The organism is Peptoclostridium sp., from assembly GCF_009881055.1.
In the GTDB taxonomy this organism is placed as follows: Bacteria; Bacillota; Clostridia; order Peptostreptococcales; family Peptostreptococcaceae; genus Peptoclostridium_A.
Genome location: NZ_WXFG01000029.1, coordinates 173,015 through 222,526 on the forward strand (window position 1 = coordinate 173,015; position 49,512 = coordinate 222,526).

The following is a 49,512-nucleotide window of genomic DNA, read 5'->3' on the forward strand; positions in this document are numbered from 1 at the left end:
TTCCAAATGAAGGGCCCGCAATAAAATATTGCGGGCCCTAAGCAGCTATTCTTTTATGTCTATCTTGATTCCAAGCTCTTCAAGCTGGGCATCTTCCGCATATGAAGGCGCTTCCGTAAGAGGGCATGTTGCATTCTGAGTCTTAGGGAATGCTATGACCTGCCTTATATTGTCTTCGCCTGCAAGCAGCATTATTATCCTGTCGAGTCCGAAAGCTATTCCGCCGTGAGGAGGGGTTCCATACTTGAATGCGTCAATAAAGAAACCGAACTTGTCATGTGCGTCCTCTTCTGTGAATCCAAGAAGCTTGAACATCTTCTTTTGAAGCTCCTCTTGGAATATCCTTATGCTTCCTCCGCCAAGCTCGAAGCCATTGAGAACCATGTCATAGGCCTTAGCGCGCATTGAAGCCGGGTCCGTTTCGATTTTGTCGAAATCCTCGTCCATCGGAGATGTGAAAGGATGGTGAACAGCAACAAGCCTTCCAGCCTCCTCATCATACTCGAACAGCGGGAACTCTGTTACCCATGCGAACTCGTATACATCCTTGCGCAACATGCCAAGATTTTTGGCTATTTCACATCTTAGCTGGCCCAGCGAGTTGAAAACTACGCTGTTTTTGTCAGCCACAAAAAAGAGCATGTCCCCTTCTTTGGCGTTCATGGCCTCGAGCACTGATTTCATCTCGTCCTCGCTCAGGAACTTGGCTATAGGAGAGTTTATCCCTTCGGCTCCCCACTTTATCCACGCAAGTCCCTTGGCGCCATAAGTCTTCACATAGTCCTCGAGCTTAGATATGCCCTTTCTTGTAAAGTCGTCGGCTCTGCCGCTTATGTTGAGGCCCCTTACGCTTCCGCCGCCGTTAACGGCGTCAGCAAACACCTTGAAGCCGCAGTCCTTTACTAGCTCGGATACGTCAGTAAGCTCATAGCCGAATCTAAGGTCCGGCTTGTCCGAGCCGTATCTTTCCATTGCCTCTTTGTGGGGTATTCTCCTGAATGGTATGCTAATGTCTACTCCAAGAGCTTCCTTGAATATTTTTTGCATCATTTCTTCCATAATGCCCATTACTTCTTCGGCATCGACAAAGCTCATCTCGCAGTCTATCTGCGTGAATTCAGGCTGCCTGTCGGCCCTTAGGTCCTCGTCTCTGAAGCACTTGACAATCTGGAAGTACCTGTCCATTCCAGCAACCATAAGCAGCTGCTTGAAGAGCTGAGGCGACTGAGGGAGGGCGTAGAACTTGCCTGTGTTAACCCTGCTTGGTACAAGATAGTCCCTTGCCCCCTCAGGTGTAGGCTTGCCCAGAACAGGCGTTTCTATTTCAAGGAATCCGTTATCTGAAAGGTAGTTCCTCACTATGCCGGCAACCTTGTGTCTTAGTATGAAATTCCTCTGCATGGACGGCTTTCTAAGATCCAGATATCTGTATTTGAGTCTGAGGGCCTCCGATACGTCGTCGTCATCTTTTATATATATAGGCGGCGTCTGGGCGCTGTTTAGAACCCTTATTTCCTGGGCAAAAACTTCTATGTCACCCGTTGGCATGTTAGGGTTTTTAGATTCTCTCTCGAATACATTTCCCCTGACAGCTATTACATATTCTGAACCCAGCTTTTCAGCTTTGTTGAAAGCATCCTGTGATATGTCCGTATCAAATACTATCTGAGTTATCCCGTCCCTGTCTCTTAGGTCTACAAATATCAGACCGCCAAGGTTTCTTTTTCTCTGAACCCAGCCCATGAGCACAACTTCTTCACCTATGTTCTTGTCTCTGAGGCTTCCGCAGTAGTGGGTCCTTTTCAAGCCGCTTAGTGTATCCATTAGAATATACCTCCTTCTATTATTTCTACAGTCTGCTCTTTAGCTCGTCAATGAGGCTGCTGAGCTTTATTTGTGTCTGCTCCGATGTGCTCATATCCTTGAGTGTCGCCGAGTCGTTTTCAAGCTCGTCATCCCCAAGCACTATTGTATACTTGGCATTTTGCTTGTTGGAGTATTTGAACTGGGCCTTCACACTTCTTTGCATGTGATCCTTGTCGGCCGATATTCCGTTCTTTCTGAGCTGTGATAGTATTCTCAAGCTCTCAAGCTCAGCCTTTTCGCCTATCGCCACAATAAATATGTCCATACCCTCTGTAAGCGGCAGAGCTATTCCGTTGTTCTCAATAGTCAGCAGCAGCCTTTCTATGCCCATTCCAAAACCTATTCCCGGAGTGTTGGGTCCCCCAATCTCCTCTGCCAGCTTGTCGTATCTGCCTCCGCCGCAAACTGTGCTCTGGGCTCCTATATCTTCTGATATTATCTCGAACGCTGTCTTTGTGTAGTAATCTAGACCCCTTACTATCCTTGGGTCCACCTCATAAGGTATCTCCATTTTCTCGAGCGAAAGCTTGAGCTTGTCGAAATGCTCCTTGCATTCGTCGCATATATAGTCAATCATCAGAGGAATGTCCTTGATTATGCTCTGGCAGCCCTCATTTTTGCAGTCTATAACCCTCATCGGATTCTTTTCGGACCTTTCTATGCAAGTCTGGCAAAGGCCCTCCTTCTTGCTCTCGAGATAATTCCTTAATACCTCGTTGTAGTGCTTTCTGCATGTCGGGCAGCCCACCGAGTTTATTCTCGTAACGAGCTTTTGAAGTCCCAGTTTTCCAAAGAATTCTGATGCAAGAGCTATTACCTCGGCGTCTATAGTAGGCGACGAGGTTCCGAAGGCTTCCACGCCGAACTGGTGGAACTCTCTCAATCTGCCTGCCTGCGGCTTTTCATACCTGAAGCAGGGAGTTATATAGAAAAGCTTTGTCGGCTGGGTGTCTGCGTAAAGCTTGTTTTCAACAAACGACCTGACCACTGGCGCTGTGCCCTCAGGCTTGAGCGTTATGCTTCTACCGCCGTTGTCCTCGAAGGTATACATCTCCTTGTTGACTATGTCTGTAGTCTCCCCTATGCTTCGCTTGAAGAGCTCTGTATGTTCAAAAACAGGTGTCCTGATTTCCTTATAGCCGAATACCTCGCATACTTCCCTGAACATATTCTCCAGATATACCCACTTGCGGGATTCCTCCGGAAGAACGTCTTTAGTGCCTCTAGGTGCCTGTGTAAGCATTCTTGAAAACCTCCTCTTCTTTTCTCTTTATCATTTCATCTATTCTAGCAATGTAGTGCTGTATATCCTTCACGTTTGGGACTCTCTCGAGCCTGTTTTCATCGTGGTATACAAACTTTGATATCCCTCCGGCTCCAACAGCCATAATTGACTGCTGCTCCTCCATTATGTTCATGTTGTATATGCACTCACAGCCTGGCTTGGCATAGCCCACATTCTCAAGGTTTCCGAGCATATACTTCTGCCTGTACATGTAGTACGGCACAAGCCCCATTTCTTTTGCATATTCGGCTGAGATGTCTACCATGCTTTCCATGTCCTCATAGTCTGCAAGGCTGTGCTCGCTAAGTTCGCCCCTCAGGTTAGAGGCTCTTTTTATTGCCATTGTGTGAACAGTAAGGCTCTCCGGCGAAAGCTCAGCTATGCGCTCAAGTGTGGCTTCCACATCTGACGGCTTCTCTCCGGGAAGTCCTAGAATTATGTCCATGTTTATATTGGAAAAACCCATGTTCCTGGCCATTTTGAAAGACGCCTCCACGTCCGAGGACGTGTGTCTCCTTCCAATGCGCTTTAGTGTGGCGTCATTCATAGTCTGCGGATTTATGCTTATCCTGTCTATGTCAAGCTCCCTGAGTGCCATAAGCTTATCTTCGTCGATAGTGTCGACCCTGCCGGCTTCTACAGTGAACTCCTTGACTCCAGAAAAGTCGAAGCTGCCTCTTATGGCTGTTATTATTTCTCTGAGCTCGCCCGAGCTGAGCGTCGTAGGCGTTCCGCCTCCTATGTATACGCTTTCGAGCGTCTTGCCCCATCTGCTGACTATTTTTGCTGTCTGCTCAATCTCATAAATCAGAGTCCTTACATATTCGGCCTTTAGATGCCCCCACTGCTTGAGCGTGTTCGAAGGGAACGAGCAGTATATGCACCTTGTGGGACAAAAAGGTATGCTCACATAGAGGGCTATCTTGCCCGAATCAGGAGGGTATATATACTTTCTTTCAGTTATGGCTATTGCGGTTGCCATCTTCGCCTTCTCAGGCGACAGCCTGTATTTTTCTTCCAGATTGTGCATTATGTCCTCTTCTGTCATTCCGCTATCGAGCAGCTCCTGAACTATCTTGGTAGGTCTTATCCCTGTTAGTATCCCCCAGGGCGGCTTTGTCCCATGAACTCTGGAAAGAAGTTCGAATATGCACCTTTTGGTCAAAATTTTTGACTCCCTTTTTAATGTGCGAGAGTCAATAGTGTCTGCCAGCTCAATTTGTTCTGTGTGGCTTTGCTGAATCGCCGCGTTTTGAATATAGCTGCCCTTGCAGCATATGAAGCCCGAATCCTCAAACGACTCCAGCTTCAAAGCTCTGCCGGTTTCCGGAATTTCTCCCGAAAAAGCAAACTCAGCTTCGAAAAGCTTTATGAGCTCGCCTGCTTCATATTCAAATTCGCTTCTGTCTATAATTACTTGAAGCATAATGTATTAAACCTCATTCATATATGAATTTCTTTTCTTCTCTGTCTTTAGCGTGCTTGCGCTTCCATGGCCGGGAAGCACTTTTAGATGGTCATCCATGCCCTTTAGTTTCTTGAGGGACTCCTGGAGCTTGCCAAAGTCTCCCCCATAAAGGTCTGATCTTCCTACAGAAAGTGCGAACAGCGTGTCTCCTGTAAAAAGGTATTCGCCCGTCCTTATACACATTCCACCAGGCGTGTGTCCTGGTGTATGTATTATTTCAAGGCTAAGATCTCCGACCTCTACTATGTCACCTTCTTTGACATATTCGTCGGCTTCTATCTCCACATGCTCGACTCCCATGCAGGCAGTGAGGTTTTTTTCCTTGTCGTTTAGCATTTCTTTTTCAAGCTCATGAGCTATGAACTTAGCACCAGTCCTGGCTCTGAGCTCTTCTATGGCTCCTATGTGGTCACCGTGGCCGTGCGTTGCTATTATATATTTTACCTCGATGCCATTTTCTTCTATTGCCTTCATTATCCTGTCAGCGCTGCCGCCGGGGTCTATTACAGCTCCTATCTTATTGCTGTCCGCAATTATGTAGCAGTTAACGGCGTATATTCCGGCAGGCACTATTTCAATAAACATGCGGTGTCCCTCCTTAAAAGTTTCTTTTTGAGTCAAGCAGCATTGTTACTGGTCCGTCGTTGAGAATGTCGACCATCATGTGGGCTCCGAAGCTTCCGGTCTGCACGTGTATCCCCATTCCTTCCAGTTCCTTTATGAACAGCTCATAGAGCCTGTTTGCAATGTCCGGCTTTGCTGCATCTGTGAAGTTTGGCCTTCTGCCCTTCCTGCAGTCGCCATAAAGCGTAAACTGTGAAATGGCAAGCAACTCACCCTTGACATCCAGCAGCGAAAGGTTCATCTTTTCATTTTCGTCCTCGAATATTCTAAGATTCGATATCTTCTCAGCGAGATATTTTACGTCTTCCTCGCAGTCATCGTGCGTTACCCCAAGCAGCACCATAAGCCCCTTGCGTACGCTGCCGACAACCTCATCGTCTACTTTAACACTCGAACTTGCTACCCTTTGAACTACGGCTCTCATAAAATTGCTCCTTATATTATAGTGTTTATTATTTGTCTGATTAATTTTCAACCCGGAATACATCAAGCACTCCGGAAAGATTCTTGAGCTTGTTCATTATGCTCTTTAGCTGATCCTTGCTTTCGATTTGAAGCAGTATTGTCATGTTGGCCATGCCGTCTCTAGTTGTTCTTGCATTTATGCCGTTGAGCGATATCTTGTCGGCAGCCAGCAGCTGGGTGACTTCTGATATTATGCCCCTTCGGTCTGTTGCTTTGACTTTTATCTCGGCTTCAAAGGATGCCGTCTTCTCAAGGTCCCACTTGACCTCGAGCAGCCTGCTGTTAACCTCGGTATCGGAAAGGTCTATGTTGGAGCAATCCCTCCTGTGTATCGAAACTCCTCGGCCTTTAGTTATAAACCCGACTATGTCATCGCCTGGAAGCGGATTGCAGCATTTTGCGAATCTGACAAGTATGTTGTCTACGCCCTTTACTATGATTCCCTGGCCCTTTCCTTTCTCCCTTGGTTTTTGCTCTCTTTCCTTTTCCTGCATGCGCTCGAGGATTTCAGTGTCCCTCTTGCCCTCATCCTTGACTGCGTCTTTTTCCATCTCGATTTTGAGCTTGGTTATTATCTGGGCCGGCGTTATGCCTCCGTAGCCTATAGCCGCGTACATCTCGTCTTCATTTGCAAAGTTGATCTTTCTCATTACAGAAACCACGTATTTGTGCTTCAGGGCCTCAGTCTGAGTTATGCCGTTCCTTTTGAGCTCTCGGTCAAGCATCTCCTTGCCCTTTTCAATGTTCTCTGTCCTGTTGGCCTTCCTGAACCACTGCCTTATCTTGTTCTTTGCGTGGGTGCTCTTGGCCACGTTGAGCCAGTCCCTGCTTGGTCCGGTGCTGTGGCCCGAGGTGACTACGTGGACAATGTTGCCGTTTTTCAGCTTGTAGTCAAGTGGAACCATACGCCCGTCAACCTTGGCTCCTATGCACTTGTTTCCAACGTCCGTGTGGACTTTGTATGCAAAGTCAATCGGCGTGGAACCCGCAGGCAGTTCAACCACATCACCTTTCGGCGAAAATACGAACACCTGGTTTGTGAACAGGTCTATTTTGAGGGCTTCCATGAACTCTCTCGGATCGTTGAGGTCGTCCTGAAGCTCCATCATCTGGCGGAGCCATGACAGCTTCTTGTCCAGGTCGCTCTTGTCCACGCCCGTCTTGCCTTCCTTGTATTTCCAGTGGGCTGCTATTCCCAGCTCTGCTGTCTTGTTCATCTCGAATGTCCTGATTTGAATCTCGAGCGGACCTCCGTCGAGACCTACAACAGTGGTATGCAATGACTGATACATGTTAGGCTTTGGCATCGCGATATAGTCCTTGAAGCGGCCGGGCAGCGGCTTCCATATGGTATGGACGACTCCAAGCACTGCATAGCAGTCCTTTATACTGTTTACTATCACCCTAACGCCCGTAAGGTCGTATATCTGCTCGAAACTCTTGCCCTGATAGTGCATCTTCCTGTAAATGCTGTAGAAATGCTTCGCTCTTCCGCTTATTTCAAAATCTACATCAAGCTCATCTATGTGTTCTTTGAGCATTGATATTACCTGATGTATATACTCTTCTCTTTCCTTTCTCTTCTTGGCTACCTTGTCTACAAGCTCGTAGTAGCCCTCCGGATCGAGATATCTTAGTGCGGTATCTTCAAGCTCGAATTTTATCTTGGATATTCCGAGTCTGTTTGCTATTGGGGCATATATTTCGAGCGTCTCCCTGGCTTTCTCCTGCGCCTTGATTTCGGACATGTAGTTGAGTGTTCTCATGTTGTGGAGTCTGTCTGCAAGTTTTATGAGCACGACCCTTATGTCTTTAGCCATGGCAATAAACATCTTTCTGATATTCTCAGCCTGGGTCTCTTCTTTAGACTTGTATTCAATCTTTCCGAGCTTTGTAACTCCGTCTACGAGATCTGCTATCTCCTGCCCGAATATGTTGCTCAAATCTTCATACGTATACTTAGTATCCTCTATTACGTCATGTAAAAGACCCGCAGCCACTGTTACCGTGTCAAGCTGCAGCTCGACTAGTATTTTGGCCACGCTTACAGGATGTATGAAATACTTCTCTCCAGATTTTCTGTACTGTCCCACATGCGCACTTTCAGCCAGGTTGTAAGCCTTTATTATAAGCTCCAGATTGCTTTCAGGACTATATTGTTCTATGCTAAGCAACAGATTTTCCAACATAAGAATCACCCTATCCAAATTACTGAAATAATTTATTAGTCTTTATATTTAATCACCGAATCTACGGCGTATCCTTTAAGCGATTCTCTGGCGTTCAAGAATTCCAGCTCTATCAGATACTCTATGGCCACGACTTCTCCGCCGAGTTTTTCTATCAGCTCTATTACAGCCTCTGTAGTCCCGCCAGTAGCCAGCAGGTCATCCACTATAGCTACCCTTGTTCCGGGACGTATTGCATCCTTGTGTATTTCCAGGCTGTCTTCTCCATATTCAAGGTCGTAATCGAACGACTCTGTCTCTGATGGAAGCTTGCCGGGCTTTCTCACAGGCACAAAGCCTGCACCTATAGCGTACGCCACAGGAGCGCCCAGAAGGAAGCCCCTTGCCTCAGGGCCTACAACTATGTCTATGTCCTTGCCCATTAGGTTGCCCACAATCGCATCTATGGCACTTTTGAAGGCTTTGCCGTCCTTGAGCAGGGTTGTTATATCCTTGAAATTGATACCCTCCTTTGGAAAGCCTTCAATCTCTCTTATCCATTCCTTCAAATCCATCAACACTTGCCCTCCTTGATTTACAACAAAATACGGTTTCATTGTAAATATTTTACATTACGTAAAAACGGATAATAATACTATTATATCTTTTCATAATAATTTAATCAACATTTTGCAAACTACTCATTTTGCATAATAGCAAAGAATCGTCTACCTAAAATCCTTGAGAATGAGCTGCAGGCTTTTTCTGCCCATGTACTCGTTTAATCCTATTGTGTATACGAAGTCCATGTCGAAGCTGCATTTGCCTTTACTGATTATGTCATCGTACAGGCTGTCTCCGAATCTTTGCCTTATTAGCTCCTCAAACTTCTTAGCACCGCCGAAGCTTACAGCTTCAAGCTTTTCCCCATTGCCTTTTCTAATGCATGTGAGCTTCAGTACGTTGCAGCTTTTCCCAAGCAGCCTTACTCCAACTACCCTTATATTTTTTTCTGCAAATATAGGCGTTGGATTGCCCTTTCCGAAAGGCTCAAGCATTTTGATGCTTTCAAAAAGGTCGAAGGATATCTCTTCGAGCGAAAGCCTCTTGTCTATTCTTATAATAGGCTCTATGTCATCGGGGGTCAGCCCGCAAAGCTCGTTAAGCTTTCTTCTGAGCTTTTCAATGTTTTCGTGTTTAAGAGAAAGGCCGGCCGCCATTGGGTGGCCTCCGAATTTTTCTATAAGCTCGCTGCACTCTGATAGCTTTTCAAACATATTGTACTTTTCGATTGACCTTGCCGAGCCCTTTATCATGTCCTTGCCGTTTGTGAGCACTATGGCAGGCATATTGTAAGCCTCCTTGATTCTTCCTGCCACTATCCCTGCTATGCTCTCATGCAGCAGCTCGTCATATGCAAGTATGACTCTGTCATCGCCGTGCATCCTTTCAATTATTTCCGCCACCCTTTCGACTCCCTTTTCGGTGAGCTGCTTTCTTTCTTCATTGAGGGTAACGAGCCTCTCGGCCAGAACCGCAGCCTCCTCATCATCCTTACAAAGCAGCAGTTCAAGCGAAATCGTTGCCCTTTCCAGCCTCCCCGTGGCATTGATGCAAGGTCCTATTATGAAGCCCACATGATATGTGCCCAGGTTCGACTTTGTGAGCCCTGCCCTTTCTATGAGTGCATTGAGGCCCTTATTCTTCGTGGTTCTGAGCATTTCAAGTCCCCGTTTTGCTATTATCCTGTTTTCATCTACAAGATCCACAACGTCGCATATGGTAGCTATGGCTGCATATTCCATGAATTCGAGGGCTTCACTTTCATCTATTCCAAACTCTTTGTAGAGGGCGCATGCAAACTTGTATGCTATGGCTCCTGCGCACAGCAGTTTGAATGGATAGGGGCAGTCTGGCTGCTTTGGATTTATTATCGCATTTGCATCAGGCAGCCTGACGCATCTTGTTCCATTCTCGTCTGTCTCATAAGCCACCTCATGGTGGTCTGTCACCACCACTTTCATTCCCAGGCTTCTTGCAAGGTCTATTTGCTCTACCGAAGCAATACCGTTGTCGCAGGTTATTATAAGCTCAGTGCCCTCGCTTTTGAGCCTGTATATTGATTCATTGTTCATTCCATACCCTTCAAGCTCCCTGTGAGGTATGTAGCTGCTCACATTTGCGCCACACCTTGAAAGTGCGCTGTATAGTATGTAGCTGCTCATGACTCCGTCTACATCGTAGTCTCCGTATACCGTGATTTTTTCGCCGTTTCTTACGGACTCTTTCACGGCCAAAACGCCCTTTGCCATATCCTTGAAAAGACTAGGACTGTAAAGGTCGTCTGTTGTGGAATTTATGAACTTGTCGATCTCTTCTTCAGTTTTGAAGCCCCTGTTTGCAAGTATCTCCAGTATTATCCTGCTGCACCCAATTCTTCTGGAGAGCTGCTCTATGTCACAGGAGCTTCTTTTTAACATCCATTTCGCCAAGCAATTCACATCCGTTTCCATATTTATACTAGTTGTATTATTTGTTGCTGTTTCGCGAGTAGAGCATGGAAAACACAAGAAAGAATCCCATGATTGTCGCTATTGAATACCCCAAGAGCCCTATGGCGGGATATCCTTTTATTTCCGGACCTTTTCCCGATAGAATCACAATCGAGGAGCCCACTATTATGGCTGATATTATAAGGCTCACCGATAGCCTGTTTGCTGTTTTTGAGATTTCCCTCTCAAGCCTTGAAAAGCTTATTTCTTCCACAGAAATTCGTATGTTGTTCTTTTTTATGCGGTTCAGCATCCACCTTATCTGTTCCGGGATGCTTTTTAGGTCCCTTAGTATAGACTCGATATAATACCTCGTTTCTCTCGCCGTTTCCTTGTACCTTTCTATATCCATGTAGCTTTGCCTCAAAAATTCATCCATAAGCATAGATATTGAAAATTCGGGATAGAGCTTTTTCCCAGTGCCCTCAAGCGTAACCATAGTCTTTGCGAGCATTGTAAAGCCCGTAGGCAGCGCAAGTCTGTTTTTTCGCGCAAAGTAGAGGAACTCTCGAATAAGCTCGGTTATGCTTATCCGTTCAAGAGGTGTGTTGTAGTAATAGTAGATGTAAAAACCGAGATCCTCCTTGAGCTTTCTTATATTCGAATCCGGGTCTACGGCATCCAGCTGCACAAGGCAGTCGACTATACCGTCGACATTGTTGTCGCTTATTGACGTGAATATCTGGTTTATAAGCTTCTTTGTGTCCCTGTCTATCACTCCTACTATACCAAAGTCGACAAACGCTATAGTATTTTTATCAAGCACGAATACGTTCCCCGGGTGCAGGTCCGCGTGGAAAAAACCGTAGCTGAAGACCTGCTTCATAAATGCCTTCGCCTCAATAAATGCTGCCTTTTTGCAGTCCCAGCCCCTTCTTTTTATCTCGTCTGTATCGCTTATCTTGACTCCTTCTACCATCTCAAGCGTCAGAATCTTCTTTGAGGTGAACTCCCAGTATACCTTCGGGATGTAGATATCTTCGTCATCCCTGTGAATCTGTGCAAGCTTTTCGCAGTTCCTGGCCTCGAAATTATAGTCCATCTCCCTTTTTATACTTGCGCTGAATTCATCCACGATTTCGATATAGTTGGTAGCGCTTTTTTTGTCTATGCGCTCCTGCAGAAGCTTGGCCACAAAGTAGAGTATGTCTGTGTCTGAGGATATGATCCCTTCTATTCCCGGCCTCTGAACCTTCACTATGACGCTTTTTCCTCCCTTTGTCATGGCCCTGTGGACCTGTCCTATAGAGGCCGCCGCCATAGGCTTTTCCTCGAACTCCAAGAATGCATCTTCTACTGTAATCCCTATATCATTATAGAATATCTCCTTTGCCTTTTCAAAACTAAATGGCTCAACATTGTCCTGCAGCTTGGAGAGCTGCTCGATTATACTGTCGTCCAGCAAATCTCCTCTTGTGCTGAGTATCTGTCCAAGCTTTATGAACGTTGGACCCAGCTCCACTATGGCATTTTTTATGCGCTCTTCGTGAGTCATGTTCTTTATCTCGTCGTTCATGCCGCCGGGGGATCTGTATACATAGTCATCTATATTCAGCTTTTCCACTAGGTATGTAAATCCATATTTCATAAGCACGTTGAGTATCTGCCTGTACCTTCTAAGATTTTTCGGCCTCATATATAGCATGCTCAAGCTGCACCCCCTTGCCGGTTATTTATAAAAAAATGAAAAAGGTATCAAAAAAGGGCAATATACTATAATATATATTGCCCTTTTGGCGCTTATGAAACCTTCTGTTTTTGCTTGAAAACAACCCAGACTGGGCTTGCTATGAATATTGACGAGTACGTTCCCACCAGGATGCCTGCAATAAGAGGAAGTGTGAACTCCTTTATAGCATCTACCCCAAAAATGTATAGCGCTGTTATTGTCACAATAGTTGTAAGCGAAGTGTTCATTGTTCTTGAAAGAGTCTGCTTTATACTGTCATTTGCAAGAGTAGCATACTCGCTTTTTTTGTAGTTGCCTGCATTTTCTCTTATCCTGTCGAATACGACTATTGTATCGTTTATGGAGTAGCCCACAACAGTAAGTATAGCCGCTATGAAGGTGCTGTTTAGCGGTATCCTGAACATCGCATAGAAAGCCAGCATGAAGAGCACGTCATGCACGAGTGATACTATTGCCGCTACACCGTAAGAAAGCTCGAACCTGAAGCTAATATATACGAGCATAAATATCGATGAGACAATCACTGCAAGCATGGCTTTGTTCTTTATCTCGTTGCCCACTGAAGGTCCTATCTGCTCTGCCTTTAGAAGATCTCCGTCTTCAAGGCTGTATTTTTGCTTGAATGTCTCAAAAAAGCTGTCTATTTTTTTGCTGTCCATATCTTTTATTGTCTTGAGCTGGACAACCGTTTTGTCGGCTCCCAGCTTGTTGATTGTAATGTTGCTGTCGATTTCCTTCGACATCTCCTTTATCTCCGCTATAGGAACATTCTTGTGTAGATTCATTTCCATAACTGTTCCGCCAGTAAAGTCTATGCCGTAGTTGAATCCAAACATTAGAGCCATTATAAGGCCTACCACTATAAATGCAGTTGAGGCTCCAAACCAGATTTTCATTTTTTCGATAATTTTCATAGTCTATCCTCCTAAGCCCCGAACAGTTTGTTGTTTTTTAGAAATCCTGCATTGGCCAGTGTTTTGAGCAGAAGCTTAGATACCACAACAGCAGTAAACATCGAAGCTACAATACCAAGCATTAGCATTACGGCAAATCCCTTTATAGGACCTGTGCCGAAATTGTAAAGGACTACGCCCGCAATGAATGTTGTTACATTGCTGTCTATTATCGTAGTCATAGCTCTGGAGAAACCTGAGTCAATAGCAACTCGGAGCGATTTCCCTTTTCTTGTCTCTTCTTTGATTCTCTCGAATATTATTACGTTGGCATCAACCGCCATACCTATTGACAGTATCAGAGCCGCTATTCCCGGGAGCGTAAGCGTGGCATTCATACCCACAAAAGCATATCCGACAATGAGAGCATATGCTGCAAGAGCTATAGCTGCCACAAGTCCAGGCAGCTTGTAGTAGAGCATCATGTACAGTATGAGTATTGCTATTCCAACCTTTGCACCAAGTATGCTCATGTTTAGCGCATTCTCACCTAGAGTCGCTGTTATTGTGGATGTCTGTATCTCCTTAAAGTCAACAGGGAGCGCTCCGGCACGTATTAAGTTTGCAAGCTCAGAAGCACTTTCAACTGTAAAGTTGCCAGTTATAGTCGCCTGACCGTTAGGAATCTTTTCGTTAACTACAGGGCTTGATATTACCTCGTTATCGAGCACTATGAATATCGGAGACTGCGTAGGTGCCAATTTTTCCGTAGCATCTGCAAACGCCTTTGCTCCTTCGGAGTCGAATTCAAGAGCAACAAGAGGCTCCTTGCTCTGCTGATCTATAACAACCTCTGATTTTTTGACGTTCTTTCCAGTAACTATTACAGTTCCATCCTGAAGCGCAAACTTGAGCTGGGCTGTCTTTCCTATCATCTCAAGCGCGTCGTTGGCATTCTTTACGCCTGGAAGCTCTATCCTGATTCTTTTTTCGCCTTCCTTGACTATGACAGGCTCTGTGAGTCCGAGCGTGTCTATACGTCTTCTAAAAACCTCAATAGTCTGGTCTATTATCTTCTTGAGTTCCTCGCCCTTGACGTCAGTTTGTGCCTCGTACACAACATATACGCCGCCCTTGAGGTCCAGTCCCTGTTTAACCTGCTTGCCCAGCGGAGATATGTTAAGCCCTCCGAAGCTGAGCCCACTTAGAGCCGTATATACTCCAAATGCAATTATGACGATCATAGCTAAGAAACCTGCTATTCCCCTGTTTCTCATGTTCCCCCTCCTAGTCTATTTATGTTTTTCTGCGAAAGCTACATAGTCTACAGCAGAATTTTCGAGTGATTTTTTTTCTTCCTCCGTAAGTTCTCTTACTATCTTTATTGGATTTCCAAACGCCAGAACTCCCGAGGGAATCTTCTTTTGAGGCGGAACAAGGCTCCCGGCTCCAATAATGCTGTAGTCGCCGATCTGGGCACCATCGAGCACTATGCTTCCCATGCCAATAAGGCTGTAGTTTCCTATCTGACAGCCGTGAAGTATGGCTCTGTGGCCTATTGTCACATAGTCTCCAATTACGGTTTTTGTCTCCATTCCTATATGAATAACCGTGCCATCCTGCACGTTAGTGTTTTCACCTATTATTATCTCTTCTATGTCACCTCTGAGAACGCAGTTGTACCATATATTGGTATTCTCACCTATGCTCACCCTGCCAATCACATCTGCAGAATGGGCAACAAAACAGCTTTTGGGAATTTCAGGGAAATATCCGTCAAGCGGCCTAATCATCAGCCTCACCTCCGAGCATCAGCTTTGCTTTTATAGCTATGGCGCATTCTACTCTCTTCTTGAGCATTTCACACGCCATGGAATATGGTTTTAATATGTCACCGTTGAAATTGTATGCATTGGCATGGCAGCCACCGGAGCAGTAGAATCTTGCCCAGCATTCCCTGCATGATTCTTTTGCATATACGTGAGCATTTTGGAATTTGAGCTGCAAATCCCTGTCGAGCGTGACTTCCTCGTCTAATATGTTTCCCATTTTGAATTTGTCATTGCCTACAAACTGATGGCATGGGAATATATCGCCCTCTGGTGTTACACATATATATTCAGAGCCGGCTCCACAGCCTGTAAGTCTTTTTATGACACATGGGCCCTGGCTTAGGTCTATACTGAAGTGGAAAAATGTGAATTTGTCGTCTTCAAGCTTCTTGCTGATGTAGTAATCTGCCAGCTTTTCATATTCCTCGAATATTCTCGGCAAATCCTCTTCTGTGAGGGCAAAATCACTCATGTTTTCGTCTACTGCAGGCTCCATGGATGTTATGTTGAAGCCCTCGTTTGCAAAATGTTCTATGTCGCTGGCAAAATCAAGGTTGTGCCTTGTGAAAGTACCCCTTATGAAATATTCCTTTTCTCCTCTTTTTTCAACCAGCTTCTTGAATTTCGGAACTATGGTGTCATAGCTGCCCTTATCGTTCCACGTAAGCCTCATCCGGTCGTTTACATTTTTTCTTCCGTCAAGGCTGAGGACAATATTTTTCATATGCTTGTTGATAAAATCTGTCTTTTCGTCATCCAGCAAGAGGCCATTAGTTGTTATGGTGAATCTGAAATTCTTGCCTGCTGCAGCCGCTACTTCATTTCCATATTCAACTAGTTCTTTGACTACCTCCCAATTCATCAGAGGTTCGCCGCCGAAGAAGTCCACTTCAAGATTTCTTCGTGTACCTGAGTTGGCCACAATGTATTCGAGTGATTTCTTGCCCACCTCGAGCGGCATGAGCTTTCTTTCTCCGCCGAAATCTCCCTGAGATGCAAAGCAGTACACACATTTAAGATTGCAATCGTGGGCTACATTCAGGCACATCGCCTTTACAACAGGTTTCCTGTTGACAAAATTCTCGTTATGCTCGTATGTGTCCTGGCTGTAAAGCAGCCCCTGCTCCTTGAGCTCTTCTATTTCTTCGCAGGCTTGCCTGATATCTTCCGCAGAATACTTGCCGCCCAATATATCTATTATCTGATCACTGCTCTTTTCAGCAAAGTAATCAAGCACATCAAACACTATGTCGTCTACTACATGTACCGCCCCACTGTTGACATCAAGCGCAACTTTGACTCCCTTGAGGCTAAACTTGTGCACTAATTGCATTAAAACCCCTCCATGATATTTAAAAACCGCTCTGAAATTAAGAAACAAATTTATACTAACAGATTTGATTTCAATAGTCAAATGTCCATTAAAGGCGAAAAAATAGCACAACATTTAAGTCGTGCTATTTCCCGCTTGTTTTATAGTCCTCGCTTTGTGGACCTGCTTTTTTTGCTTTAATTGACTACTTCTCGCAGCTTTGGTTTCCTACTGTGCAAGAAGTCTTGCATGCTGACTGGCATGAAGTCTGGCATTCTCCGCATCCGCCCTTAGATGCACTCTTTTTTAGGTTTGCTCCAGAAAGAGTTTTTATGTGTTTTTGTTTCATGAGTATTACCTCCCAAAAATTTTGATGCATAAATTATTACATATTAGATTATAGCATAATTTCGCTATTATTCAACTTCAGTATCGACTTTGGCTTCTTTTAGCTTGCCTATTGCCCATCTTTCAAATGTAAGCTTTGTTCCGTCTGGCTCAATCTCAAGCACTACTGTCGCTTCTCTCACCTGTACCACAGTTCCTTCCAGGCCGCCTATTGTCACAACGACATCCCCTATCCTAAGGTTTTCCCTAAGCATTGTGAGCTCTTTTTGACGCTTCTGCTGAGGTTTTATAAGGAAAAAATAGAAAAATGCGAGTAAAGCCAGTGGGAATATCAACGCTTGAAGCTGCTGCATAAAATCTCCTCCTTGAACTCCATATTTTTGTAGTTTATATCCAATTGTCTATCCCTGTAATCTTACAATAAGGCATATTCTGATAATATTCAATCCTATTTTTCATATCCGAACTTTTGGAAAAACTCATTTCTAAAGTCCATAAGCCTGTCGTCCATAATGGCTTGTCTCACATTTTTCATGAGGTTGATAAGGAAGTGCAGGTTGTGGTATGTCAAAAGCCTTGAAGCCAATATTTCATTACACTTTACAAGATGCCTAAGATACGCTTTCGTATAGTTTCTGCAAGTGTAGCAGTCGCACTCTGTATCCAGCGGTGTGAAATCCTCTTGGTAGATTGCATTCCTTACCACAACCTTGCCTCCGCTCGTGAACGCTGTGCCGTTTCTGGCTATTCTTGTAGGCAGCACGCAGTCAAACATATCTATGCCTCTTAGAACGCCTTCTAGAAGGTCATCAGGGCTTCCTACGCCCATTAGGTATCTTGGCTTGTCTGCTGGCATAAGGGGTACTGTGTAATCAAGTACTTCGTACATAAGCGGCTTAGGCTCCCCTACGCTGAGGCCGCCTATCGCATAGCCTGGAAGATCCAGCGCAGTTATTTCCCTGGCGGACTGTTCACGAAGGTCCTTGTACATGCCTCCTTGTATTATTCCAAACAAGGCCTGATTCTCTGTGTTTGTATGGGCATCCTTGCACCTTTTGGCCCATCTTGTCGTTCTCTCAAGCGAATTTTTCACATACTCCCTGTCAGCAGGATAAGGGGCACACTCGTCAAAAGCCATTATTATGTCGGCTCCGAGGGCGTTTTCGATTTCTATGGCCTTTTCTGGACTGATGAAGTGCTTTGAGCCGTCAAGATGTGACCTGAACTCGACACCCTCCTCTTTTATCTTTCTCAGAGGCCCGAGGCTGAAAACCTGGTAGCCTCCGCTGTCTGTGAGTATTGGCCTGTCCCAGTTCATGAACTTGTGAAGCCCGCCGGCTTTTTGTACTATGTCGTGCCCCGGCCTTATATAAAGATGGTATGTGTTGCTTAGTATTATCTGGGCCTCTATTTCCTTTAGCTCCTCAGGTGTCATCGCCTTTACGGTTGCTTGAGTTCCAACCGGCATGAATATCGGAGTGTCTATGACGCCGTGCGGCGTATGGAGCTTGCCAAGCCTGGCGCCGGTCTGCTTGCAGACTTTGATTAGTTCGTATCTTATTGCCATATTTTTGTTTTTCTCCTTTTTGCTCTTATTAGTATATGAACATTGAATCTCCAAAACTGAAAAATCTGTAGCCTTCACTTACAGCCTCGTTATAGGCTCTTAGCACCTGCTCCCTTGTCGAAAAAGCGCTCACTAGCATTATCAGCGTTGACTCCGGAAGGTGGAAATTGGTAATTATTGCGTCTACAAGCTTGAATTTGTAGCCCGGATATATGAATATGTCAGTCCAGCCGCTGCTCGCATGGATTCTGCCCGTGCTGTCTGCTGCCGTCTCGAGCGTCCTGCAGCTGGTCGTACCTACGGCTATGACCCTGTTGCCCTGCGACTTGGCTAGGTTTATCTTGTCAGCCTCGCTCTGCTCTATTGTGTAGAATTCAGAGTGCATCTGGTGCTCCTCTATGCTTTCCATCTTCACAGGCCTGAATGTGCCAAGACCTACGTGCAGAGTTATATAAGCAATCTCGACTCCCATAGCCCTTATATCTTCAAGCAGCTCCTGAGTAAAGTGTAAGCCTGCAGTAGGGGCTGCCGCAGAGCCAGAGTGCTTTGAGTATACAGTCTGGTACCTTTCCTTGTCATGGAGCGTTTCTTTTATATAAGGCGGCAGCGGCATGCTCCCGAGCTCGTCGAGTACGCTTTCAAACACACCCTCATATTCGAATCTTACTATCCTTGTACCCTCGTCAGCTATGTCTTCGACCGTGGCTCTTAGCCTGCCGTCTCCGAAACTGAATTCGCTTCCCGGCTTTGCTCTTTTACCCGGCTTTACCATCACCTGCCATGTGTCCATGTCAATCCTCTTGAGGAGCAGGAACTCCATCTTGGCTCCTGTCGGGACCTTTTCCCCTATGAGCCTTGCCGGCAGAACGCGGGTGTCGTTGAGCACGAGCACATCGCCTTTTCTTAGATACTCTTTTATGTCCTTGAATTTTCTGTGCTCTATATCCCCCGATTGCCTCGATACCGTCATAAGCCTGGATTCGTCCCTTTTTTCAAGGGGTGTTTGGGCTATGAGTTCTTCGGGGAGTTCAAAATAAAAATCGCTTGTTTTCAAATTAGATTTCTTCCCTTCACTATTCTATTTCTACACCTGTGTAGTAATGCTTAAGTATGTCTATATAACTGTAGCCGGAATCCGCCATTTTTTTGGCGCCCCATTGGCTCATTCCAAGGCCATGGCCCCAGCCTCTGCCGTTGAATACATATTGCTGCGCTGCCTCCTGAGAGATTGTGAACTGTGCCTTTTTCGTTGAGTTTTGCACGAAAGTGCCTGCTATTGTTCCCCACGAGATCTTATCCCCAGCGTAAGACATCACCTTGGCTTCTGAAGTGTCCAGACTCTTTATTCCTGACGCAGATATGACTTTGACGCCCTGTTGGGCTCCATTTGATGTTTGCAAGTCAAAATAAGTGCTTTTAAGTGTGTTGTAGCCTATTACCTTCCTAATTGATTCCTTTTGGATGGTCTTGCTTCCCTGGCTGCCGACAACCTCAAGCTCAAGGACCCTTCCGTTTTCGGATTTTTTGGCCACGTTCACTCCTATTAGCTCGCCTATGTCGACGCTGCTGCCTGCAAGCAGAGTCTGCAGCTGATCACTTGAAAGCGCGACAGACCATGAGTCGTTGGGGGCTCCCAGTGAAAATTCATCGCTTACCCCTCTTAGATACGGCAGTTTTGCCGACCAGACATTTTCCGAGTTTTCGGTCATGCCCCCGCTGTTTGAATGATAGAAGGCCTGCACCAGGCTACCGTCGTATGTCATGAGTCTGCCTGCTGTTTCGTCTACCGCCGCATTTGAATTCTTGGCTTCGCTGTCATAGCCGCCATACACCTGGCAGTCAGTGGTGGTGCATATGTCGAAACCCTGGCCGGAGTGCTTGCCAAGGCTTATTGCCGTATAGTTCCTCGCCGCTATAGCCTGGGCCTTTAGCGCCTCCACAGGCCAGCCTCCCGACATCTCCTTTGGCACAACACCATAGAGATATTCCTCCAGCTTTATCCTGTTTATTACCGTCATATCACCTGTAGTGAGCCTCTTGCATATTATAGCGCCTCTGTACTTTTTCCCGTCAACTGACACAGGATATCCCGAAGCGCTCTCTAGTTGTACACCTTTTCCCGCGTCGTATGACATTATTATGTCACCGCTTCCCGCACTCACGTTTATATTCCTGCCCTGCGCCGCCACGGCTTCAAAGGTGTATTCTCCCCCGAACTGCTCGTAAAGCTCCTGTGCGTATGTATTGGCATCGTCGCTGCTTGCATAGCTGCCTATGTATATCTTCCAGTTTCCATCATAATAGGCATAGCCTTCCTCAATGTCCATATCCTGAAGCTCACGTATAGCGTCGTTGAAGGTGTCAAAGCTGCCGTCAAGCTCTATGTGGTAAGGCGCCGTGTCTTTTGAGAGCACCGCCTGTTCTTCCCCAAGATTCGCCAGGCTGCTCCCGCTTGTCTCTCTGACCTTAAGCTCATCCTGAGAACTAATGGCCAGGGTTTGCGCTGCCGAGGAGCCGAATCTGAGGCCTACATTTATGTATTCCGGCACCGACTGCCTTGTCGCCGCATGAGAAGTCCCACTCAAAGGAAGAGCCAGAATAGCCAGAGCCATGATAGCTGCTACAGCCGCCCTGATTAGTTTTTTTGACAATTGCAACACCGCCCTATCTTCTTAATAGATTTAATATCAAAGTAAGTATTATACTTATTACTATCGAAGTCACTATGGGAAAATAAAAAGTCATGTTGCCTCTTTTTATGAATATGTCCCCTGGCAGCCTGCCTATGCCAAGGCGGCTTCCTAATGTGAAAATAATTCCTATTACAATAAGGACAATGCCCATAATTATCAAATTTTTGCCAAGCAAAATAATCATCCCTTCGTGCAGATTTAAATTCCTATTTGGCCTTTATGTTAAAATGCTCGTATGCATTTCTGGTAACACTCCGTCCCCGCGGCCCTCTTGTAAGAAGACCTTTTTGAATCAGATATGGCTCTATGACGTCTTCTATTGTGTTTCTGTCCTCGTTCACAGCCGCCGCTACTGTATCCAGACCCACTGGACCTCCGTCGAATTTTTGTATTATTGCAAGTACAACTCTCTTGTCAATATCGTCAAGTCCCAGCCTGTCTATTTCAAGCAACTCTAGAGCCTCTTTTGCTGTTTCCTCGTCTATGTGTCCGTCTCTTACAACCTGTGCATAGTCCCTGACTCTCTTTAGAAGCCTGTTGGCAAGCCTTGGTGTTCCCCTTGACCTCCTTGAAATCTCTGCCGTACCGCTTTCATCTATTTCTACTCCAAGTATGCCTGCAGACCTTTTAATTATGCCGCAGAGCTCCTCCTCGCTATATATGTCCAACTTGCATATGACTCCGAAGCGATCACGCAGGGGCGATGTGAGCATGCCGGCCCTTGTAGTGGCCCCTATCAGCGTGAATTTAGGCAAATCGAGCCTTATCGATTTTGCCGAAGGCCCTTTGCCTATCATTATGTCTATGCAAAAGTCTTCCATGGCGGGATAGAGCACTTCCTCTATGCTTCTGTTGATTCTGTGTATCTCGTCTATGAAAAGCACATCATTTTCAGAAAGTCCTGAAAGCACTGCAGCAAGGTCGCCGGCCTTTTCTATTGCAGGTCCCGAGGTTATCTTTATGGATACTCCCATCTCGCTTGCTATTATATTGGAAAGCGTAGTCTTGCCCAGCCCCGGCGGACCGTATAGCAGAACATGGTCAAGCTGCTCGCTTCTGTGCTTTGCCGCCTGTATGAATATGTCAAGCTGCTGCTTGACCTTCTCCTGCCCCAGATAATCACTCAGGGTTTTCGGCCTAAGACTGTTCTCCATATCGAAATCTTCAGGTTTAAGACCTGTAGTTATCATCCTATTGTCATAATTGAGCATTGCAATACCTCTTTCTATCTAGCAAGATATTTGAACGACAGTTTAATAAGCTCCTGAGTGCCCTGGGCTGTTTCTGCCGCTTTTGTCGCTGCGGCCCTGGCTTCGCTCTCACTGTATCCAAGAGCTGCAAGCGCCTGAACGGTCTCGTCCAGCTCTCCCGAACCAGTAATTTCAGTCGAATCGCATTCTTGGGCGTTCCATCCGCGCTTTTTCAGTTTGTCCCTGAGCTCTAGCACTATCCTCTCCGCTGTTTTTTTGCCTACGCCGGGAAATTTTGAGAGCGACTTTATATCGGCATTCATTATATACCCCGCAATGTTGCCTGCCTCCGGAAAAGAGAGTATGTTTATAGCCGACCTTGGCCCTATGCTCGAAACGCCTATAAGCAGCTCGAACATGTCTTTTTCATCCCTTGTAGCAAAACCGTATATGCTCATCTCATCTTCCCTTACTATAAGCTTTACATGCAGTTTTGCGTCATCACCCAAAGATAGCCTTGATATTGTGCCGAAAGTGGCATTTATATTATAACCTATTCCACTGCTTTCTAAAACTACAAAACCTTCACCTACATCTTCAACTCTGCCCTTTATGTAATTGTACATGGCGCCCTCCAAACATATATTCTATATAATTATAATATATAGCCGCAAAATAAAAAAGGACCGTATGGTCCTTTTTGTATAGAGCATTTATTTTATCCCATTCTTCCATGAATCGACAAGTCTTTCAAGTATCCTGCGAAGCACCTCTCCTATTTTTGAATAAGACTCGTCGCTTAGGTTGGCAAGCGATATTCTAATAGACCATTCAGGTCCGTGGAAGCCGCCTCCGCTCAGCAGCACTATAGATGATTCTTCCGCCAGCATCAGCAGCAGGTCATAAGGCTTGTAGTTTTTCTCGAGATAGCCGGCAAAACCTTCTCCGTAATGTTGCTCTGCCCATTGAAGCAGATCAAACTGAGTGTAGTATGCAGCATCAAAGCCATCTTTTCTTACATCCATTCCCAGACCGTCAAAAAGCAGCTTCTGTCTGCGGCGGCATATTCCCTTTGTAAGGTTCTTATAGCTGTTATCCTTGTCAAGAAGCGCAAATGCCGAGAAGAAGGCCATTTGGACCTGCTGCGGCGTGGAAAGTCCGGCCGTGTGGTTTAGCGCCACCTGCCTGCTGTCCGCCACAATCCTGTCTATGAACTTTATCTCATGAGGATTTGTCGAGAGCGCCGAATATCTCCTTCTTGCCCTCTCCTTCTTGTCGTCATCAAGGTCTCTGAGTAGCTTGTCAAATACGTTGTCCTCGTAAAGAGCAATCGTGCCCAGTCTCCAACCTGTGACACCGAAATACTTCGAATATGAATACACACCTATTGTGTTGTATGGGATGTCTGCCATAAGAGAATGGAAATCATCCACAAATGTGCCATAGACATCATCAGATATTATCATCAGGTCAGGATTGTGGCTCTTTATGACCTCAGAAAGTTGAGCTATTGTCTGCGGCCTTATTGCTATGGACGGAGGGTTGCTAGGGTTCACTATAAAGAGCGCCTTTATCGACGGATCCTTAAGCTTGTCTATTTCAGACTGAGGATACTGCCATGTATGCTCCCCGTTTTCGTCGGTCTCGCTTGCAAAGAGTTCCACAACCTCGAAATTGTAACGTGGCAGGTGAGGTATTTCAAGGTATGGAGTGAATATAGGCGTCATTATAGCTACTTTGTCACGCTGCGAGAGTATGTTGTTTGCTATTAGCGTATCGAATATATAGCACATTGCAGCTGTTGCTCCCTCGACTGCAAATATGCTGAATTTGCCCTTGTGGTGCCTGTTGTAGCACATCTCCTGCATCAGGTAGTCGTGCACTATCTTTTCTACATGCACAAGCATTCTGTCCGGAACAGGATAGTTGTCCCCTATTATGCCGTCAGCAAGCTCATGCACCCATGCGTCAGGCTCGAAGCCCTTCTCGTATATTCCATAATCTATTATTCCCTTAAGCAGCTGAGCTCCCGGAGCGGCGCTGTTTTTTTCTATATATTTATAGAATCTGTCTGCTATTCCATTTCTTTGCGGCATTCCGGCCAGGTCAGCCTCATTCCATGTTCTGCGCGTTTCTTCCACCGCAAATTGCCCGAATGTGAAAAATGCTTCCCTTGGTGTTGCGGCAGTCCAGTTTGGGTTTCCCCTTCCTGCATCCAGCAGCGAATGTGTGCCGCTTTCCTTTGATGCTTCTGCCAGACTTATGAGCTTGTCCTTCAGCTCAAATGGGCTTATCTTTCCGTAAATCCTTTCAATTTCAGCGCGCTGTAAACTCGAAGATTTCATAATACATGCCCTCCCTTTATGTTTTGTTTAAAATGATTTCATGTCATTGTTCATCTTCGATAATATTAACACCGTTCTCAATATATTTACATGCATATTATTAGTAGTTTTCGCATTTTTCATTAATTATATTGCTATTTGATATCCGTTTTATATTTTTAATCAATTCATTCGCCATATTTTCTTTGTTTTATAATTAGCCATTTCCTAATCTCCTCCTTGCGCCAAATAAACCGCTACAGCAACAATTACAATAACTATCAAGACTATAAGGCCCATTGACATCACTACACTCACATCCTTTATTGCGATTATTTTCATATAAAAAACACACCCTTTTTTTTCAAGGATGTGTTTTATGTGTTAACCATTATATACCATGATAAACCAGCTGTAATCAAAAATTTGAAAACTGCCGAAGAATGACTACTCCTGCTCCCAGTTGTGGTGCACATGTTGCACGTCATCATCATCCTCGAGCATGTCAAGCATCTTCTCCATCTTAGTGATGCTGTCACCCTCAAGTTTGGCCATTGTCTGAGGAAGCATTTTTACATCGGCGTCAATTAGAGCATATCCAGCCTTGGCAAGTGCTTCTTTTACAGCCGGGAAATCCTCCGGAGAAGTAAGTACAACAAAGCCGTCCTCTTCAGATATTACATCCTCCGCGCCTGCCTCAAGAGCAATCTCCATGATGTCGTCCTCTGAAACTCCATCTGCCGCCTCTATTATTATCTGGCCCTTTCTGTCAAACATGAAGCTTACGCAGCCGCTGGTTCCGAGGTTGCCGCCGTTCTTGTCAAGATAGTATCTCACGTTGCCTGCAGTCCTGTTTTTGTTGTCGGTAAGAGTTTCTATTATTACGGCCACTCCGCCCGGTCCGTACCCTTCATACACTACCGTTTCATAGTTTTCGCCCTCTGAAGAGCCTGAGCCCTTCTTGATGGCTCTGTCTATGTTGTCGTTAGGCATGTTCATTTCTTTTGCCTTTTCTATTGCGTTCTTGAGAGCAAAATTGTATTCAGGATCCGCTCCGCCTTCCCTTGCTGCTACAGATATAAGTCTTGCGTATTTTGTGAATATCTGAGCTCTTTTTGCATCCTGCTTGCCTTTTCTTTGCACTATGTTTCCAATACGTCCCATCATTCCACTCCTTACTTGTTTGTACAGACACTTATTCAAATATTTGGCATTTAATTGCAATTATTTTAAAACATAGTAATTTTATCACGAAAATACGATTCAGTAAATATATCTAAAAGACAGGAGGCTTTGGAGGCATGTTCCTCTTGTGCTCAGACCTGGCATGAAGCCTTTCTATGATTTCTCTGTCCTTTTGGGGAATCTCTTTCCCTTCAAGCAGGTCGTCTATCATGTCGTATGTTGTGCCCATCTCATTTTCGTCGGTTTGTCCTTCCCACAGTCCTGCAGAAGGCGCCTTTTCTATTATGCTAGATGGCACGCCGAGTACTCTAGCCCATTCATATACTTCCCGCTTGAGCAGGTTGGAGATTGGCAATATGTCAACGCCTCCGTCACCGTACTTTGTGAAATACCCGGTGTATACCTCCGCCGCATTGTCAGTTCCAGCAACAAGATAGTTGAGGTTGTTGGCAACCGTATAAAGCGTGCTCATCCTCAGTCTGGCTCTTAGATTCGCATCGGCAATCCTGCCGTTTTGTTCCTTGTATTTTCCCATGTCCTGGAGCTTTTCAAACACCGTCCCCATGACTGAATCCTGGATATCTGTAAGATCTACCTCCATATGGTCTATGCCACAGCTTTCCACAAGTTCAAGCGCATGCAACCTGTCTGTCTCGCTGCTTTTTATTGGCATTATAACTCCCATGGAGTCGTTAGGAAAAGCCCTTTTTATAAGGAATGCTACTACAGCCGAGTCTATTCCTCCTGAAAGCCCCACAAGAATACCACTCGTCCTTGACTCCTCAACCTTTGCTCTTAGCCAATCTACTGTTTTTTCAATTTTTTGTTCAACTGTAAGCATATTTTTCACTCCTTACTATTTTAAAAGCTCGGCATATACGCAATAGTCATACACTATGTCGAGTCCCAGCCCTACCGCCTTTTCCAAGACGCTCTCATCATAAGCGCCCGGCTGGAACCACACATTCTTTATTCCAAGCTCGCTGATTTCGTCCAGCAGCCTCAGGGCCACCCCCGGATTCACTATTACATCCACGCACTCTATGCTTTCAGGCAGCTCCCTGAGCGAACCGTAAACCTTGTCTCCGTCAACTTCACTATACTTTGGGTTTACGCCGTATACGCTGTATCCTTTTGATTTCATGAGCTTGTAAATTTTGTAGCCATATCTTGACTCGTCCTGAGTGACGCCCACTACAGCCCATTTTTTCATCTCCAGCATTTGGCTTTTATTCTGCTCTGTTTTCCCCATGAAATATCCTCCTAGCACAAGTAAATTGGTCCTAGTCTAATATGACAGCTCCACTCTCGTCGTGTGAAATATAGAATTGTTCTCCCTCTTCAAGCTGAGCCGCTGCGCTTGTAATGTCAATCGCAAGCTTTTTTATGCTCTCCAGCTGCTCATCGGGCGCGTATACAGTCAGTCTGACGTTTTCTGCGTATTCAATATCTTTAATTATGTATCCCCTGTTTGAAAACTCGTTTTGAAGCTTGCCCAGCATGTGGTAGTCCAAACCTATAAACAGCTTTCTGTAGAGTCTTTTTGTGACTATGCGGCCAGAGTCCAAGGCTATCTTTGCTCCCTTTGTATAAGCCCTTACAAGGCCTCCTGCTCCAAGCTTAGTGCCTCCGTAATACCTGGTGACCACGACTGCTATGTTTCTGAGTTCTTCCTTCTTCATAACCTCAAGTACAGGTATGCCTGCCGTGCCCTTGGGCTCGCCATCGTCGCTGTATCTTTGTATCTCCATATTCATACCTATTATATAGGCCCACACATTGTGAGTGGCCTCCTTGTGCCTTTGCCTTATGCTGTCTACGAAAATCGCGGCTTCATCCTCCGAAGACACGGGCGCTGAGTAGCCTATGAAAACTGATTTTTCTATTTCTATCTCATCCTCGCCGCGTCCGTGCAAGGTTTTATACTCCTGAACCAAAACGTTCACCTCGAATGCTGCTTACTTTACGCTTTTTCTCTCTACTAACTCGTATGGAAGGTCGACCACCTTAGTGTCAACAGCTTCTTTCTTTATCATCTTAATAATCATCCTTATGGACACCGCGCCTATGTCATATATCGGCTGCCTTATCGTTGTAATCGTAGGTCTTACAAGCATGGCCACCCGTGTATCGTCAAAGCCTGCCACCGATATGTCCTCCGGTACCCTTAGGCCTCTGTCGAGTATGCAGTTTATAGCTCCAGCCGCTATCTCATCATTTGTTGTAAAAACAGCGTCAGGACGGTTCCCAGAATCGAGTATTTCACACATCATGTTGTAGCCTGCTTCACTTGTTATATGTCCAGCTTTAACCATGTCATAATCCATCTCTAGCCCGTGCTCAGCAAGAGCATTTTTGAATGCATTGAATCTGTCGGACTCCTCATTGGTGTATTCAAACCTGCTTCTTAGGAATGCTATGCTCTTGTGGCCTCTTGCCAGAAGGTAGTTTGTCATGTCATATGCTGCCTTATAGTAATCTATTCCTACTGAATAGACATCAAAATCCTTCGCATTCTTACTTATGTATACGCACGGAAGGCCCGTATTTTTTATTGTCTGAACATGCTTGTCATCGATTCTCCATGATACGAATATTATCCCTGCCACCTGCTTTGACTGCAGAAGATTTATGTACCTTAGTTCTTCATCTGCTCCACCGTAGCTGTTGCAAAGCAGTATGTCATAGCCATACATCTTGCCGACTTCCTCTATGCCGTTGAGAAGCTCCCCTATGAATATGTTGGACATATCGGGCACTATCACGCCTATTATCTGACTTTTCTTGGTTACAAGGCTTCTCGCAACGGTATTTGGAACATAGCCAGTTTCTTCAATGACAGCCATTACCCGTTGTCTTATGTCACTGCTTACCGGTTTGGAGTTATTTATAACGCGAGATACTGTCGATATCGACACTCCCGCTCTTTTTGCAACATCTTTTATTGTAATGGCCATAATTTCCCCTCACTTTATTTTTATATATTTGGATTAATCCATCTCAATTTAAATACCCATATAAAATGCCCTGCAAGCATCTGCTGCAATCGTTGTCACAAAGTATGCTTTAATAATTATAACATAAATTGCATAGCTAATATTTTAATTATTTATTTCATTTACATATTGAAAAATGTCCTCTCGTATATTAAACTACTATATGAAAAATCAAAGAAAAATTCGTGGAGGTTATATACTTATGATATTTGAAAAAGTGAGAAATATTGTTGCAGATCAATTAGGAATTGATGAAGTTGATGATATAGGAATGCAGACTTCGCTTATCGAAGATCTTGAGGCTGACTCGCTTGACGCTGTTGAAATAGTTATGGCTATTGAAGACGAGTTTGACATCGAAGTTCCTGATGAAGATGCTGAAAACTTCAAGACTATAAAGCAAATCTGCGACTATATAGAAGAGCATATGTAATTGCAAGCAAAATAAAAAAGAGAGGATGCGAGTCCTCTCTTTTTTTTATTTTGCTTGCAGTTTTTCAATCAAGCTGACAAAATCGTCAGGTATGCCGGCTTGCAGCTCTATTTTATCCCTAAGCCTTGGCTGCAGCAGTTCCAATCCGCAGGCGTGAAGCGCCTGTCTTTTTATAAGGCTCTCATCAACATATCCGTATAGCTCGTCACCTATTATCGGATGACCTATATGGCTTAGATGAACCCTTATCTGGTGCGTCCTGCCCGTTTCGATTCTGACCTCAAGCAGCGCCGCGTTCTGAAGCTTCTCCTTTACCCTGTAGTGTGTCACTGCGCTTTGACCTCTGCTGTCTGCTGTTCTTTTTATACTGTCCTCCGTCGGCCTGTATATCGGTATGTCTATAGTTCCCTCTTCGTTTTCCGGTATTCCTTTTACAACCGTAATATATTTTTTGGCAACATGGTCCTTTGCCATGTCTTCAGAAATAATGTGATGTGCATATGGGTTCTTTGCAATCACTACAAGTCCCGAGGTATTCATGTCGAGCCTGTTGACAAACCGTATTTTCATCTTCTCGTTCCTGCTTTTAAAGTAATGCGCGGCCGCATTTGCAAGAGTCGCCTCGTCATGGCTCTTTGTGGGATGAACCACCATGAAGGGAGGCTTGTCTACAACCAGTATGTCGAAATCCTCGTATACCACCTTAAGGCCAATGTCCTGAGGCTCGAATTCGCTTGGCTCCTCGTTTATTCGTATTTCTACCGTGTCGCCCTCCTCGAGCATGTAATCGAACTTTCTGGCCTTTTTGTTTACGTATACGTTTTTTTCCCGCTTAAGGCCCGCTATGAATCTTGAGGACATGCTAAGCCTGCCTTCGAGCACCTCTCTTAAGGTAATGCCCTTTTCTGTACATGTATAGGTTATAAGGTTATGCCTTTGTTTTTCCTTGTTAATCAAACTGCACCATCCTCCGAATGTTTTTCATATAATATTTTCGCATAGTTTTAACTTTTTTCCAACAAAATATTTGCTTTGCGATATTTATAAACTTAATTCCGTTTTATGTTATAATTAATCATACGATATTCATACAGAAAGGGAGGTGCGGCAATGAAAAGAATAATAAACATAACGACTAATGAGCATCCGTATTCTCTTGAGCTTCTGCCAGACCTTAAGCACACCCTTGAGTCATACGGATTTGCCGTGCCGGACAATTTCAGCACCGATGCGGAGCTTATTATATGCATAGGCGGGGACGGTTCATTCCTCAATACTCTGCATAAACATAACTTTCCCAAGATGCAGCTAGTCGGGATAAACACCGGCCACCTTGGCTTTTTCCAGGAAATCCATCCCCATGAAATAGAGGAGTTCATACATGCTTATCTTAGGGGCGACTTTTTCGTACAGAAGATAAGACCTCTGCAGGCTACTGTGCATGATAATGACGGCGTGTCAACCCTTATGGGCCTCAACGAGATAGTGATAAAAAGCGACAAATCCAGGACTGTTCACCTGAACATAAATGTAAATGGAAATTTCATTGAGAAATTCAGCGGAGACGGACTTATAGTATCAACACCTAGCGGCTCCACTGCTTATAACTATTCGGCGGGAGGAAGCATTGTCGATCCAAGCCTTAATCTGATTCAGGTAACACCGCTCGCGCCAATCAATACGACAGCTTACAGATCCTTCACTTCGAGCATAGTTCTGCCTGAAACTTCGGTTATAGAGATAACTCCTGAAGACAAATTTGAGAGCTCGCTTTTGCTGGTATCTGATGGAATCGAATTCAGGTGTCCAGAGATACAAAAAATTTCAGTTTCCACTTCAGATACAACAGTGCGTCTTCTGAGGCTGCGCAACTATGAGTTCTGGTCAAAGGTAAAAGAAAAATTCCTGTAGGGAGGCATAGCATGAGGATAGGAATAATAAGCGACACACACGGAAGCCTGCATTACCTTAATAAAGCTCTTGAGGCCATAGGCAGCTGTGACTACATACTACATGCTGGCGATATTTTATATCACGGGCCGAGGAATCCACTCCCTGAAGGGTATTCCCCCAAGGATGTTGCCGAAACACTCAATGCCCTTAATAACATTTATTTTGTATCAGGAAACTGCGACGGCGATGTAGACCAGATGGTCATAAGGCATCCGATTCAGTCGCCCTATACGGTTATGCATATTGGCGGTATTAAGATAATGGTGTGCCATGGTTACAAGGAGCCGCTCGACGACACGGTGGCTTACGCCAAAAGATGTGGCTTTGACCTTTTTGTCTATGGCCACACGCACGTTAAGGAGCTTAGAAAGGACGAAGATCTGGTGGTCCTTAACCCTGGAAGCACTTCTCTTCCCAAGGACGCATCCCACTCCGTTGCTGTCATTGAGGATTCGACAATAAGGCTCATTGACATACTTTCGGGGGATATGCTTGGCGAGCTGAAAATGTAATGATTTTTCTCTTAATAAAAAAGCAAAAAGGCTGGCATTATTGCCATACTTTTTGCTTTTATTTTGCGTTTTTTGATTTTTATAGCCTTCCGCTACTTTATATTTCTGCTGCCCGGCTTTACATACTCTATGCCCTGCTTGCACATTGGACATTCTGCGCTGTCGTATGTTTCAAATTCAAGCCTTATTGCGCTATATACAGGAAACGGCATGCTTGCGCCTTCGCCTGTTCTGTCAACTATGGCGCACAGAGCTACTACCTGCGCTCCCATGCTCTCTATCAGCTTTACAACCTCGAGCGATGACTTGCCTGTAGTTATGACGTCTTCTGATATTATGACCTTCTGTCCCGGCTTTATTTCAAAGCCCCTTCTAAGAGCCATCTCGCCGTCAACTCTTTCAGTGAATATGCCCGGCTTTTTGACTTGCCTTGCAAGCTCGTAGGCCACAACTATTCCGCCCATTGCCGGTCCTACCACCATATCGAAGTCAACGTCCTTGAGCTGCTCTGCTACTACGGCAACTACCTTTTCAGCTCTCTGCGGATACTGAAGCAGCTTGGCACACTGGCAGTACTTGTTGCTGTGCTTCCCTGATGACAAAAGGAAATGTCCTTCAAGCAGAGCCTCTGACGCCCTTAGTTCTTCCAATACCATGTTTTCAGTCGAATTCATTAGATTATCTCCTCGCAACTTTATTTTATTATGCCTCTTATTTCTTCAAGACTCTTTATGCCTTCCCTAGCCATGAAGGCTTCTATTCCCTCAATTATGTCCAGACATATGTCCGGCTTTATGAAGTTGGCCGTTCCCACCTGAATTGCATGTGAGCCAGCCATAATGAATTCTATGGCATCCTCGTAGGTGGATATTCCGCCCATGCCGACTACCGGCACGTCTACGCAGCCGCAAACCTCGTACACCATCCTCAGGGCCATTGGCTTTATAGCAGGTCCTGAAACGCCGGCTGAAATATTTTCAAAAACAGGTTTTCTGCTCTTTATGTCTATTGCAATGCCCTTGAATGTATTCACAAGGGATATGGCGTCAGCTCCGGCCTTGCAGCAGTTTATCGCCATGTCGCATATGTCCTCGGCGTTAGGCGAGAGCTTCACCATGAGGGGCTTGCTCGTGGCCTTCCTAACTTCGCCCACAACCTCATATGCCACGCATGATTTTATTCCAAAGGCCATTCCGCCCTCTTTTACATTGGGACATGATATGTTGAGCTCGAGAATGTCTATGCTGCTCTTGTCAAGCATAGCTGCTGCTTTTACATAGTCTTCTATAGTCGAGCCCCCCAGGTTTGCTATTACAGCCGTATTCATTTTCTCCATCTGAGGCAGCTCGTCTTTTATGAAGGCCTCTACGCCTGGATTTTGAAGTCCTACGCTGTTCATCATGCCGCTTCTGACCTCGTGCATTCTCACGCCATCATTCCCCTGCTTCGGGGCAAGCGTGAGCCCTTTTGACGATATGCCCCCGAGTCTTGACACATCGAAATAATCGGAAAATTCTCCGCCGAATCCGAAGGTTCCTGATGCGGCGATTACTGGATTCTTGAGTTCAACTCCACATATATTCACACTAGTCATTTAATATCAGCTCGCTTCCAAGGAAAACAGGGCCGTCAGCGCAGCTCCTCTTCTTTCCATCCTTTGTTTTGCACGTGCATACAAGACACGCTCCAATTCCGCATGCCATTTTCTTTTCCATCGACACTAGTATCGGCACTCCGGCTGCTTCACATTTTTTCATCAGTTTTGACATCATTATCTCCGGTCCGCAGCACACGACCATGTCGTAGTCCTTAGGTTCGAAATAGTCTATTATATAGCCCTTCTCGCCCACGCAGGCGTCTTCAGTTGCAATATTCAGAAGGCTGCATGAACCCTGTATGCATTCAAGCCCAAAGGGCTGGCTTCTGTATCCCGCATGAAAGCTGACTTGCACACCTTCATTCATAGAAAGCTTCTTGTAAAGGTAATTAAGAGGCGCTACGCCTATTCCGCCCCCAACTAGTGCAACCTTTCCTTTTAGCATGTCAAGGTCAAAGCCGTTTCCTAAAGGCCCTGTGAGGCTTATATCGTCGCCTTCCCTTAGCTTGGATAAGATCTGGGTTCCCCTGCCTACAACATGGTAAAGGAACGTAATTTTCTCATCGTCAACGTCGTGAACGCTTATAGGCCTTGAAAGCAATGGTTCCTGATCCCATGCCCTCAGCATGAAAAACTGCCCCGGCTTCACATCGAAGCTTCCCTTTACGCTGAGCCTGAACACGCAGTCTGAAATTCGCTCATTCTTGTATACTGCCGCTTCAATATATTTTGATTTCATAAGCTACCCCCTGAGGTCCATGTTCATCCTTACAACTTCTTCCCTTGCATACTCGTCGAATCTTCTTTCCCCGTCTTCTTTGCCCTTGTAGGCCAAGAGTATTCCTCTTGATGAGTTTACTACTCCACCGTTGCCATCTTTTAGGTATACCTTTACGTCGTCACCCTTGCCGCCCTGAGCTCCGTATCCAGGTATAAGGAAGAATGTGTCGCTGAATCTGGACCTTATCTTCTCGCCTTCTTCAGCGTGTGTGCAGCCCACTACTGCTCCTATGGCGCTGTAGCCGCACTCTCCCATAACCTGTTTGCCCATGCTCGCTATCATATCTCCAACTTCATCGTACACCCTGCCGCCGCTTTGAGTCTGTATATACTGTATGTCCTTGGCTCCCGGATTTGAAGTTCTAAGCAGCACGAACACACCCTTGTTCTTTTCTTTCATGTATGGAAGGTATGGCTCTATGCTGTCCATTCCCATGTAAGGGCTGAGCGTTATGAAGTCAGTCTCGAAGTCGCCCTCGAAATGCGCCTTGGCATACATCTCGGCAGTCTTTGAAATGTCGCCTCTTTTTATGTCGCCAATCGACACGGCTCCCTTGCTCTTGATATATTCTAGTGTTCTCTTGTAGGCCATGAGCCCTTTTATTCCGTATGCTTCATAATATGCAATCTGAAGCTTGTAGCATGATGTCACATCAAGCGTTGCGTCTATTATCCTTCTGTTGTATTCGAATATGGCATCTTCAAAGTTGGCGTGCAGACTCATTAGCCCTTTTGGTATGTAACTTATGTCTGTGTCCAGACCCACGCATGAATTGCCCTTGCTCTGAACTTTCTCATAAAGCTTGTCTATTATCATATTTATCGCCCCTGTCTATTCGTCTTTATAATCGTAAACAATCCTGCCGGCTTTGAGGGTTATAAGCACCTTGCCGTACACCTTGTCTCCTGCAAATGGAGTGTTCTTGCCCTTTGATGCGAATTTTTGAGGATCTATCTCATAGCAATCTTCAATGTCCACAACCACAAGATCGGCCTCGCAGCCTACCCCTATTCTGCCCTTGTTTATTCCGAGTATTTCTGCGGGTCTCTTTGACATTATATCTGAAAGCTTGCAAAGGTCAATATGCCCGTTCTTCACAAGGCTTGTATAGCACAGTGAAAATGATGTCTCAATGCCTGATATGCCCGGCGCACCGGCTACCTTGTCTTCACTTGTGTGAGGCGCATGGTCGGTAGCTATGGCATCTACTATGCCCAGCTTTATTGCTGCTATCAGCGAGTCAACGTCTTCAGTCTTCCTAAGAGGCGGATTGACCTTGTACTCAACCGAGTCTGTAGCATATATGTGGTGCGGCGCCACCTCGCATGTGACGCTAAGGCCTTCGAGCTTTGCCTGCTTGATATAATCTATTGCTTCCTTAGTGCTTACATGGCACATGTGAAGATGGGCTCCGCTCTCTCTGCAAAGCTGCAAATCTCTCCAAGTCATAAGGTTTTCGGCAAGCCTGTAATCATCCCTGGATATGCTCGCGTCCTCCGCATGCGACATTATGACAAGGCCTTTTCCTTTGCATTTTTGCATGGCCTTGAGCATAATCCCAGAGCTGGCAACTCCCCTGCCATCATCCGACACGCATTTTACCGGCTCCGAAATCGAGTCCAGATGCGATATTTCATCCCCCTGCATACCGCTTGTTATGCTGACGCACTGAAAAGCGTCTACAAGGCCTACGTTGCCAACCCTATCCATTACCTGGCCAACTATGTCCATACTGCTGCAGGGCGGATTTGTATTGGCCATTAGGTTTACAGTGGTGTAGCCGCCTCTTGCAGCGGCGCGGCTGCCGCTTTCTATGTCCTCCTTGTAGGTAAAACCCGGCTCCCTGAAGTGGACGTGAAGATCTGTGAATGCAGGCATTACTACAATTCCCAAGGCATCAAATACTCTGCATTCCTTTTCTGATATGTCTCTTCCGACTTCGTTTATCATTCCATCCTTGATATATATGTCTCCGATGAAATCCTGAGCATGGTCTACAATCCTGGCATTTTTTATCAGCAGCTCCAAAGCTTCTCACCCCTATTTTTCTATCTTGTAAATTTCATCACAGTATACGCATCTGTATTCGCAGCTTTCCTGATCGAGCAATTCAAACTCGTTCTCGATGTACGGCTCTACGCTCGTTATGCAGCGCGGATTTTTGCACTTTATTATATTCTTTACCCTTTGAGGCAGCTTTAAATTTATTTTTGAAGTGACCTTTTCATTTTCTATCACATTTATCGTTATGTTGGGATCGAAAAGTCCCAGCAGATCCAGATTCAAATCCATGACGTTTTCAACCTTTATCATGTCCTTCTTGCCTAGTCTCTTGCTGTGAGCGTTTATTATCAAGGCTACATGGAAATCAGCCTCTCCCAGATTGAGAAGGTTAAAAACCTCTATCCCCTTTCCAGCCTTTATATGGTCAATAACTATACCGTTTTTAACACCTTCTACTACTAGCATTATTTATCTACCCCCAATAGCTTGGCAATCAGCGCCATTCTGGCATACATTCCATACTCCACCTGCTTAAAGTAGCAGGCCCTCTCGTCCTCGTCAACCTCGTATGATATCTCATTGACTCTCGGCAGCGGGTGAAGCACAATCATATCCTCCTTGGCCATGGCCATCTTGTCCCTGTCAAGTATATAGCTGTCCTTTAGCCTTATATAGTCCTCCTCGTTGAAGAACCTCTCTTTTTGGACTCTCGTCATGTAGAGTATATCAAGCTCACCCATGACCTCGTCTATCTTTTCAGTTTCGAGGAATTCAATGTTGCCCTTCTCAAGCACCTGAGTCTTTATATACTGAGGAATTTTGAGCTCCTGTGGCGATATCAGTATGAATCTGTTGCCCGGGTATCTTGAAAATGCCTTGATTAGAGAGTGTACAGTTCTTCCGAATTTAAGATCGCCGCATACGCCTATTGTAAGGCCTGAAACAGTCCCTTTTATGCTCTTTATAGTGAGCATGTCTGTAAGTGTCTGTGTCGGATGCTGATGGCCCCCGTCTCCAGCATTTATTATTGGCGCATCTATGAATTTTGCACCAAGTCTTGGAGCTCCTTCCTTGGGATGTCTCATTGCTATTATATCAGCATAGGCAGCTACTGTTCTCAGTGTGTCTGAAAGGCTCTCTCCTTTTGATGTTGATGATGCGTCAGGGCTTGAAAACCCTATTATCTGGCCTCCGAGCCTGAGCATTGCAGCCTCAAAGCTAAGTCTTGTCCTGGTGCTAGGTTCGAAAAACAGCGTAGCAAGTATCCTGCCCTTTGCTATTTCGCAGTAGTCAAGAGGATTGTTGACCATCTTCTCCGCGAGTCCCAATATTTCATCAACCTCGTCTGTTGTAAATTCGTTCAAGTCAATAAGGTGTTTACCTTTCAACATAAAACCGCCTCCTCTTCTTAGCTTCTCTGAACTAAATTAAAGAATAAAAAATGCCTTCCCAAGCGGGAAGGCATAACTATACCTGAAATAATATGCATCCGCCAAGCGGGCAGTGCAATTCATTTATTACCTTCCCGGTCTCTCTGTACCGTAATTAAAGGCTCCTATTCATTTAGACCATATTAACACAGCTGCTCTCCATAGTCAATAAATTTCGCAACGCTGCGCTGCCAAATAACAACTACGCCTACATGGAATGAGTGTTTTCATTTATATATGCTGTTATGCTCTCCGCGTCCATTGCAAGGTCTATTTGAATTATCCTGAATTCAACGTCCAGCTTCATTTCGTCGAGGGTGACATCCTGGGCTTCCCTGAATCTCGTAAACGCCTCCTGCGGGCTGCTATTAAGAGAGATAACAGCAAATTCATGCGAGCTGAGCCTGAAGGCCATTTCAAAATCCTTCTTAAGGAGCGATTTTATTGTATTTGCAAGTTCCTTGAGGGCTTCATCCCCATACTCCGTTCCAGAAGCCAGATTTATCTCTCTGAGGTTTTCAAGGCTGAATATTATGAGGGACAGCGGGTAATCAAGTTTTTTGGCTCTTCTTATCTCTCCTTCTATTGTCCTGTAAAAATGCGCCCTGTTGTAGAGCTTCGTCATGTCGTCTATCGTCTTGATATTTTCAAATATCATCTTTTGAATCTTTATGAGCTTATTTTTGTTGCTAAGCTCCATTTCAAGTCTTTTTATTGAAGCCTTAAGACTTTGTATCTCTGCAAACTTGTCGTGGACCCCCTTTGAATAAGGGTATATGTTCAGGACATAGCCCTTGTCATCATGCTTTGATACGGCAACCAGCTTGCCCATAAGGTCAAAACTTACATATTTGAAGGCGTCGAGCATCTTGATCTTTTCGGAGACAACAAATGCAAACTCAGGCCCGAAAGCCTGCTCAAGCGGCATTCCTGTATGGTTTGTGCCCGCAAAATATTCGCCTATGTTGCGGCTGGTTTTCTTTATTTCCAAATCGTCACTCAGCATTATTGTCACATAAAAGTTTTCATCGAGGCAAGCAGCCTTGTTTTTAGCTTCTATGCTTATGCCGCCCATGCCGTCAATCTTCACGTAATTCTTTGTGAGCATATCCTCCGCTAGCCGTATTATGTCTTCGTAGTCAAGCTTTATCCCTATTGCAAGCTTGTATTCACCGCAACTGCTTATTTCAAACTTGAATATGTGGTCTTCATTTTCATCTGATTTCACTATAGTCCTGTACTTCCCGCCATTCTCCACGTCCTCTTCCCAGATGAGTCGCTTGGCCAGCTTGAATCTCTTGAGTATGTCATCAGCAGCCTGTACTCCGTTGAAGAATTGCTTGAATGTGCTATTTGAAAATATAAGTTTGTTTTCCCCGTCAAACACTGCAACCAGATATACTGTAGTATCCAAAAGGTTCTGGATATTCATCTCCATAAAATGCACCTCTTTTTTGTCAATACACCAAATCGACTGTGTGTCTGTAAACTATCTTAAATTGAAAATTAGATACACCATCAGAATATTAAGCAACAAGAGCGCCGGTATGCCCTGGCTGAAGCTCTTATGCTTTGTCTTGTGCCTAAAAAGCGACATACCTAACCAAACTCCCAAAGCTCCTCCTAATGCGGCCAATGTGAAAATGCTCTTTTCGCTAATCCTGCTTAGCCGGCGCTTCGCCTTTTGTTTGTCTATTCCCATTACTGCAATGCCTGCAGCGTTAACAGCTACCAAGTAATACCAGAGCCACATGTACGCTCCTTGCACATATTTATCTAGAGTCAATACTGCCAAGTCCAAACTGTTCTCCTTTCAGAATTACTGGATTGCATTATATACCATTCATAATAATCATGTCCATTTGTTCAAATTTCATAATCTTTAAAATTATACCCTAGCCCTAACTTAATTTAACACAGTTCAACAATTTTTGTTCCGCCTGATGTCCAAATAGCATCAAGATTGGGCTGGCTTATTTTATTTTGTTGAATTATTCACTTTTTTGTCATATTATTATATGTAAGATACTCTATATAGGTTAGTATTAAAATCAACTACTAATTTATCAAAATATACAATGTAGGAGGAGTCAGTTTAATGAATCTTTCACCTTTTAAATTAGGTGACTTATTAGTCAAAATCCCAATAATTCAAGGTGGAATGGGAGTCGGAGTTTCTGGTGCCAGCCTGGCTGCCGCTGTTGCAAACGAGGGTGCAGTCGGAGTTATTTCTAGTGTCCAAATTGGTTATCGCGAAGATGACTTTGACATAAATCCTAAGGAAGCGAACATAAGAGCTCTTGTAAATGAGATAAAAAAGGCAAGAAGCCTTTCTCCGGACGGAATACTCGGAGTTAACATCATGGTTGCCACGAGCAATTACAAGGAAGCTGTATTGGCCTGTGTCAAGGAAAAAATCGACGTTATAATATCTGGAGCAGGTCTGCCTTCAAATCTGCCAGAACTAGTGAAGAATTCCTGCACTAAGATAATCCCCATTGTTTCTTCAGGGAAAGCCGCCGCTACCATAACCAAGATGTGGACTAAAAAATACGATTACATGCCAGACGCCGTGATAGTTGAAGGCCCTGAGGCCGGAGGCCATCTTGGCTTCTCAGCCGAAGACCTTGCTAGTCCGACGCTTCCAGACCTTAAGGAAATTGTAAGGGATGTACTTGAGTCGATAAAGCCTTTTGAGGAGACTTTCAACAAGAAGATACCTGTGATTGCCGCAGGCGGCATATTCACCGGAAGCGACATAGGTGAGTTCATAATGCTAGGAGCATCCGGCGTACAAATGGGAACAAGATTTGTAGCCACTGAAGAATGTGATGCTCATATAAACTTCAAAATGGCTTATGTCAATGCCAAGAAAGAAGATGTCCAGCTTGTCAAAAGTCCTGTAGGCCTTCCTGGCAGAGCCATCAGGAACAAATTTATAGAATCTCTTGAAAATTCAAATATTCCTGTGAGTAGATGCTGGAACTGCCTTAAGCCTTGCAACCCTGCAAGCACGCCTTATTGCATATCCCTGGCCCTAATCAATTCAGTAAAGGGCGATGTGGACAACGGCCTTATTTTCTCAGGCTCAAACGTATACAGGATAGACAAGATAGTCACAGTCAAGGAACTGATAAATGAGCTTGTGACTGATGCTAACGCATATCTGGCCGATAAAACCATCTAATCAAACATGTCATATCTAAAAAACGGACGCGAATAATCGCGTCCGTTCCAATTTTAATTAGAATTTTCGAATTACATTTTTTCAGGCTCTGGGTATTCAACGCCGAATTTTTCAACGCTCGCCTTCTTGATCTTCTGCTGCGAATTAGGCTTGTCCGTATAATCCCTGTCTACTGATACAATTCTGTCCGCCTCTTCCATTCCGCTTATAACCCTGCCAAAGGCAGCATATTGACCATCAAGATGAGGAGATTTTGCTACCATTATGAAAAACTGCGAACCCGCAGAGTCTGGATTCATAGCCCTCGCCATTGAAACCACACCTCTTTCGTGCTTCATGTTGTTGGTGAAGCCGTTCATGCTGAACTCGCCCTTTATTGTGTAGCCAGGTCCGCCTGTGCCACTTCCCTGAGGGCATCCTCCTTGTATCATGAAGCCTGGGATTACCCTGTGGAATATCAGCCCATCGTAGAAGCCCTTGTCGACAAGCGAAATGAAGTTTCTGACCGTATTCGGAGCTATGTTTTCATATAGCTCGATTTCAATTTTGCCGCCGCTTTCCATTTCAAAAGTTACTATTGGATTCTTATTCATATTTTTGCCTCCCTAGTTTTTAAATTTATAGCCTGAAGCTGTTTTTTCTATACTTCCCTCTTTGAGAAGCCTTCCGGCTGCCCTCTTGAAGGCTGCCTTGCTCATTCCAAGATATTCCTTTACTATTTCCGGATCGCTCTTGTCGCCGATGAAGATTTCTCCGCCGCAGCCCCTTATATACTCCATGAGCTTATCAGAGTCGTCTGCCATCTGCTTGTAGGCCTCTTTCCTTGTGGAAAGGTCAAGCTTGCCGTCTTCCCTTACCCTAATCACCCTTGCCTTCACCTTGTCTCCGGGGTAAAGCTTCTCGAAGCACTCGCTTTCCGGTATCATTCCCTTGAAAGTATTTTCTACCGCCACAAAGACACCCATGCCTTTTTTCAAACTATATACAGTACCTTCAACCCAGTCTCCGGCCTCGTGAGTGCTGTCAGTCCTCAGATAGTCATATATATCTGTGGTGGAGCTAATGCGCTTGCTTTTGTCGAGATATATAAGCACAAGGTAGCTTTTCCCCTTTTGTATGTTGTATTTTTGCTCTGTAAAGGGAAGCAGTATATCCTTGTCCAATCCCCAGTCAAGGAACGCCCCGATTTTTGTAGTCTCAACCACCTTCAGATACGCAAGCTGCCCTACCATGCCCTTTGGCGTCTTGGTGGTGGCAATGAGCCTGTCACTGGAATCCCTGTATACGAAAACATCCAGGAAGTCGCCTTCCTTTGCACCCTCAGGTACGAATTTTTTAGGCAGGAGCACCGACTTGGCATCACTGTTGTCCGAAAGGTATGCTCCCTGCTGCGCGAATCTGTCAATCTTGAGTCTGTTCATAACCCCTATTTCTATCATTTTATTAACCCCTTATTTTTCAATATCGAAAATACCGTTTAGTATCATGTTGAAAACGCTGAGCACCAAAGCTCCTCCGACGGCTCCCCAGAAACCCGTGACGGCAAATCCCGGTACAAGCGCCGATGCTATATATAGCATGAATCCATTTATTACAAGTGTAAAGAGACCTAAAGTCAAAATATTTAGTGGTAGAGTCAAAATCAGAGCCAGTGGTTTAAGGAACATATTTACGATCCCAAGTACTGCCGCCGCAATAAGCGCAGCAGCTATTCCCGTAACCTCAACCGACTGCAGCAGAGAAGCTGTCAGGAATAAGGCCAGGGTTGATACAATCCATCTGGCAATAAATTTATTCATACCCTATCACCTCCACTTCCATGCTTTCAATTGCATTCTCAATAAGTTCTTCAACAGGCAGTACTGATTCTGATTTTTCAATCCTGTCGAGCTTAGGCTTTGTAACAGGATGTTTTGGCAGAAATACTGTACAGCAGTCTTCTTCTGGAATTATGGATGTCTCGTACGTGCCTATCTTTTCCGAAATGGCTATAATTTCAATCTTGTCGAATGCAATAAGAGGCCTGAATACCGGAATCTGAACAGCCCCGTCTGTGACCTCAAGGCCGTTTATAGTCTGGGATGCAACCTGGCCTATGCTCTCACCTGTCACTAGTGCATTGCAGCCTTTGAGTCTGGCGACTCTTTCCGCAATCTTCATCATGAACCTTCGCGCAATTATGGTAAGTTCATCCTGCGGACAATGCTCGTTTATCATTTTCTGTATAGGCAGCAAATTGACGCTGTAGAACTTCACCGGCCCACTGTATTTTGAAAGTATCCTTGCAAGATCCTTGACCTTCTCAAGAGACCGCTCGTTGGTGAACGGATAGCTGTGGTAATGTATGGCTTCTATCTCCACACCTCTTTTGGCTATCATCCAGGCGGCCACCGGGCTGTCTATTCCTCCCGAAAGCAGCACCAGCGCCTTGCCGTTGGTGCCAAGCGGCATTCCGCCGTAACCACGGATTTTCTCCGTAAAACATATATAACAATCCTCCCTGATTTCAGCATAAACCATAACATCGGGATTGTTTACATCTACGCTTACACTATCCGAAAGCTTGCTGAGCAAATACGCTCCTATCTCTCTGCTGATTTCAGGCGATTTGAGCGGAAAGCTCTTATCGGTCCTTTTCGAGTCCACCTTGAATGTGCATACGTCCTCGAACTCCACCTTTTCGCTGAGCAGCTCAAGGCATTTTTCTTCAAGCTTCTCAAAATCCTTTTCTACAAGTATGGCAGGACTCAGCGAGAAAACTCCGAATACCTTCTTCGCTTCCTCAATAACAGCCTCATAGTCATGCTCTTCTACGTCTATTAGTATTCTGCCGTGCTTTCTATATACATTTATATTCCCAAGAGACCTGAGGGCGTTTTTGATGTTTGCCACAAGCTTCTTCTCAAATACGGGCTTGTTCTTGCCTTTAACCGCAATTTCTCCGTATCTTACTATTACTATGTTGTACATGCTTGTCAACTCCTTATTTACCCACTATTTTTCTAAACTCTTCAACCCGAATGCTTACAGTTTCTGCTGCGCTCTTTATCTGATCTACTGTATTGAACTCGCCAAGGCTAAACCGTATCGCGCCTTCAATTTGAGCATTTGAAAGCCCCATCTCTCCCAGTACGTGACTTCCCTTTTTCTTCGATGAGCACGCAGACCCTGTGGAGACAAAAATACCGTCCTGTTCGAGCGTGTGCAGCAGCACCTCTCCCTTGACATCCATAAACGAGATATTGAGTATGTGGCATACGCCTTCAGGCATACTGTTAACCTTTATATTCGGAACCCTTGCCTCCAGTTCTTCCTGGAGCAGCCTTTTCATGGATGCAAGCCTTTCTATCCTTGAGCCCAAATCTGAAAGCGTCTTTTCTGCCGCAGTCTCAAGTCCCATAATTCCCGGCACGTTTTCTGTGCCCGGCCTTATGCCCTTTTCTTGGCCGCCTCCTGTTACAATTGGCCTGAGCTTGGTCCCTTTCTTTACATATAGCGCGCCTATTCCCTTGGGCCCATGCAGCTTGTGACCGCTTATCGACATTAGGTCTATTCCGTATCTGGATGGCCTGAAGTCAATCTTGCCGAACGACTGGACAGCATCAACAAAAAAATACACCTTTCTTTTGAGCTTGGAAAGGTATCTTCCTATCTTGTCGACGGGCTGAATACTGCCGCACTCGTTGTTAACGTGCATTATAGCTACAAGAATAGTTTCATCCCTGAGGGCTTTTTTGAACTCTTCAAAGTCAATAACTCCATTGCTGTCTACGCTAAGGTATGTCGCTTCAAAGCCTTCGCTTTCCAAGTCCCTGACGGTGCTGAGCACAGCCGGGTGTTCTATTGATGTTGTTATTATATGCCTTCCTTGCTTGCGGTTTGCATAGGCCACACCACGTATCGCTACGTTGTCCGCTTCGGTTCCTCCTGATGTGAAAAATATTTCATCTTCGCCTGCACCCATCAGCGATGCAATTTTTTTCCTTGCGTTTTTTATATCTCTTTCAATTTCAACGCCCTTGCTGTGTGCCGATGACGGATTGGCGTACTTGTCCGTGAGGTATTCCATCATCCTTTGCGCCACTTCGTCATATGGCCTTGTGGTGGCACTGTTGTCCAAATATATTTCCATCAATTTGCTTCACCTTCTCTGTTAATGTGCCCGCCTTTTCAGACAAGCATATATTATTATATAACAAAACCTTCGATTTATAAATAAAATACCCCATTACTCACAGCAATTTACATTAAGTTTTGACGCAATCCGAAATATGTACATGCCTTTTGTATAAAAAAATTTCATATAAATCAGTTGCACAAATTTTAGTTTTTTGCTATACTGATTTCAGTGGTTATCCCCCTGACAACCCGAATAAAATCTCTATTCTCAATACCCCTTTCGAACGGATTTTTTCACACGGAATGTGTGGCCCTGCTTTCTTTGTTAAAGAAGGCAGTTTTTTTTTATAGAAAAATGCGATTGCATTTTTTTATATATTCGGTATATTCATATAATATCTTAATATTGTATATGTATTACACGCCTATATGCTTGTATAATCTTCTTAACACTCATTTTGATTTAAAATATTAATGGGAGGTTTAATATGAAGAAGGATACTGTAGCCATAATTTTTACAGGTGGTACCATTTCTATGACCATCGATCCCAGAATAGGTGCTGCAATACCTACTCTCTCGGGCGAGCAGATCATGTCAATGGTGACCAATATCGACAAACTTGCCGATATTAAGGTTGTCAACTTTTCCGAAATTCCAGGGCCTCACGTGACTCCGGAGATTCTCATGAGACTTAAAAAACAGGTCGAGGAACTCCTTGCAGATGAGACCATAACAGGCGTTGTAGTAACTCACGGAACAGACAGCCTCGAGGAAACGGCTTACTTTCTCGACCTTGCAATAGAAAGTGAAAAGCCTGTCATCGTGGTGGGCGCAATGCGAAGCAGTTCCGAGCTTGGTTACGACGGCCCAAGCAATCTTGCAGCCGCAGTATGTACGGCGGTTTCCGAGAAAGCAAGAAACAAAGGTGTGCTTATTGTTTTAAACAATGAGGTTAATACGGCGTTTGAAACTACAAAGACAAACACACTGAGCCTTGGAACGTTCAAATCCTTGACTTACGGCCCTCTTGGAGTTATAGACAATGACAAGCTCATAATCCATAGAAATATCACTCCGGGGCAGCATATTAAAACAGACATAATAGAATCTGATGTAGACCTTATTAAATGTGTTCTGGGAATGGACTCAAAACTTTTGAAATTCTGTGTGGATTCAGGTTCAAAGGGAATAGTTATAGAGGCCATGGGCCGCGGCAACATACCTCCCAAGATGGTCGAGGGCGTTCAATATGCCATAGACAAGAATATACCTGTTGTAATAGTCTCCAGATGCCCTGCCGGAAGAGTTCTAGACACGTACGGTTATGAAGGCGCAGGGTACGCTCTTCGAAAGATGGGCTGCATATTCGGCGGTGAACTCAACGGACAAAAAGCCAGAATAAAGCTCATGCTTGCTCTTGGATTTACAAGCAATGTAGATGAAATAAGAAACATATTTGAAAAGGACGAATACTATAACTAAATCCAGATAAGCACAAAATGCCCGCCGAGCCTGTAAAGGCTCAGCGGGCATTCTTAATTCAAAATAATTCCTATCCTACAATGTATTCGTCTATAGGTCTTCCCGGAGGAACTATAGGGTATACGCACTCATCCTTGTCTATTACGCACTCTATGAATGCTGGTTTTGTGTTGTCCATTGATGATACGGCGCTTTCAAGCTCATCCAGGTTGCCTGCCCTGAAGGCCTGTATTGAGTAGGCTTGTGCAAGCTTGACGTAGTCGATATTCTCATTTGAATCAGTCTCTGAGAATCTCTTATTCGAAAACAGCCTCTGCCACTGGCGAACCATGCCGAGCGAGCTGTTGTTTAGCAGCAATATCACAACGGGCACGTCGAGCTTCGATAGCGTTGCCAGTTCGTTGCAATTCATCCTGAAGCTGCCGTCTCCGGTTACAAGCACTACGCGCTTGTCAAGTCTTCCAAGCTGCGCCCCTATGGCTGCCCCTAGGCCATATCCCATGGTTCCAAGTCCTCCCGAGGATATGAAGGTCCTTGGCTCCTTGAATTTCCATATCTGAGCTGTCCACATCTGGTGTTGTCCGACATCGGTTGCCACAACTGCATCCTCGAACCTGCCGTTCATGTACTCGAGTATGTTCTCGGGCGTAAACTGGTCTTTCCCCGCCTTATTGTGCGATTTCCACTTTGCAATATGGCTATGCCAATCCTTTCTGTCTGCCGCTTCCACAAGCTCTATTAGAACCCCCAGGCTCTCAGACAGATCGCCTTCAATAGGCAGATACGCATCCATGTTTTTGTTGAGCTCCGTACCGTCTATATCTATGTGTATTATCCTGGCGCCGGGAGCGAACTTGTTTGGATTTCCTATTACCCTGTCGCTGAACCTGGCTCCTATTCCTATTATAAGGTCGCTTTCCATAACGGCCATATTTGCATTTTCATATCCGTGCATTCCAACCATTCCGAGCGAAAGCTCGTCGTTTCTCGGGAAACTTCCCAGGCCCATAAGGGTGTTGACAACTGGTATGTCTCCTTTTTTTGCAAGCTCGAATAGCTTATCTGACGAATTTGAAGATATTGTGCCTCCGCCTGCATATATTACAGGTCTTTTTGATTCATTTATCATGTCGGCCGCTTGCTTGAGCAGCTCCATATCCACCTTTGCAGATGTTTGAGGTTTGCTGTTTCCGTCAGCCTGTTTCTTTTCGTATTCAACCTGTTTTGTGAATATGTCCTTTGGAATATCTATAAGCACAGGACCCGGTCTGCCGCTTCTTGCCACTTCGAAAGCCTTTCTTATTGTATCTGCAAGCTTTGTGACATCTTTAACCAGGCAGTTGTGCTTGGTTATTGGAAGCGTCATTCCTACTATGTCTATCTCCTGGAACGAGTCCTTGCCCAATAGAGCCATTGCAACCTGGCCTGTTATTACAACCATCGGCACAGAATCCATATATGCAGTGGCAAGTCCTGTTATTATGTTTGTGGCTCCCGGCCCAGATGTTGCAAAGCACACGCCAACCTTGCCGGTTGCCCTGGCATAACCGTCAGCTGCATGCACGGCTCCCTGCTCGTGCGATGTCCTAACATGCCTGAAATAGTCCAGCTCGTCATAAAGCGCATCGTACAGAGGTATTACAGCACCTCCCGGATATCCAAAAATAGTGTCAACTTTCTGCTCCTTCAGGCATTCCAAAACAACCTGGGCTCCACTTTTAACCAAAATTCTCACCTTCCCAACATCTTGTCCTATTTTTTAAATACCGCCCCTTCCGAAGCAGAAGATACGAGCTTTGCATACCGGCCCAGATATCCTCCGCACGAGCTGCTCTTGAGCTGGATTTTATTTTTTCTCTCTTCCAGCTCGCTTTCGCTTACAAGCAGATTCAGAACGCCTTTTAGCATGTCTATTTCTATTTCGTCTCCGTCCATTATATACGCAATAGGTCCGCCCTCGGCAGCTTCCGGCGAGACGTGCCCTATTGCTGCTCCCCTTGTCGCACCCGAAAATCTTCCATCAGTAATAAGCGATACATCCTTGTCCAGCCCCATTCCAGCTATGGCAGACGTAGGTGAAAGCATCTCCCTCATTCCAGGCCCCCCTTTTGGCCCTTCATATCTTATTACTACAGTATCCCCTTTTTGTATTTTTCCTGAGAATATTGCGCTCACCGCATCTTCCTCACAGTCAAACACTTTAGCTTTGCCTTTTGAAACGAGCATATCGTCTACAACGGCAGATTTTTTGACTACTCCACCGTCCGGAGCCAGCGTTCCTCTTAGAACGGCTATACCTCCTGTGGAGCTGTATGGCTTGTCGATTGATGCTATGACATCATATTTCTTTTCGCAGCCGCTTATCTTTTCGCCCACTGTTTCCCCCGATACAGTAAGCTCCTGCAGGTTGAGCAGGTTTGCCTTTGAAAGCTCATTCATAACTGCCGATATTCCGCCTGCTGCATCCAGATCCTCCATGTGGTACGGACCTGCCGGCCTAAGCCTGCAAAGGTTAGGAGTCTTTGAGCTGATACTGTTTATCTTGTCGAGGTCTATTTTGACTCCCGCTTCGTTTGCAATGGCAGTTAGGTGAAGTACTGTGTTTGTTGAGCAGCCAAGTGCCATATCTACCACGAGCGCGTTTTCGAACGTCTTTTCCGTTAGTATCTGGCTTGGCCTTATGTCTTCACTGACAAGCTTCATTATAGCCATTCCCGCTTCCTTGGCGAGCCTTTTTCTTTGTGCGTATACCGCCGGAACCGTTCCGTTGCCCGGCAGCGCCATACCCAGAACTTCGCTCATGCAGTTCATTGAATTGGCCGTAAACATTCCTGAGCACGATCCGCATGTCGGACACGCATTCTCTTCAAGGCAGTCAAGCTCGGCTTCACTCATATTTTTACTCGTTACTGCTCCTACTCCCTCAAACACTGATGTAAGGTCTTCAGCCTTGCCGGATACCTTGCCCGCAAGCATAGGCCCTCCGCTTACGACAATCGCCGGTATATCCAGCCTGGCTGCAGCCATTAGCATCCCCGGTACAGATTTATCGCAGTTTGGGATGAGTACTATTCCGTCAAAGGCGTGCGCCTTTACCATTATTTCTATGCTGTCTGCTATTATCTCCCTGCTTGCCAGTGAGTATCTCATTCCTTCGTGGTTCATGGCTATACCGTCGCAAACTGCTATTGTCGGGAATTCGAAAGGCGTGCCGCCCTCCATGAGAATTCCCTTTTTAACCGCCTCTGCAATCTCGCGAAGGTGTATGTGACCTGGCACTACTTCGTTAAATGAGTTTACAACCCCTATGAAGGGTTTTTCTATTTCCTTGTCAGTAAGACCAAGAGCTTTAAGCAGCGACCTGTGCGGTGCCTTCTGCATACCTAGTTTGACATTTTGACTGTTCATGCTGCTTCCTCCCAATTACTATTCTTTTATCCAGGACATCATGCCTCTTAGCTCTTTGCCCACCTCTACTATTGGATGCTCAAGCTCTTTTTGCTTTGTCGCGTTGAACATCGGTCTGCCAAGCATGTTCTCAAGCAGCCAGTTCC

General features: G+C 45.1%; 49 protein-coding genes. 5 read left to right on the top strand and 44 right to left on the bottom strand.

What is annotated here, in order from left to right:
• Nucleotides 1–45 precede the first annotated feature (45 nt).
• The 27 genes from aspS to GT589_RS08475 all read right to left on the bottom strand — a co-directional run bounded on the left by aspS (nt 46) and on the right by GT589_RS08475 (nt 28,419).
• Nucleotides 46–1,824: an aspartate--tRNA ligase gene (aspS, locus tag GT589_RS08345; RefSeq protein ID WP_293398211.1), complete on the bottom strand. Its 1,779-nt coding sequence runs from the start codon at nt 1,822–1,824 to the stop codon at nt 46–48.
• A gap of 25 nt (nt 1,825–1,849) precedes the next feature.
• Entirely contained in the window at nt 1,850–3,109 is a 1,260-nt protein-coding gene (gene hisS, locus GT589_RS08350; protein WP_293398212.1) for a histidine--tRNA ligase, read from the bottom strand.
• Nucleotides 3,090–4,577, bottom strand: a complete 1,488-nt coding sequence (gene hemZ / locus GT589_RS08355; RefSeq protein WP_293398213.1) for a coproporphyrinogen dehydrogenase HemZ — start codon at nt 4,575–4,577, stop codon at nt 3,090–3,092. Before hemZ ends, hisS begins: the two co-directional genes overlap by 20 nt.
• A 6-nt stretch (nt 4,578–4,583) precedes the next feature.
• A complete protein-coding gene (locus GT589_RS08360) occupies nt 4,584–5,204 on the bottom strand; it encodes an MBL fold metallo-hydrolase (RefSeq protein ID WP_293398214.1) in 621 nt (206 codons plus the stop codon).
• Nucleotides 5,205–5,217: 13 nt separating this feature from the next.
• Nucleotides 5,218–5,667 (bottom strand): D-aminoacyl-tRNA deacylase, encoded by a 450-nt coding sequence (dtd, locus tag GT589_RS08365; RefSeq protein WP_293398215.1) that lies wholly within the window; start codon nt 5,665–5,667, stop codon nt 5,218–5,220.
• A gap of 40 nt (nt 5,668–5,707) precedes the next feature.
• Nucleotides 5,708–7,897 (bottom strand): RelA/SpoT family protein, encoded by a 2,190-nt coding sequence (locus tag GT589_RS08370; protein ID WP_293398216.1) that lies wholly within the window; start codon nt 7,895–7,897, stop codon nt 5,708–5,710.
• Between the two features lie 35 nt (nt 7,898–7,932).
• Nucleotides 7,933–8,451 (bottom strand): adenine phosphoribosyltransferase, encoded by a 519-nt coding sequence (locus GT589_RS08375; RefSeq protein WP_293398217.1) that lies wholly within the window; start codon nt 8,449–8,451, stop codon nt 7,933–7,935.
• 153 nt (nt 8,452–8,604) lie between these two features.
• Nucleotides 8,605–10,356 carry a single-stranded-DNA-specific exonuclease RecJ gene (recJ, locus tag GT589_RS08380; protein WP_293398218.1) on the bottom strand — a complete coding sequence of 584 codons (1,752 nt, stop codon included), beginning with the start codon at nt 10,354–10,356 and terminating at the stop codon, nt 8,605–8,607.
• A gap of 49 nt (nt 10,357–10,405) precedes the next feature.
• Nucleotides 10,406–12,073 (bottom strand): ABC1 kinase family protein, encoded by a 1,668-nt coding sequence (locus GT589_RS08385; RefSeq protein WP_293398266.1) that lies wholly within the window; start codon nt 12,071–12,073, stop codon nt 10,406–10,408.
• A 95-nt stretch (nt 12,074–12,168) separates the two neighbouring features.
• Nucleotides 12,169–13,032 carry a protein translocase subunit SecF gene (gene secF, locus GT589_RS08390; RefSeq protein WP_293398219.1) on the bottom strand — a complete coding sequence of 288 codons (864 nt, stop codon included), beginning with the start codon at nt 13,030–13,032 and terminating at the stop codon, nt 12,169–12,171.
• An 11-nt stretch (nt 13,033–13,043) separates the two neighbouring features.
• Nucleotides 13,044–14,288, bottom strand: a complete 1,245-nt coding sequence (gene secD, locus GT589_RS08395) for a protein translocase subunit SecD (protein WP_293398220.1) — start codon at nt 14,286–14,288, stop codon at nt 13,044–13,046.
• A gap of 15 nt (nt 14,289–14,303) precedes the next feature.
• Nucleotides 14,304–14,804, bottom strand: coding sequence for a gamma carbonic anhydrase family protein (locus GT589_RS08400; protein WP_293398221.1), 501 nt, complete (start codon nt 14,802–14,804; stop codon nt 14,304–14,306).
• Nucleotides 14,797–16,176, bottom strand: coding sequence for a thioether cross-link-forming SCIFF peptide maturase (gene scfB / locus GT589_RS08405; RefSeq protein WP_293398222.1), 1,380 nt, complete (start codon nt 16,174–16,176; stop codon nt 14,797–14,799). Before scfB ends, GT589_RS08400 begins: the two co-directional genes overlap by 8 nt.
• 184 nt (nt 16,177–16,360) lie before the next feature.
• Nucleotides 16,361–16,504 (bottom strand): six-cysteine ranthipeptide SCIFF, encoded by a 144-nt coding sequence (scfA, locus tag GT589_RS08410; RefSeq protein ID WP_070810843.1) that lies wholly within the window; start codon nt 16,502–16,504, stop codon nt 16,361–16,363.
• A gap of 67 nt (nt 16,505–16,571) precedes the next feature.
• Entirely contained in the window at nt 16,572–16,856 is a 285-nt protein-coding gene (yajC, locus tag GT589_RS08415; protein ID WP_293398223.1) for a preprotein translocase subunit YajC, read from the bottom strand.
• Between the two features lie 95 nt (nt 16,857–16,951).
• The gene (gene tgt / locus GT589_RS08420) at nt 16,952–18,070 is read right to left on the bottom strand and encodes a tRNA guanosine(34) transglycosylase Tgt (protein WP_293398224.1); all 1,119 of its coding nucleotides are present in this window, start codon (nt 18,068–18,070) and stop codon (nt 16,952–16,954) included.
• 28 nt (nt 18,071–18,098) lie between these two features.
• Entirely contained in the window at nt 18,099–19,124 is a 1,026-nt protein-coding gene (queA, locus tag GT589_RS08425; RefSeq protein WP_293398225.1) for a tRNA preQ1(34) S-adenosylmethionine ribosyltransferase-isomerase QueA, read from the bottom strand.
• Nucleotides 19,125–19,143: 19 nt separating this feature from the next.
• A complete protein-coding gene (locus tag GT589_RS08430; protein ID WP_293398226.1) occupies nt 19,144–20,721 on the bottom strand; it encodes a SpoIID/LytB domain-containing protein in 1,578 nt (525 codons plus the stop codon).
• Between the two features lie 13 nt (nt 20,722–20,734).
• On the bottom strand, nt 20,735–20,947 hold the full coding sequence (locus GT589_RS08435; protein WP_293398227.1) for a DUF2905 family protein: 213 nt from the start codon (nt 20,945–20,947) through the stop codon (nt 20,735–20,737).
• A gap of 22 nt (nt 20,948–20,969) precedes the next feature.
• A complete protein-coding gene (gene ruvB / locus GT589_RS08440; protein ID WP_293398228.1) occupies nt 20,970–21,974 on the bottom strand; it encodes a Holliday junction branch migration DNA helicase RuvB in 1,005 nt (334 codons plus the stop codon).
• Between the two features lie 14 nt (nt 21,975–21,988).
• Nucleotides 21,989–22,579 carry a Holliday junction branch migration protein RuvA gene (gene ruvA, locus GT589_RS08445; protein WP_293398229.1) on the bottom strand — a complete coding sequence of 197 codons (591 nt, stop codon included), beginning with the start codon at nt 22,577–22,579 and terminating at the stop codon, nt 21,989–21,991.
• 87 nt (nt 22,580–22,666) lie between these two features.
• The gene (gene aspD, locus GT589_RS08450; RefSeq protein ID WP_293398230.1) at nt 22,667–24,298 is read right to left on the bottom strand and encodes an aspartate 4-decarboxylase; all 1,632 of its coding nucleotides are present in this window, start codon (nt 24,296–24,298) and stop codon (nt 22,667–22,669) included.
• A gap of 426 nt (nt 24,299–24,724) precedes the next feature.
• Entirely contained in the window at nt 24,725–25,441 is a 717-nt protein-coding gene (locus tag GT589_RS08455) for a YebC/PmpR family DNA-binding transcriptional regulator (RefSeq protein WP_293398231.1), read from the bottom strand.
• Between the two features lie 112 nt (nt 25,442–25,553).
• Nucleotides 25,554–26,303, bottom strand: coding sequence for an NAD(+) synthase (nadE, locus tag GT589_RS08460; protein ID WP_293398232.1), 750 nt, complete (start codon nt 26,301–26,303; stop codon nt 25,554–25,556).
• A gap of 15 nt (nt 26,304–26,318) precedes the next feature.
• A complete protein-coding gene (locus tag GT589_RS08465) occupies nt 26,319–26,714 on the bottom strand; it encodes a CoA-binding protein (protein WP_293398233.1) in 396 nt (131 codons plus the stop codon).
• A 31-nt stretch (nt 26,715–26,745) separates the two neighbouring features.
• A complete protein-coding gene (locus GT589_RS08470) occupies nt 26,746–27,408 on the bottom strand; it encodes a YigZ family protein (protein WP_293398234.1) in 663 nt (220 codons plus the stop codon).
• A gap of 12 nt (nt 27,409–27,420) precedes the next feature.
• Nucleotides 27,421–28,419: a LacI family DNA-binding transcriptional regulator gene (locus GT589_RS08475; RefSeq protein ID WP_293398235.1), complete on the bottom strand. Its 999-nt coding sequence runs from the start codon at nt 28,417–28,419 to the stop codon at nt 27,421–27,423.
• Between the two features lie 241 nt (nt 28,420–28,660).
• Here GT589_RS08475 and acpP point away from each other — a divergent pair, with 241 nt between their 5' ends.
• Nucleotides 28,661–28,891 carry an acyl carrier protein gene (gene acpP, locus GT589_RS08480; RefSeq protein ID WP_330582894.1) on the top strand — a complete coding sequence of 77 codons (231 nt, stop codon included), beginning with the start codon at nt 28,661–28,663 and terminating at the stop codon, nt 28,889–28,891.
• Between the two features lie 45 nt (nt 28,892–28,936).
• Here the strand turns inward: acpP and GT589_RS08485 are convergent, their stop codons facing one another.
• Complete coding sequence (locus GT589_RS08485) at nt 28,937–29,848, bottom strand: RluA family pseudouridine synthase (protein ID WP_293398236.1); 912 nt, start codon at nt 29,846–29,848, stop codon at nt 28,937–28,939.
• 153 nt (nt 29,849–30,001) lie between these two features.
• Between GT589_RS08485 and GT589_RS08490 the strand changes: the two genes are divergently transcribed.
• Together GT589_RS08490 and yfcE are read left to right on the top strand one after the other, a co-directional pair.
• A complete protein-coding gene (locus tag GT589_RS08490) occupies nt 30,002–30,802 on the top strand; it encodes an NAD(+)/NADH kinase (RefSeq protein WP_293398237.1) in 801 nt (266 codons plus the stop codon).
• Nucleotides 30,803–30,813: 11 nt separating this feature from the next.
• Nucleotides 30,814–31,356, top strand: a complete 543-nt coding sequence (yfcE, locus tag GT589_RS08495; RefSeq protein WP_293398238.1) for a phosphodiesterase — start codon at nt 30,814–30,816, stop codon at nt 31,354–31,356.
• A 92-nt stretch (nt 31,357–31,448) separates the two neighbouring features.
• On the opposite strand, the gene pyrE is transcribed toward yfcE, so the two are convergent.
• The 9 genes from pyrE to GT589_RS08540 form a co-directional block, all read right to left on the bottom strand.
• Nucleotides 31,449–32,030 carry an orotate phosphoribosyltransferase gene (pyrE, locus tag GT589_RS08500; RefSeq protein ID WP_293398239.1) on the bottom strand — a complete coding sequence of 194 codons (582 nt, stop codon included), beginning with the start codon at nt 32,028–32,030 and terminating at the stop codon, nt 31,449–31,451.
• 20 nt (nt 32,031–32,050) lie between these two features.
• Nucleotides 32,051–32,950, bottom strand: coding sequence for a dihydroorotate dehydrogenase (locus GT589_RS08505; protein WP_293398240.1), 900 nt, complete (start codon nt 32,948–32,950; stop codon nt 32,051–32,053).
• Nucleotides 32,943–33,692 carry a dihydroorotate dehydrogenase electron transfer subunit gene (locus GT589_RS08510; RefSeq protein WP_293398241.1) on the bottom strand — a complete coding sequence of 250 codons (750 nt, stop codon included), beginning with the start codon at nt 33,690–33,692 and terminating at the stop codon, nt 32,943–32,945. The genes GT589_RS08505 and GT589_RS08510 overlap by 8 nt, the downstream gene beginning before the upstream one ends.
• Nucleotides 33,693–33,695: 3 nt before the next feature.
• The gene (gene pyrF / locus GT589_RS08515) at nt 33,696–34,550 is read right to left on the bottom strand and encodes an orotidine-5'-phosphate decarboxylase (RefSeq protein ID WP_293398242.1); all 855 of its coding nucleotides are present in this window, start codon (nt 34,548–34,550) and stop codon (nt 33,696–33,698) included.
• Nucleotides 34,551–34,565: 15 nt separating this feature from the next.
• Nucleotides 34,566–35,762 (bottom strand): dihydroorotase, encoded by a 1,197-nt coding sequence (locus tag GT589_RS08520; RefSeq protein ID WP_293398243.1) that lies wholly within the window; start codon nt 35,760–35,762, stop codon nt 34,566–34,568.
• Nucleotides 35,763–35,774: 12 nt separating this feature from the next.
• Nucleotides 35,775–36,203: an aspartate carbamoyltransferase regulatory subunit gene (locus GT589_RS08525; RefSeq protein ID WP_293398244.1), complete on the bottom strand. Its 429-nt coding sequence runs from the start codon at nt 36,201–36,203 to the stop codon at nt 35,775–35,777.
• On the bottom strand, nt 36,203–37,129 hold the full coding sequence (gene pyrB / locus GT589_RS08530; RefSeq protein WP_293398245.1) for an aspartate carbamoyltransferase: 927 nt from the start codon (nt 37,127–37,129) through the stop codon (nt 36,203–36,205). Before pyrB ends, GT589_RS08525 begins: the two co-directional genes overlap by 1 nt.
• 247 nt (nt 37,130–37,376) lie before the next feature.
• The gene (locus GT589_RS08535; RefSeq protein ID WP_293398246.1) at nt 37,377–38,606 is read right to left on the bottom strand and encodes a GGDEF domain-containing protein; all 1,230 of its coding nucleotides are present in this window, start codon (nt 38,604–38,606) and stop codon (nt 37,377–37,379) included.
• Between the two features lie 51 nt (nt 38,607–38,657).
• Nucleotides 38,658–38,969 carry a DUF1294 domain-containing protein gene (locus tag GT589_RS08540; RefSeq protein ID WP_293398247.1) on the bottom strand — a complete coding sequence of 104 codons (312 nt, stop codon included), beginning with the start codon at nt 38,967–38,969 and terminating at the stop codon, nt 38,658–38,660.
• A 297-nt stretch (nt 38,970–39,266) separates the two neighbouring features.
• On the opposite strand from GT589_RS08540, the gene GT589_RS08545 reads away from it, so the two are divergent.
• The gene (locus GT589_RS08545) at nt 39,267–40,355 is read left to right on the top strand and encodes an NAD(P)H-dependent flavin oxidoreductase (protein WP_293398248.1); all 1,089 of its coding nucleotides are present in this window, start codon (nt 39,267–39,269) and stop codon (nt 40,353–40,355) included.
• Nucleotides 40,356–40,426: 71 nt separating this feature from the next.
• On the opposite strand, the gene GT589_RS08550 is transcribed toward GT589_RS08545, so the two are convergent.
• The 5 genes from GT589_RS08550 to GT589_RS08570 are packed head-to-tail and all read right to left on the bottom strand — an operon-like array spanning nt 40,427 to nt 44,487.
• Nucleotides 40,427–40,948, bottom strand: a complete 522-nt coding sequence (locus GT589_RS08550) for a peptidylprolyl isomerase (protein WP_293398249.1) — start codon at nt 40,946–40,948, stop codon at nt 40,427–40,429.
• A 12-nt stretch (nt 40,949–40,960) separates the two neighbouring features.
• A complete protein-coding gene (locus tag GT589_RS08555; RefSeq protein ID WP_293398250.1) occupies nt 40,961–41,794 on the bottom strand; it encodes a CvfB family protein in 834 nt (277 codons plus the stop codon).
• 12 nt (nt 41,795–41,806) lie between these two features.
• Nucleotides 41,807–42,154 carry a phage holin family protein gene (locus GT589_RS08560; RefSeq protein ID WP_293398251.1) on the bottom strand — a complete coding sequence of 116 codons (348 nt, stop codon included), beginning with the start codon at nt 42,152–42,154 and terminating at the stop codon, nt 41,807–41,809.
• Nucleotides 42,147–43,325, bottom strand: a complete 1,179-nt coding sequence (thiI, locus tag GT589_RS08565; protein WP_293398252.1) for a tRNA uracil 4-sulfurtransferase ThiI — start codon at nt 43,323–43,325, stop codon at nt 42,147–42,149. The genes GT589_RS08560 and thiI overlap by 8 nt, the downstream gene beginning before the upstream one ends.
• 13 nt (nt 43,326–43,338) lie before the next feature.
• Nucleotides 43,339–44,487 (bottom strand): cysteine desulfurase family protein, encoded by a 1,149-nt coding sequence (locus GT589_RS08570; protein WP_293398253.1) that lies wholly within the window; start codon nt 44,485–44,487, stop codon nt 43,339–43,341.
• Between the two features lie 475 nt (nt 44,488–44,962).
• On the opposite strand from GT589_RS08570, the gene GT589_RS08575 reads away from it, so the two are divergent.
• The gene (locus GT589_RS08575) at nt 44,963–45,958 is read left to right on the top strand and encodes an asparaginase (protein ID WP_293398254.1); all 996 of its coding nucleotides are present in this window, start codon (nt 44,963–44,965) and stop codon (nt 45,956–45,958) included.
• Nucleotides 45,959–46,028: 70 nt separating this feature from the next.
• Here the strand turns inward: GT589_RS08575 and ilvB are convergent, their stop codons facing one another.
• Together ilvB and ilvD are read right to left on the bottom strand one after the other, a co-directional pair.
• The gene (gene ilvB, locus GT589_RS08580; protein WP_293398255.1) at nt 46,029–47,684 is read right to left on the bottom strand and encodes a biosynthetic-type acetolactate synthase large subunit; all 1,656 of its coding nucleotides are present in this window, start codon (nt 47,682–47,684) and stop codon (nt 46,029–46,031) included.
• Nucleotides 47,685–47,710: 26 nt separating this feature from the next.
• Entirely contained in the window at nt 47,711–49,366 is a 1,656-nt protein-coding gene (gene ilvD / locus GT589_RS08585; protein ID WP_293398256.1) for a dihydroxy-acid dehydratase, read from the bottom strand.
• Nucleotides 49,367–49,512 lie beyond the last annotated feature (146 nt).

Excerpts from the sequence above, each read along its gene's own strand:
- yajC (WP_293398223.1), bottom strand. The coding sequence starts at position 16,856 with ATGCAGCAGCTTCAAGCGTTGATATTCCCACTGGCTTTACTCGCATTT.
- secF (WP_293398219.1), bottom strand. The coding sequence starts at position 13,032 with ATGAAAATTATCGAAAAAATGAAAATCTGGTTTGGAGCCTCAACTGCA.
- GT589_RS08360 (WP_293398214.1), bottom strand. The coding sequence starts at position 5,204 with ATGTTTATTGAAATAGTGCCTGCCGGAATATACGCCGTTAACTGCTAC.
- tgt (WP_293398224.1), bottom strand. The coding sequence starts at position 18,070 with ATGGCAATAAGATACGAACTAATCAAAGTCTGCAAGCAGACCGGCGCC.
- GT589_RS08385 (WP_293398266.1), bottom strand. The coding sequence starts at position 12,073 with ATGCTATATATGAGGCCGAAAAATCTTAGAAGGTACAGGCAGATACTC.
- scfA (WP_070810843.1), bottom strand. The coding sequence starts at position 16,504 with ATGAAACAAAAACACATAAAAACTCTTTCTGGAGCAAACCTAAAAAAG.
- GT589_RS08570 (WP_293398253.1), bottom strand. The coding sequence starts at position 44,487 with ATGGAAATATATTTGGACAACAGTGCCACCACAAGGCCATATGACGAA.
- GT589_RS08535 (WP_293398246.1), bottom strand. The coding sequence starts at position 38,606 with ATGGAGATGAATATCCAGAACCTTTTGGATACTACAGTATATCTGGTT.
- GT589_RS08555 (WP_293398250.1), bottom strand. The coding sequence starts at position 41,794 with ATGATAGAAATAGGGGTTATGAACAGACTCAAGATTGACAGATTCGCG.
- pyrB (WP_293398245.1), bottom strand. The coding sequence starts at position 37,129 with ATGTTGAAAGGTAAACACCTTATTGACTTGAACGAATTTACAACAGAC.
- GT589_RS08525 (WP_293398244.1), bottom strand. The coding sequence starts at position 36,203 with ATGCTAGTAGTAGAAGGTGTTAAAAACGGTATAGTTATTGACCATATA.
- GT589_RS08490 (WP_293398237.1), top strand. The coding sequence starts at position 30,002 with ATGAAAAGAATAATAAACATAACGACTAATGAGCATCCGTATTCTCTT.
- GT589_RS08575 (WP_293398254.1), top strand. The coding sequence starts at position 44,963 with ATGAAGAAGGATACTGTAGCCATAATTTTTACAGGTGGTACCATTTCT.
- nadE (WP_293398232.1), bottom strand. The coding sequence starts at position 26,303 with ATGCTTACAGTTGAACAAAAAATTGAAAAAACAGTAGATTGGCTAAGA.
- scfB (WP_293398222.1), bottom strand. The coding sequence starts at position 16,176 with ATGCAATTAGTGCACAAGTTTAGCCTCAAGGGAGTCAAAGTTGCGCTT.
- hisS (WP_293398212.1), bottom strand. The coding sequence starts at position 3,109 with ATGCTTACACAGGCACCTAGAGGCACTAAAGACGTTCTTCCGGAGGAA.
- ruvA (WP_293398229.1), bottom strand. The coding sequence starts at position 22,579 with ATGTACAATTACATAAAGGGCAGAGTTGAAGATGTAGGTGAAGGTTTT.
- ruvB (WP_293398228.1), bottom strand. The coding sequence starts at position 21,974 with ATGCTCAATTATGACAATAGGATGATAACTACAGGTCTTAAACCTGAA.
- dtd (WP_293398215.1), bottom strand. The coding sequence starts at position 5,667 with ATGAGAGCCGTAGTTCAAAGGGTAGCAAGTTCGAGTGTTAAAGTAGAC.
- GT589_RS08545 (WP_293398248.1), top strand. The coding sequence starts at position 39,267 with ATGAATCTTTCACCTTTTAAATTAGGTGACTTATTAGTCAAAATCCCA.
- pyrE (WP_293398239.1), bottom strand. The coding sequence starts at position 32,030 with ATGAATTCGACTGAAAACATGGTATTGGAAGAACTAAGGGCGTCAGAG.
- GT589_RS08465 (WP_293398233.1), bottom strand. The coding sequence starts at position 26,714 with ATGGGGAAAACAGAGCAGAATAAAAGCCAAATGCTGGAGATGAAAAAA.
- recJ (WP_293398218.1), bottom strand. The coding sequence starts at position 10,356 with ATGTTAAAAAGAAGCTCCTGTGACATAGAGCAGCTCTCCAGAAGAATT.
- aspS (WP_293398211.1), bottom strand. The coding sequence starts at position 1,824 with ATGGATACACTAAGCGGCTTGAAAAGGACCCACTACTGCGGAAGCCTC.
- GT589_RS08435 (WP_293398227.1), bottom strand. The coding sequence starts at position 20,947 with ATGATTATTTTGCTTGGCAAAAATTTGATAATTATGGGCATTGTCCTT.
- secD (WP_293398220.1), bottom strand. The coding sequence starts at position 14,288 with ATGAGAAACAGGGGAATAGCAGGTTTCTTAGCTATGATCGTCATAATT.
- yfcE (WP_293398238.1), top strand. The coding sequence starts at position 30,814 with ATGAGGATAGGAATAATAAGCGACACACACGGAAGCCTGCATTACCTT.
- thiI (WP_293398252.1), bottom strand. The coding sequence starts at position 43,325 with ATGTACAACATAGTAATAGTAAGATACGGAGAAATTGCGGTTAAAGGC.
- GT589_RS08400 (WP_293398221.1), bottom strand. The coding sequence starts at position 14,804 with ATGATTAGGCCGCTTGACGGATATTTCCCTGAAATTCCCAAAAGCTGT.
- acpP (WP_330582894.1), top strand. The coding sequence starts at position 28,661 with ATGATATTTGAAAAAGTGAGAAATATTGTTGCAGATCAATTAGGAATT.
- GT589_RS08505 (WP_293398240.1), bottom strand. The coding sequence starts at position 32,950 with ATGACTAGTGTGAATATATGTGGAGTTGAACTCAAGAATCCAGTAATC.
- aspD (WP_293398230.1), bottom strand. The coding sequence starts at position 24,298 with ATGAAATCTTCGAGTTTACAGCGCGCTGAAATTGAAAGGATTTACGGA.
- GT589_RS08560 (WP_293398251.1), bottom strand. The coding sequence starts at position 42,154 with ATGAATAAATTTATTGCCAGATGGATTGTATCAACCCTGGCCTTATTC.
- GT589_RS08455 (WP_293398231.1), bottom strand. The coding sequence starts at position 25,441 with ATGGGACGTATTGGAAACATAGTGCAAAGAAAAGGCAAGCAGGATGCA.
- GT589_RS08370 (WP_293398216.1), bottom strand. The coding sequence starts at position 7,897 with ATGTTGGAAAATCTGTTGCTTAGCATAGAACAATATAGTCCTGAAAGC.
- GT589_RS08550 (WP_293398249.1), bottom strand. The coding sequence starts at position 40,948 with ATGAATAAGAATCCAATAGTAACTTTTGAAATGGAAAGCGGCGGCAAA.
- GT589_RS08375 (WP_293398217.1), bottom strand. The coding sequence starts at position 8,451 with ATGGATTTGAAGGAATGGATAAGAGAGATTGAAGGCTTTCCAAAGGAG.
- GT589_RS08475 (WP_293398235.1), bottom strand. The coding sequence starts at position 28,419 with ATGGCCATTACAATAAAAGATGTTGCAAAAAGAGCGGGAGTGTCGATA.
- hemZ (WP_293398213.1), bottom strand. The coding sequence starts at position 4,577 with ATGCTTCAAGTAATTATAGACAGAAGCGAATTTGAATATGAAGCAGGC.
- pyrF (WP_293398242.1), bottom strand. The coding sequence starts at position 34,550 with ATGATAATAGACAAGCTTTATGAGAAAGTTCAGAGCAAGGGCAATTCA.
- ilvD (WP_293398256.1), bottom strand. The coding sequence starts at position 49,366 with ATGAACAGTCAAAATGTCAAACTAGGTATGCAGAAGGCACCGCACAGG.
- GT589_RS08510 (WP_293398241.1), bottom strand. The coding sequence starts at position 33,692 with ATGAAATCAAAATATATTGAAGCGGCAGTATACAAGAATGAGCGAATT.